This window comes from Pseudomonas sp. SED1, from assembly GCF_034044025.1.
Lineage (GTDB): Bacteria > Pseudomonadota > Gammaproteobacteria > Pseudomonadales > Pseudomonadaceae > Aquipseudomonas.
Genome location: NZ_JAXCIS010000192.1, coordinates 1 through 48,381 on the forward strand (window position 1 = coordinate 1; position 48,381 = coordinate 48,381).

Annotated in this window: 49 protein-coding genes, 1 tRNA gene and 1 pseudogene; 31 read left to right on the forward strand and 20 right to left on the reverse strand. The window is 59.9% G+C overall.

The window, feature by feature from the left end:
* Positions 1 to 422 (forward strand): transposase (locus tag SNL23_RS24885; RefSeq protein WP_318303916.1); only part of this gene is annotated, 422 nt, incomplete at its 5' end.
* Positions 423 to 466: 44 nt separating this feature from the next.
* Here SNL23_RS24885 and gabP read toward each other — a convergent pair.
* Positions 467 to 1,858 (reverse strand): GABA permease, encoded by a 1,392-nt coding sequence (gene gabP / locus SNL23_RS24890; protein ID WP_076018144.1) that lies wholly within the window; start codon positions 1,856 to 1,858, stop codon positions 467 to 469.
* Between the two features lie 554 nt (positions 1,859 to 2,412).
* On the opposite strand from gabP, the gene SNL23_RS24895 reads away from it, so the two are divergent.
* The 6 genes from SNL23_RS24895 to SNL23_RS24920 all read left to right on the forward strand — a co-directional run bounded on the left by SNL23_RS24895 (position 2,413) and on the right by SNL23_RS24920 (position 6,876).
* Positions 2,413 to 3,186, forward strand: a complete 774-nt coding sequence (locus SNL23_RS24895) for an ABC transporter ATP-binding protein (RefSeq protein ID WP_017478155.1) — start codon at positions 2,413 to 2,415, stop codon at positions 3,184 to 3,186.
* A 13-nt stretch (positions 3,187 to 3,199) separates the two neighbouring features.
* On the forward strand, positions 3,200 to 3,952 hold the full coding sequence (locus SNL23_RS24900) for an ABC transporter substrate-binding protein (RefSeq protein WP_063033521.1): 753 nt from the start codon (positions 3,200 to 3,202) through the stop codon (positions 3,950 to 3,952).
* Between the two features lie 73 nt (positions 3,953 to 4,025).
* The gene (locus SNL23_RS24905) at positions 4,026 to 4,721 is read left to right on the forward strand and encodes an ABC transporter permease (RefSeq protein WP_034117272.1); all 696 of its coding nucleotides are present in this window, start codon (positions 4,026 to 4,028) and stop codon (positions 4,719 to 4,721) included.
* On the forward strand, positions 4,718 to 5,449 hold the full coding sequence (locus SNL23_RS24910) for an ABC transporter permease (protein ID WP_017478153.1): 732 nt from the start codon (positions 4,718 to 4,720) through the stop codon (positions 5,447 to 5,449). Before SNL23_RS24905 ends, SNL23_RS24910 begins: the two co-directional genes overlap by 4 nt.
* Positions 5,430 to 6,644: a methyltransferase gene (locus SNL23_RS24915; protein ID WP_318303918.1), complete on the forward strand. Its 1,215-nt coding sequence runs from the start codon at positions 5,430 to 5,432 to the stop codon at positions 6,642 to 6,644. Before SNL23_RS24910 ends, SNL23_RS24915 begins: the two co-directional genes overlap by 20 nt.
* Positions 6,645 to 6,669: 25 nt before the next feature.
* Complete coding sequence (locus SNL23_RS24920) at positions 6,670 to 6,876, forward strand: hypothetical protein (RefSeq protein WP_143503759.1); 207 nt, start codon at positions 6,670 to 6,672, stop codon at positions 6,874 to 6,876.
* Between the two features lie 10 nt (positions 6,877 to 6,886).
* Here the strand turns inward: SNL23_RS24920 and bcsQ are convergent, their stop codons facing one another.
* A complete protein-coding gene (gene bcsQ, locus SNL23_RS24925) occupies positions 6,887 to 7,828 on the reverse strand; it encodes a cellulose biosynthesis protein BcsQ (protein WP_318303919.1) in 942 nt (313 codons plus the stop codon).
* A gap of 372 nt (positions 7,829 to 8,200) precedes the next feature.
* Here bcsQ and SNL23_RS24930 point away from each other — a divergent pair, with 372 nt between their 5' ends.
* The 3 genes from SNL23_RS24930 (at position 8,201) to SNL23_RS24940 (ending at position 9,583) form a co-directional block, all read left to right on the forward strand.
* On the forward strand, positions 8,201 to 8,437 hold the full coding sequence (locus SNL23_RS24930; RefSeq protein WP_318303920.1) for a DUF2790 domain-containing protein: 237 nt from the start codon (positions 8,201 to 8,203) through the stop codon (positions 8,435 to 8,437).
* A 168-nt stretch (positions 8,438 to 8,605) separates the two neighbouring features.
* A tRNA-Thr gene (locus SNL23_RS24935) sits at positions 8,606 to 8,681 on the forward strand.
* A 557-nt stretch (positions 8,682 to 9,238) separates the two neighbouring features.
* Positions 9,239 to 9,583, forward strand: coding sequence for a DUF6124 family protein (locus SNL23_RS24940; RefSeq protein ID WP_318303922.1), 345 nt, complete (start codon positions 9,239 to 9,241; stop codon positions 9,581 to 9,583).
* A gap of 73 nt (positions 9,584 to 9,656) precedes the next feature.
* Here the strand turns inward: SNL23_RS24940 and SNL23_RS24945 are convergent, their stop codons facing one another.
* The 5 genes from SNL23_RS24945 to SNL23_RS24965 form a co-directional block, all read right to left on the reverse strand.
* Positions 9,657 to 10,367: an SDR family NAD(P)-dependent oxidoreductase gene (locus SNL23_RS24945; RefSeq protein ID WP_318303923.1), complete on the reverse strand. Its 711-nt coding sequence runs from the start codon at positions 10,365 to 10,367 to the stop codon at positions 9,657 to 9,659.
* A gap of 31 nt (positions 10,368 to 10,398) precedes the next feature.
* Entirely contained in the window at positions 10,399 to 11,049 is a 651-nt protein-coding gene (locus tag SNL23_RS24950) for a DsbA family oxidoreductase (protein WP_318303924.1), read from the reverse strand.
* Positions 11,046 to 11,261, reverse strand: a complete 216-nt coding sequence (locus tag SNL23_RS24955; protein WP_003218111.1) for a tautomerase family protein — start codon at positions 11,259 to 11,261, stop codon at positions 11,046 to 11,048. Before SNL23_RS24955 ends, SNL23_RS24950 begins: the two co-directional genes overlap by 4 nt.
* A gap of 200 nt (positions 11,262 to 11,461) precedes the next feature.
* On the reverse strand, positions 11,462 to 12,748 hold the full coding sequence (locus SNL23_RS24960) for an OprD family porin (RefSeq protein WP_167663011.1): 1,287 nt from the start codon (positions 12,746 to 12,748) through the stop codon (positions 11,462 to 11,464).
* 268 nt (positions 12,749 to 13,016) lie between these two features.
* The gene (locus tag SNL23_RS24965; protein WP_318303925.1) at positions 13,017 to 13,727 is read right to left on the reverse strand and encodes a DsbA family protein; all 711 of its coding nucleotides are present in this window, start codon (positions 13,725 to 13,727) and stop codon (positions 13,017 to 13,019) included.
* A 227-nt stretch (positions 13,728 to 13,954) separates the two neighbouring features.
* On the opposite strand from SNL23_RS24965, the gene SNL23_RS24970 reads away from it, so the two are divergent.
* Positions 13,955 to 16,027 carry a TonB-dependent receptor gene (locus tag SNL23_RS24970; RefSeq protein WP_318303926.1) on the forward strand — a complete coding sequence of 691 codons (2,073 nt, stop codon included), beginning with the start codon at positions 13,955 to 13,957 and terminating at the stop codon, positions 16,025 to 16,027.
* Positions 16,028 to 16,129: 102 nt separating this feature from the next.
* Here the strand turns inward: SNL23_RS24970 and SNL23_RS24975 are convergent, their stop codons facing one another.
* From SNL23_RS24975 to SNL23_RS24985, 3 genes are all read right to left on the reverse strand, one after another.
* Complete coding sequence (locus SNL23_RS24975; protein WP_167663014.1) at positions 16,130 to 16,345, reverse strand: hypothetical protein; 216 nt, start codon at positions 16,343 to 16,345, stop codon at positions 16,130 to 16,132.
* A 243-nt stretch (positions 16,346 to 16,588) separates the two neighbouring features.
* Positions 16,589 to 17,695, reverse strand: coding sequence for an agmatine deiminase (gene aguA / locus SNL23_RS24980; RefSeq protein WP_167663015.1), 1,107 nt, complete (start codon positions 17,693 to 17,695; stop codon positions 16,589 to 16,591).
* Positions 17,696 to 17,833: 138 nt separating this feature from the next.
* A complete protein-coding gene (locus tag SNL23_RS24985) occupies positions 17,834 to 20,743 on the reverse strand; it encodes an aminotransferase (protein WP_318303927.1) in 2,910 nt (969 codons plus the stop codon).
* A gap of 180 nt (positions 20,744 to 20,923) precedes the next feature.
* Between SNL23_RS24985 and rfbB the strand changes: the two genes are divergently transcribed.
* The 7 genes from rfbB to SNL23_RS25020 are packed head-to-tail and all read left to right on the forward strand — an operon-like array spanning position 20,924 to position 28,008.
* The gene (gene rfbB, locus SNL23_RS24990; protein WP_318303928.1) at positions 20,924 to 22,006 is read left to right on the forward strand and encodes a dTDP-glucose 4,6-dehydratase; all 1,083 of its coding nucleotides are present in this window, start codon (positions 20,924 to 20,926) and stop codon (positions 22,004 to 22,006) included.
* Complete coding sequence (gene rfbA, locus SNL23_RS24995) at positions 22,003 to 22,878, forward strand: glucose-1-phosphate thymidylyltransferase RfbA (RefSeq protein WP_076018162.1); 876 nt, start codon at positions 22,003 to 22,005, stop codon at positions 22,876 to 22,878. The genes rfbB and rfbA overlap by 4 nt, the downstream gene beginning before the upstream one ends.
* The gene (gene rfbC, locus SNL23_RS25000; RefSeq protein ID WP_076018163.1) at positions 22,875 to 23,420 is read left to right on the forward strand and encodes a dTDP-4-dehydrorhamnose 3,5-epimerase; all 546 of its coding nucleotides are present in this window, start codon (positions 22,875 to 22,877) and stop codon (positions 23,418 to 23,420) included. Before rfbA ends, rfbC begins: the two co-directional genes overlap by 4 nt.
* Positions 23,417 to 24,298 (forward strand): dTDP-4-dehydrorhamnose reductase, encoded by an 882-nt coding sequence (gene rfbD, locus SNL23_RS25005; protein WP_318303930.1) that lies wholly within the window; start codon positions 23,417 to 23,419, stop codon positions 24,296 to 24,298. The genes rfbC and rfbD overlap by 4 nt, the downstream gene beginning before the upstream one ends.
* A 36-nt stretch (positions 24,299 to 24,334) precedes the next feature.
* Complete coding sequence (locus SNL23_RS25010) at positions 24,335 to 26,143, forward strand: sensor histidine kinase (RefSeq protein ID WP_076018165.1); 1,809 nt, start codon at positions 24,335 to 24,337, stop codon at positions 26,141 to 26,143.
* A complete protein-coding gene (locus SNL23_RS25015; RefSeq protein ID WP_076018166.1) occupies positions 26,140 to 27,525 on the forward strand; it encodes a sigma-54-dependent transcriptional regulator in 1,386 nt (461 codons plus the stop codon). Before SNL23_RS25010 ends, SNL23_RS25015 begins: the two co-directional genes overlap by 4 nt.
* A 27-nt stretch (positions 27,526 to 27,552) precedes the next feature.
* The gene (locus tag SNL23_RS25020; protein WP_318303931.1) at positions 27,553 to 28,008 is read left to right on the forward strand and encodes a YiiD C-terminal domain-containing protein; all 456 of its coding nucleotides are present in this window, start codon (positions 27,553 to 27,555) and stop codon (positions 28,006 to 28,008) included.
* Positions 28,009 to 28,120: 112 nt separating this feature from the next.
* Here SNL23_RS25020 and cysQ read toward each other — a convergent pair whose 3' ends face one another.
* Together cysQ and nudE are read right to left on the reverse strand one after the other, a co-directional pair.
* Positions 28,121 to 28,957 carry a 3'(2'),5'-bisphosphate nucleotidase CysQ gene (gene cysQ / locus SNL23_RS25025; protein ID WP_076018168.1) on the reverse strand — a complete coding sequence of 279 codons (837 nt, stop codon included), beginning with the start codon at positions 28,955 to 28,957 and terminating at the stop codon, positions 28,121 to 28,123.
* Positions 28,954 to 29,520: an ADP compounds hydrolase NudE gene (gene nudE / locus SNL23_RS25030; protein ID WP_076018169.1), complete on the reverse strand. Its 567-nt coding sequence runs from the start codon at positions 29,518 to 29,520 to the stop codon at positions 28,954 to 28,956. The genes cysQ and nudE overlap by 4 nt, the downstream gene beginning before the upstream one ends.
* Positions 29,521 to 29,607: 87 nt before the next feature.
* Here nudE and yrfG point away from each other — a divergent pair, with 87 nt between their 5' ends.
* Positions 29,608 to 30,270, forward strand: coding sequence for a GMP/IMP nucleotidase (gene yrfG, locus SNL23_RS25035; RefSeq protein WP_010168969.1), 663 nt, complete (start codon positions 29,608 to 29,610; stop codon positions 30,268 to 30,270).
* Here yrfG and SNL23_RS25040 read toward each other — a convergent pair.
* Positions 30,269 to 30,358: pseudogene (locus tag SNL23_RS25040) on the reverse strand (outer membrane lipoprotein carrier protein LolA); the annotation flags it as partial. The gene yrfG and the pseudogene SNL23_RS25040 overlap by 2 nt on opposite strands.
* A gap of 23 nt (positions 30,359 to 30,381) precedes the next feature.
* Complete coding sequence (gene lysM / locus SNL23_RS25045) at positions 30,382 to 30,822, reverse strand: peptidoglycan-binding protein LysM (protein WP_167663023.1); 441 nt, start codon at positions 30,820 to 30,822, stop codon at positions 30,382 to 30,384.
* Between the two features lie 130 nt (positions 30,823 to 30,952).
* Here lysM and SNL23_RS25050 point away from each other — a divergent pair, with 130 nt between their 5' ends.
* The 4 genes from SNL23_RS25050 (at position 30,953) to SNL23_RS25065 (ending at position 35,926) form a co-directional block, all read left to right on the forward strand.
* Complete coding sequence (locus tag SNL23_RS25050) at positions 30,953 to 31,840, forward strand: LysR family transcriptional regulator (protein ID WP_017478126.1); 888 nt, start codon at positions 30,953 to 30,955, stop codon at positions 31,838 to 31,840.
* 95 nt (positions 31,841 to 31,935) lie between these two features.
* Positions 31,936 to 32,775, forward strand: coding sequence for a formate dehydrogenase accessory sulfurtransferase FdhD (gene fdhD, locus SNL23_RS25055; RefSeq protein ID WP_076018171.1), 840 nt, complete (start codon positions 31,936 to 31,938; stop codon positions 32,773 to 32,775).
* Positions 32,772 to 35,120 (forward strand): FdhF/YdeP family oxidoreductase, encoded by a 2,349-nt coding sequence (locus SNL23_RS25060; protein ID WP_318303932.1) that lies wholly within the window; start codon positions 32,772 to 32,774, stop codon positions 35,118 to 35,120. The genes fdhD and SNL23_RS25060 overlap by 4 nt, the downstream gene beginning before the upstream one ends.
* A gap of 323 nt (positions 35,121 to 35,443) precedes the next feature.
* Positions 35,444 to 35,926, forward strand: a complete 483-nt coding sequence (locus SNL23_RS25065; RefSeq protein ID WP_008435777.1) for a glycine zipper domain-containing protein — start codon at positions 35,444 to 35,446, stop codon at positions 35,924 to 35,926.
* A 150-nt stretch (positions 35,927 to 36,076) separates the two neighbouring features.
* Here the strand turns inward: SNL23_RS25065 and SNL23_RS25070 are convergent, their stop codons facing one another.
* The 3 genes from SNL23_RS25070 to SNL23_RS25080 form a co-directional block, all read right to left on the reverse strand.
* On the reverse strand, positions 36,077 to 36,508 hold the full coding sequence (locus SNL23_RS25070) for an acyl-CoA thioesterase (protein ID WP_318303933.1): 432 nt from the start codon (positions 36,506 to 36,508) through the stop codon (positions 36,077 to 36,079).
* Positions 36,509 to 36,568: 60 nt separating this feature from the next.
* On the reverse strand, positions 36,569 to 37,426 hold the full coding sequence (locus tag SNL23_RS25075; RefSeq protein ID WP_167663026.1) for a M15 family metallopeptidase: 858 nt from the start codon (positions 37,424 to 37,426) through the stop codon (positions 36,569 to 36,571).
* A gap of 113 nt (positions 37,427 to 37,539) precedes the next feature.
* On the reverse strand, positions 37,540 to 39,477 hold the full coding sequence (locus SNL23_RS25080) for a RecQ family ATP-dependent DNA helicase (RefSeq protein ID WP_318303934.1): 1,938 nt from the start codon (positions 39,475 to 39,477) through the stop codon (positions 37,540 to 37,542).
* A 209-nt stretch (positions 39,478 to 39,686) separates the two neighbouring features.
* Here SNL23_RS25080 and SNL23_RS25085 point away from each other — a divergent pair, with 209 nt between their 5' ends.
* From SNL23_RS25085 to SNL23_RS25100, 4 genes are all read left to right on the forward strand, one after another.
* Positions 39,687 to 39,857 (forward strand): YhfG family protein, encoded by a 171-nt coding sequence (locus tag SNL23_RS25085; protein WP_076018177.1) that lies wholly within the window; start codon positions 39,687 to 39,689, stop codon positions 39,855 to 39,857.
* Complete coding sequence (locus SNL23_RS25090; RefSeq protein ID WP_076018178.1) at positions 39,857 to 40,450, forward strand: putative adenosine monophosphate-protein transferase Fic; 594 nt, start codon at positions 39,857 to 39,859, stop codon at positions 40,448 to 40,450. Before SNL23_RS25085 ends, SNL23_RS25090 begins: the two co-directional genes overlap by 1 nt.
* 205 nt (positions 40,451 to 40,655) lie before the next feature.
* Positions 40,656 to 41,009 carry a DUF1493 family protein gene (locus SNL23_RS25095; protein ID WP_318303936.1) on the forward strand — a complete coding sequence of 118 codons (354 nt, stop codon included), beginning with the start codon at positions 40,656 to 40,658 and terminating at the stop codon, positions 41,007 to 41,009.
* A 121-nt stretch (positions 41,010 to 41,130) separates the two neighbouring features.
* Positions 41,131 to 41,982, forward strand: a complete 852-nt coding sequence (locus SNL23_RS25100) for a DMT family transporter (protein ID WP_076018180.1) — start codon at positions 41,131 to 41,133, stop codon at positions 41,980 to 41,982.
* 57 nt (positions 41,983 to 42,039) lie between these two features.
* Here the strand turns inward: SNL23_RS25100 and SNL23_RS25105 are convergent, their stop codons facing one another.
* Both SNL23_RS25105 and hslO read right to left on the reverse strand, forming a co-directional pair.
* A complete protein-coding gene (locus SNL23_RS25105) occupies positions 42,040 to 43,581 on the reverse strand; it encodes a phosphoenolpyruvate carboxykinase (protein ID WP_076018181.1) in 1,542 nt (513 codons plus the stop codon).
* 179 nt (positions 43,582 to 43,760) lie between these two features.
* Positions 43,761 to 44,663: an Hsp33 family molecular chaperone HslO gene (gene hslO, locus SNL23_RS25110; protein ID WP_076018182.1), complete on the reverse strand. Its 903-nt coding sequence runs from the start codon at positions 44,661 to 44,663 to the stop codon at positions 43,761 to 43,763.
* 125 nt (positions 44,664 to 44,788) lie between these two features.
* Here hslO and SNL23_RS25115 point away from each other — a divergent pair, with 125 nt between their 5' ends.
* Positions 44,789 to 45,589 (forward strand): phosphatase PAP2 family protein, encoded by an 801-nt coding sequence (locus SNL23_RS25115; protein WP_318303938.1) that lies wholly within the window; start codon positions 44,789 to 44,791, stop codon positions 45,587 to 45,589.
* 41 nt (positions 45,590 to 45,630) lie between these two features.
* Here the strand turns inward: SNL23_RS25115 and SNL23_RS25120 are convergent, their stop codons facing one another.
* Positions 45,631 to 46,038 (reverse strand): RNA-binding S4 domain-containing protein, encoded by a 408-nt coding sequence (locus SNL23_RS25120; protein WP_017478112.1) that lies wholly within the window; start codon positions 46,036 to 46,038, stop codon positions 45,631 to 45,633.
* 116 nt (positions 46,039 to 46,154) lie between these two features.
* Between SNL23_RS25120 and rimA the strand changes: the two genes are divergently transcribed.
* From rimA to rimK, 3 genes are read left to right on the forward strand one after another with little or no spacing between them, the layout of a single operon-like run.
* Entirely contained in the window at positions 46,155 to 46,934 is a 780-nt protein-coding gene (rimA, locus tag SNL23_RS25125; protein ID WP_318303939.1) for a S6 modification regulatory phosphodiesterase RimA, read from the forward strand.
* A gap of 16 nt (positions 46,935 to 46,950) precedes the next feature.
* The gene (rimB, locus tag SNL23_RS25130; RefSeq protein WP_026078048.1) at positions 46,951 to 47,433 is read left to right on the forward strand and encodes a retropepsin-like aspartic endopeptidase RimB; all 483 of its coding nucleotides are present in this window, start codon (positions 46,951 to 46,953) and stop codon (positions 47,431 to 47,433) included.
* A complete protein-coding gene (gene rimK, locus SNL23_RS25135; protein WP_010214091.1) occupies positions 47,430 to 48,335 on the forward strand; it encodes a 30S ribosomal protein S6--L-glutamate ligase in 906 nt (301 codons plus the stop codon). The genes rimB and rimK overlap by 4 nt, the downstream gene beginning before the upstream one ends.
* The last annotated feature ends 46 nt before the right edge of the window (positions 48,336 to 48,381 follow it).

Consider the following 48,381-nt stretch of genomic DNA (forward strand, 5'->3'; position numbering starts at 1 on the left):
TCACTGAGGCAGGTCTGTTGCATCAGATCAAACGCTGCCAGGCCGTTGAGGGGATTGGTTTTCTCACTGCGGTAGCACTGACGATGGCGTTTCAACGAGGCGAGTTTGAAAGTGCCGATGCCTATATCGCGTTCCTAGGAATGGACTTGAGGGTGTCTGACTCGGGGCAAATGAGCGGACGTCGATCACTGAGTAAAAAGGGGGACTCGGAGATCCGTCGGTTGCTGCATAACGCGGCGTCAGCAGGTATCAAGTCAAACGCTTGGAAACCGCTCTATCAAGGCTATCTGGGCAGAGGCCTGAAAACGACTCAGGCCTTGGTTATCATCGCTCGCAAGCTAGCGCGTATCGCGTTCTCCCTCATGAAAAACCAAAGTGAATACCAGTCGAAAGCGGTTTTGGGGGCTTCCCCTAAACCATAGAATCTCCCACATTTGATCAACGGTATTCCGACGAAAGCATTCCGTCAGTTAAGCACCGCAGCACCAACCTTCCGGCCCTTGCGCCGACGCGACACAATCAGCCCCGCCGCAATCACCAGCAAGCTCAGAACCCCGGTGGCCATGATCTCCACCCGATGCGCTTCCTGAAACAGCATGATCGTCAGCACGCCCACGATGAACACGATCACCGCATACGTCAGGCCCGGGAACAGCCACATCTTGAAGGCAATCTTCTCGCCCGCTTCCGTGCGCTTCTGACGCATGCGCAGTTGCGACACGGCGATCACCAGGTACACCAGCAGCGCGATGGCGCCGGAGCTGGCCAGCAGGAATTCAAACACCGCTGCCGGAGCCACGTAGTTGGCGAATACCGCCAGGAACGCCGCGCCGGTAGACAGCAACACCGCCCAGTAAGGCGTGCCGCTCTTGTTGGTGATCTTGGACACCGCCGGTGCATCACCGCGACGGCCCAGGGAGAACATCATGCGTGAAGCGGTGTAAAGCGCCGAGTTCAGGCAACTGGTCACGGCCACCAACACCACCAGGTCAACGATCAGCTTGGCATTCGGGATGCCCATGCGTTCCAGCACCGTCTGGTAGGAACCGACCGCTGCCAGCGCAGGATCATTCCATGGCACCAGGGCCACGACGATGAAGATCGACACCAGGTAGAACAAGCCGATCCGCCAGATCACCGAGTTGGTGGCCTTGGAGATCTGCTGGCCAGGGTTCTTCGATTCAGCGGCCGCGATGGTCACGATCTCGGTGCCCATGAACGAGAACATGGTGGTCAGGATCGCCGCCAACACCGCCCCCATGCCGTTGGGCAGGAAGCCTTGGGTGTCGAACAGGTGCGAAACGCCGCTGACCTGGCTGCCCGGCAAGAAGCCGAAAATCGCCAGGACACCGAGGATCACAAAGCCGATGATCGCCACCACTTTGATCAGCGCAAACCAGAACTCGAACTCGCCGTAGTTCTTCACGCTGAACAGGTTGGTCGCGGTCAGCAGCAAAGTGATGATCAGGGTGAAGGCCCAGATCGCCACGTTGGGGAACCAGGCGTGGAGGATGGTCGCGGCGGCGTTGGCTTCCAGCGGAATCACCAGCACCCAGAACCACCAGTACAGCCAGCCGATGGTGAAACCGGCCCAGTGACCGATCGCACGGTCGGCATAAGTAGAGAACGAACCCGTGTCCGGGGATGCCACGGCCATCTCGGCCAGCATGCGCATCACCAACACCACCAGCGTACCGGCGGCCGCATACGCCAGCAGCACGGCAGGGCCTGCGGCAGCAATCGCGTGGCCGGAGCCGACAAACAAACCGGCACCAATAACGCCGGCAATCGACAGCATGGTGACGTGACGCGGTTTGAGCCCCTGTTCGAGGTCATTGGAGCTTTGCGTACTACTCATTGACACACCTTTGCGAGGAATTGCGAATACGGTCCACCCGGCCTGAGGTCTTTCTCGTGAAAAGAAACCAACGGGGCGTTCTTTATTTTTTACGCAAGATTTGCGCCAAAATGTTACAGGGCCGCGATTGACGCGGCTTGTAGGGAAACTCAACAGCTCTCGTAAGTCACTGACACTAATGGCATTCCGCTATAGCGTTACTGTGCGACTCACTTGAAGCACGAACAGGCGCACCAAAAACACACACAAATTGTGCGTGACGCTCCATTACAGGGCTGATAAGGACCGTTCGCCGGTTTAACCCTTCCAACACCCGGCCAAAGCTGGCACCATCGCGCCCTTTTTTACGCGAAGCCTGTAGGCATCAGGGTTCAAACGGCTGTTCGGTTGTTGGTGGCGCGACACACTGCTGTGCCGATGCGACACCCTGCCGCACACCGTCTGTTTACCGCCTGCTGGGCTGTTGGCTGTCATCCAAACGCTATGCTAGCTTGGCGCCTCGCCAGGAAGGCGGGCCAACAGCAGGAGCGCAATGAACACAATGAGGACCGCACATGGCTGAGGCCACGCCCGCGCTTGAAATCCGCAACTTGCATAAACGCTACGGTGAGCTGGAGGTGCTTAAAGGTATCTCGCTGACCGCCCGCGACGGCGATGTGATCTCGATCCTGGGTTCCTCCGGTTCCGGCAAGTCCACGTTCCTGCGCTGCATCAACCTGCTGGAAAACCCGCACCAGGGGCAAATCCTGGTGGCCGGTGAAGAACTCAAACTGAAGGCCGCAAAAAACGGCGAGCTGGTAGCCGCCGACGGCAAACAGATCAACCGCCTGCGCAGCGAAATCGGTTTTGTGTTTCAAAACTTTAACCTGTGGCCGCACATGAGCGTCCTCGACAACATCATCGAGGCGCCGCGCCGGGTGCTCGGCCAGAGCAAGGCCGAAGCCATTGAAATCGCCGAAGCCTTGCTGGCCAAGGTCGGCATCAGCGACAAGCGCCACGCCTACCCCGCGCAATTGTCCGGCGGCCAGCAGCAACGCGCCGCGATCGCCCGCACCCTGGCGATGCAGCCCAAAGTCATCCTGTTCGACGAGCCGACATCGGCCCTTGACCCGGAAATGGTTCAGGAAGTACTTAATGTGATCCGCGCACTGGCCGAAGAAGGCCGCACCATGCTGCTGGTCACCCATGAAATGGGCTTCGCCCGTCAGGTGTCCAGTGAAGTGGTGTTCCTGCACCAGGGCCTGGTCGAAGAGCAAGGATCGCCACAGCAGGTGTTTGAAAACCCGCTTTCGGCGCGCTGCAAACAATTCATGTCCAGCAACCGCTAACGGAGCAACATGCATGCAGAACTATAAAAAATTCCTCCTGGCTGCCGCCGTTTCGATGGCGTTCAGCGCCACGGCGATGGCCGAGACCTTGAAAATGGGGATCGAAGCGGCTTACCCGCCGTTCAACAATAAAGATGCCAGCGGCAACGTCGTCGGCTTCGACAAGGACATCGGCGACGCCCTGTGCGCCAAGATGAAAGTCGAGAAGTGCGAAGTGTATGTCTCGGACTGGGACGGCATCATCCCGGCCCTGAACGCCAAGAAGTTCGACTTCCTGGTCTCCTCGCTGTCCATTACCGATGAACGCAAGCAGGCCGTCGACTTCACCGACCCGTACTACTCCAACAAGCTGCAGTTCATCGCGCCTAAAGCCACCAAAGACTTCAAGACCGACGCGGACTACCTGAAGGGCAAGATCATCGGTGCTCAACGCGCGACGCTGGCCGGTACCTACCTGGAAGACAAGCTGCCGGACACCACCGCCAAGCTCTACGACACCCAGGAAAACGCCTACCTCGACCTGACTTCCGGCCGCCTGGACGGGATGCTCGCCGACAAGTACGTACAGTACGAGTGGCTGAAAAGCAAAGACGGCTCCGCCTACGAATTCAAGGGCGACCCGGTGGTAGAGAGCGACAAGATCGGTATCGCCGTACGCAAAGGCGACCCACTGCGCGAGCGCTTGAACAAAGCCCTGGCAGAAATCAAAGCCGACGGCACCTACAAGAAGATCAACGACAAGTACTTCCCTTTCAGTATCGAGTGATCCTGAATTGCCTGCCCGGCGCGCTCGCTTGAGTGCGCCGGTCCTTAGCAATGCCTTGCGAAACGACTAAACCATGAATTTCGACCTCTACGGATTCGGCCCGGCGCTTGCCGCTGGCGCGCTGATGACCGTCAAGCTGGCGCTCACCGCCCTGTGCCTCGGGCTGGTGCTCGGCCTGGCCGGTGCCCTGGCCAAGACTTCCCCGTACAAGCCGCTGCAATGGCTTGGCGGCGCTTACTCCACCCTGGTTCGCGGCATTCCGGAACTGCTGTGGGTACTGCTGATTTACTTCGGCACGGTCAATTTGATGCGTGCCCTCGGGGAGTTTTTCGGCAACCCCGACCTGTCCCTCAGCGCCTTCGCCGCCGGCGTCATTGCCCTCGGCCTGTGCTTTGGCGCCTACGCCACGGAAGTGTTCCGCGGCGCGATCCTGGCCATTCCCAAGGGCCACCGTGAAGCCGGTGTCGCACTGGGCTTGTCGAAGTTCCGGATCTTCACCCGGTTGATCATGCCGCAGATGTGGCGCATCGCCCTACCGGGCCTGGGCAACCTGTTCATGATTCTGATGAAGGACACCGCACTGGTCTCGGTGATCGGCCTGGAAGAAATCATGCGCCACGCGCAGATCGGCGTGACCGTCACCAAGCAGCCCTTCACCTTCTTTATGGTCGCGGCCTTCATGTATCTGGGCCTCACCGTCCTGGCGATGACCGGCATGCACTTCCTGGAAAAACGTGCCGCGCGCGGCTTTGCGAGGAGCACGCAATGAGTGGCGACTACAGCTGGCTGTCGCATTTCGACCTCGGCCTTAACTGGGCCGTAATCATCAAGTGGCTGCCCCGGTTGGCCCAGGGCGCAACCCTGACCCTGGAACTGGTGGCCATCGCCGTGATCGCCGGCCTGCTGCTGGCAATCCCGTTGGGCATCGCGCGTTCTTCGCGCCTGTGGTACGTGCGCACCCTGCCCTACTGCTACATCTTTTTCTTCCGTGGCACGCCGCTGCTGGTGCAATTGTTCCTGGTGTATTACGGCCTGGCGCAGTTCGACGCCGTGCGTGAAAGCTTCATGTGGCCGTACCTGCGGGACCCGTTCTGGTGCGCCACCGCCACCATGACCCTGCACACCGCCGCCTATATCGCCGAGATCCTGCGCGGCGCGATCCAGGCCATCCCGCCGGGTGAAATCGAAGCAGCGCGGGCGCTGGGCATGTCCAAGCCCAAGGCGCTGTTCTACATCATCCTGCCGCGTGCGGCGCGCATCGGCCTGCCGGCCTACAGCAACGAAGTGATTCTGATGCTCAAGGCCAGCGCCCTGGCCAGTACCGTGACCTTGCTGGAACTGACCGGCATGGCCCGCACGATCATTGCCCGCACCTACTTGCCGGTGGAAATCTTCTTCGCTGCCGGGTTGTTCTACCTGCTGATGTCCTACGTCCTGGTGCGCTTCTTCAAGCTGCTGGAACGCTGGTTGCGGGTTGATGCCTGCCAAGGTCGCTGACGCCATGTTGACGGGTGAGCAGTTGCTCGCCCGCTTTCAGGCACTGGATGCGTTCCTCACCGAGCATCAAGGGCTGTGGCGACCACGGCCCTTTACCCATCTGCAATTGCCGTGGGAAGCCCAGCATCCCGAGCTGGCCAACTGGCTACGCGGACGCTCACTGGCTGAGGCGGACAGCAGCCATAACCAACCTCATAACCTGCCGGCGCCCGCGCCGTTTCCCGAGCTGGCGGCCCAGTCGCTGAATCTCGGTGCTGTGGATAACTTACCGTCCACTGCGCTACCGGCCGCCCACCACCGCTTAAACGTCGATGTACCCGGCCGCAAATGGCAGCAGATAGAAGCCTTCGGCGCCGCCCTGCAATTCTCTAAAACACCCCAACACTGGCTCGACTGGTGCGCCGGCAAGGGCCACCTCGGCCGCCGCCTGCTGCAACCCGGGCAGCAATTGACCTGCCTGGAATATGACCCGGCACTGATTGCTTCAGGGCAAACACTCAGCGAACACCATCGATTGCCCGTCACTCATCGTCTGCAAGACGTGATGGCCGACGTGCAGATCAGCCGCGACCAAACTCCGGTCGCGCTGCATGCGTGCGGCGACTTGCATGTGCGCCTGCTCCAGCTGGCCAGCGCCGCCGGCTGCCAGCAACTGGCTGTGGCGCCCTGCTGCTACAACCGCATCCGCGCCGAGGAATATCAGCCGCTGTCGATTGCGGCCCAGGCTTCATCACTACGTTTATCAGTGGAGGACCTCGGCCTGCCGCTGAGCGAAACCGTCACCGCGGGCGCGCGCGTACGCCAGCAGCGAGATACGTCGATGGCCAGGCGTTTGGGCTTTGATGTGCTGCAGCGGCAACTGCGCGATAGCGACGAGTACCTGCCGACCCCGTCATTGCCTGCAAGCTGGCTGACCAAGCCGTTCGCCGACTACTGCCGGGAACTGGCGGTGCTCAAGGGATTATCCACAGGTGAACAGGATTGGTCGGTTCTGGAGGCCCAAGGGTGGCAGCGCTTGGCCCACGTGCGAAACCTGGAATTGCTGCGTGGTTTGTTTCGGCGCCCGCTGGAACTATGGCTGGTGCTGGACCGAGCATTGTTGCTCGAAGAAAACGGCTACAGGGTTCAAGTCGGCAGCTTCTGCGAAACACCACTGACCCCGCGTAACCTGATGCTGCTCGCCGAGCGCGATTAAAGGGCATTTTGTCGCAGCGCGCCCTGTGGATAAGTCTGTTGATGGAATTCTGGCGCAAGCCCTGGCGGCAAGCTTTACAGGGCAAAATGCTGACTGGTCATTTTTTGTTCACAAAATAAAACGCACGCAAAACAGGCAGTTGCAGCGTGATGAGAACGGCTCCGCAAAATTGCTGTTTCGTGACAGGTTGAACCAACCGATTGTGCATAAGCATCGGGCGTTAGCGGCATAACCCGGTCTTTTCAATGGGCAATCAACAGGCGGCAAAGCTCGTTGATATCGTCACAGGCCATGCTGGCGGCTTCGTTATCCAGCGGGTCGCTGCCGAAGGCCAGGGCTTCGCTGATCGCCGAATCCCGGTGCACCACTTCCAACAGGTTTTCACCCAGGCGCTTCTTGAACACCTCGACCATGTCGAGGCTGAAGCCGGAGGTCTCATCAAGCTGGTTGATCACGAAGTGGCAGCGCAGCGCCGGCTGACGACCCCTATGTGGCGCCAGCAACTGCTCCATCTGCCCCAGAGTGCCAAGGGACGCCGCATCCGCCTGGGCGATAACCAGCACCACATCGGCCACGTTCAGTGCCTGATGCAGGTAAACGTTGTTGCCCGCCGGGGTGTCGATGATCACCGTGTCCTGCTCGCTCAGACCGAGGGCCGAGAGGTGCTGCGCCAACCACTGCGGTTCCTGCTTGAGCCAACGCTGCAAGTCCTCCTGCTGACGGATATCGGTTTCGCCAAAAGTGATCACCTGGCAACCGGCGAAGCCCGAATGAAGGATCTGGCTCCAGCGCTCGTTCTGCAGGCTGGTGCGCCCGATGCCGGGCAAGGTGTGGCTCAGGCCGAAGTGGTGATAGAGAGCGTTTTGCGGGTCCAGGTCCAGCGCTACCACCGGCCGCCCCAGGCGCTGCAAACCGCTGCTCAGCGCCGTGGCCAGGGTGCTGCGGCCGACGCCGCCATTGACGGACACCAGCGCCACCACATTCGCACGGACGGTCGCGGCTTCGCGGGACTGCTCGTTGGCACAGGGGGAATGCCGGAGGAACGACGCGCCGCTGCCCATGTTGAGACTGGCGCTGTCGTCGATGGGCATGTCTTCGAAAAATTGCAGCATCGAATCCATTCCCTGGACATCATTGGCAGTTGTCGTATTAAACAACTCAAAAAGTTCATCAGTACGGCTCATCGCCAACACTCCATCACGACGCATCTTAAAGACGTGAAAGGTCAGCTGTACTGATGCTTACCGCAGGTCTTTTTGTGGGCGCCTTTGTGTACGCATTCTGTGACAAAGGAATGAAAGTGTCATTATTTTGGTGTTTCTGAAGAAATCTTTACGACGAGCGGTAAATGGTCAATTTAATGACTAATCTTCGCCGGATAGGAGCACTTCTGCAAATACCTCTAATGGCAGTGCTCGTGTATCAAGTTGTATGAAATCCACCGCCTATACATGCCGAAGCAAAACCCCGAGGTGCATGACACAGGCCGGATACCTCCCAGGCGCTCAATAGGCTCCAACGCAACACACTCCTATTGAACCTCAGAGGACACCACCATGAACCGGAACACCCTCATCGCCAGCGGCTTGTTTGCCTTGCTCAACATCGCCGCCTTCTCGGCCCAGGCCGAGACCAGCCCCAAGCTGGATATTCAGCAAGTGCTGTCGACCGTCGACGATGGCGGCGCGGCGTGCGGCGTGGTGAATGCGCGGATGACGTACCTGGATTCCCATGGGCAGAAGCAGGTGTTTGAGTACATGAAGTTTGCGGACTCGTGTAACGCAGGCAGCTGATTGGTACACATTTTTTTACTGGCTGACCCTGGATGGCCTTCGGGCTGAGGAAGCCATCCCCAGTGGTCAAAATGAGCTGGATGCGAGAAAACCTCTGTGCCTGCAAAAATAGTCAGAATTCAGGGGTTTACAGAAGCTAACCAATCGCTATAATCGTCGCCCTAACACGCCGGTATAGCTCAGTTGGTAGAGCAACTGACTTGTAATCAGTAGGTCCCGGGTTCGACTCCTGGTGCCGGCACCATACAAAACGAAGCCCTCGCAGAAATGTGAGGGCTTTGTTGTTTCTGGGGTGTCCCTACCGCAGATCCTGATCTGGCAGCCTCACTACTTTCCTGCTGATCACCTACCTGCTCCCACGTCCCTCTGCAAACCTTTCGAAAGCCGCGACTCCTGTAACCACGCTCGCATCGATCTTTGTATGCGAAATTTGGGGTTGAGGCGGAACAGTGCAGAGCGATAAATAAATCCGTCCCCTTTACGCAATTTATTTTCCTCCCCACTGAATTTTCATACACCCATATCAGGTTGCCTCCCCATGCTCCACCCCGCTAACCTCCGCCAGCCGCTGCAAAATCAGCGGCCGGATGTGGAAGTCCGTACTATGGCTAAAGGCGCTCAAACGCCCATGAACACCTACCGGCGTTTTTTTACGCCCGTATTCTTGTGTTATGGCGGCTGTGTGCGGGGCACTTCGGTGCGCCGGGTTCCTTTAGCCCCGGTCTTCCACACCTGCGCACAGCTGCCACCCTCATGTGGAAGTGAGATTGGCAGTTCCTGAATCGCTAAAGGAGCTTCGCCATGTTCAAGGTCACACCTAACCCGCCTCAAGCCCCAACCGACGCCAAGCTTCATGCAGCAGCACAACGGGCGATTGATCATTACTTGCACCCATCAGACGACGCAGAACCTGCGGCGCGTCCATGCGGCAATCTGTTCTCTGTTTCTCCCGATGTGGATACCGAAACGCTACTGGCCAATGCAGCAGAAACCCTCTCGTCGGCTAACGAAATGGTTTCGAACCTGGCATTTGAGCTGGAAGGATCAAAAAGGGCAGTGGCATTGGGAATTCAGCAATTGATCGAGTTGAGTTCACTGCTGGCAGATCGGGCATTGGAGCAGGTCGCCCCTACAACAGCCGGTTGACTGCTTTATACGCCACCCACAAAAACGCCCCGAACCATCACAGTCCGGGGCGTTTTTCGTTCAACCGCGTCGCTTAGTGCCCAGCACTCTGCCCACCGTCCACATGCAGAATTTCCCCCGTCACAAACCCAGCCGATTCCAAATACACAATCGCCTGCGCAATATCCCGCGCCTCTCCCATATGCCCAACCGGATGCAGGCTACCCAGCGCCGCATGCGTCTCTTCGCCATGCATCGGCGTCTTGATAATCCCAGGGCTCACCGCATTCACTCGAATCCCGCGCTTGGCGTATTCAATCGCCAGCGATTTGGTCGCCGAGTTCAGCCCGCCTTTGGTCAGCGAAGCCAGCACCGATGGCACGCCATCAATCGCGTGGTCCACCAGGCTGGTGGTGATGTTGACGATGTGCCCGGTGCCCTGTTTCAGCATCTCGGTAATCGCCAGTTGGGTGATGTAGAAGAACCCGTTGAGGTTCACGGCCAGCACGTTCACGTAGTCTTCGTGGGTGTAGCTGGTGAAGGGTTTGGCGACGAAGATCCCGGCGTTGTTGATCAGGCTGTCGATGCGGCCAAAACGCGCCACGCCTTCGCGGATCACGCGCTCGGCGGTGGCCGGGTCGGCGATGTCGCCCGCCACGGTGAGGATGTCCGGATCCGTCGACGGTTTGATCGACCGGGAGGTGGCAACTACGCGGTAATCCAGCTCGCGGTAAGCCTTGACCGCAGCCGCGCCAAGGCCTTGGGATGCGCCAGTAATCACAACGACTTTTTTCGAATTGCTCATGATGAAACCTCTATATAGAAAAGGGGATGGTTCAAGCAGCCGTGGCGGACATTTCCCGCAGCATCTGTTCGTAGTAACTGACGGATTGCGATCCGGAGACCAACTGGCGGCCGTTGAGGACCATGGCCGGTACGGAGTTGATGCCGTGCTCGCGGTAGAACGCTTCAAGCTGGCGCACTTCATTGCCGTAGGCGGCAGAGCCCAGCACCCGTCGTGCGCCTTCGATTTCCAGCCCGGCTTCGGCGGCTAAACGGGCCAGGGTTTCGTGGTCGCTGACGTTTTGGCCATCGGTGAAATACCCATGCAGCAGCGCCTTTTTCAGCTCGATCTGCCGCCCTTGCTGCAACGCCCAAAACAGCAACCGATGAGCGTCGAAGGTGTTGTAGAAGTGGCTGCGTTTTTCCAGGTCGAAGGTGAAGCCGATGGCATCGCCGCGCTCCATCAGCATTCTTTTCCCGCTGGCGACTTCTTCAGCGCTGCGCCCGTATTTGCGCATCATGTGGGCGACGGCGTTTTCACCTTCGGCCGGCATGTCGGGGTTGAGTTCGAAGGGTTTGAAGGTCAGTTCAACCTTCACTTCGCCTGCCAGGTTGTCGATGGCTTGTTCCAGGGCAGTGGCGCCCAGGGCGCACCATGGGCAGACCACGTCGGAGATGAAGTCGATGGTGACGGGCGTGCTCATGACGGATTTTCCGCGAGCTGTTTGCGGTACTGGGTGGTGGTGATGCCGGCGTAGCCCCAGTTATCGGTGTCGACTTCTTCGATGACGATGTGGGTCAGGTCGGGGCGTTTGTTAAGGACGCGCTCGAGGGTTTCGGTGATTTCGGCAATGACCTGGGCTTTCTGCTCCGAGGTGACGCCGTCGCGGGTGATACGTACGCTGACAAATGGCATGACAAGGCTCCAGTGACTTGCCCATCGGTATGGTGGGCAGGCAGTGAGACCAATTTATGAGGTTGCTTGAAGTGGATAAAGGTGGGGCGGAGTACTTCATTAGTGATGCGGTGTAATCAATAGCCTGGATTGCAGGCATAAAAAAACCCCGACCAGTCGGGGTTTTTCATCGCCTTGAATCAGGCGCGACGCCGAATCAATTAGAAAACGTTGATTGGGTAGTCGGCAAACAGGCGGATCTCGTTACCACCCACGTTGTAGTTGCTGGCGTTGTTGGAAACGCGCAACCACGACGCACGGGCACGCAGGCTCAGGTCTTTAGCCGGGCCGTTCTGTACCACGTATTTGAACTGGTTGAAGATCTCACGCTCGGTGCCACTGCCGCGGTTGGAACCGTCGTCAATGTTGGTGCCGCGCACGTAAGCGATGTTGTAGGTCAGGCCAGGCACGCCGAAGGCGCTGAAGTCCAGGCCGTAGCCTGCTTGCCAGGAGCGCTCGTCCTTGCCGTTGAAGTCAGACCAGTAGGAGTTGGCCAGCAGGATGGTGTTGCCACCGTCGCCGATGCCGCCTGCGTTGCGATAGCCGCCGTACAGGTAACCGGTGTCACCGGTGCTGCGCTGGTGAGCCACGGTGAAGCTGTGCGGGCCAACGGCCCATGTGGCGCCCAGGCTCCAGATTTTGTTGTCGCGAGCGTCGGCATCACCTTGGTTTTCCAGGGCGAAGCTGCGGTCCAGCTTGGTTTTGTAGCCGTTGAAGTCAAAGGTCAACGATTGTTTCTCTGGCAGGGCCAGCACGTAGTTGACGTTGACGTATTGCTTCTTCAGCACGTCCTGCATGTTGGAAGCGTAGAGCGCTGCCGACAGGCTTTCGGTGAATTTGTAGCTACCGCCGATGTAGTCGATGCTTTTCAGCGCGCCACTGTCGGAACCTTCGGCGCTCTTGCGAGCTTCCTTGGTGAAGTGACCCGCGTCCAGTTGCAGGCCGGCGATTTCTTTGGAAACGATCGAAGTACCTTCGTAGGTTTCCGACAACAGACGGGAGTTGTCGTACTGCAGGACCGGCACGGCTGGCATCTGCTGACCGTATTTGATTACGGTGTTGGAGATGCGTGCCTTGACGGCTGCGCCGCCCTTGGCAAGGTCGTCGGCAGCTGCGCCGCTGTCGCCTTGTTTGAAGAAGTCGATACCACCCGCGCCGCTGCGACCCTTACCACCATCCAGGCGAATGGCGTATTGGCCGATCACGTCCACACCCACACCGACGGTGCCTTGGGTGAAGCCGGATTCGAACTTGCCGATGAAGCCCTGGCCCCATTCAGCTTTGTCTTGCTTGCCGTTTTTGTAGTCGCGGCTGATGTAAGCGTTGCGTGCCGCGATGTTCAGGTGGCTGTCTTCAACAAAACCCTTCGATTGGGATTGGTCATCAGCCATTGCTTGCGTAGCGCTCAAAATCCCCAGAGCGATCAGCCCCATCCGTTGCTTCAACATTTTCTTATATTCCTTATTACTGGTTGAGTACGCTCTGTGACACCAGGCTCCGTGTTGCTTTTCTGGTGTCGACTCTCCAGATAAAAAAAGGCCCGCGGACGACTGAATATGCCGCGGGCCTTTTTTTATTGGAGAAGTCATGGCGGTTAGCCACAGGCGTTGGGGCGAATCCTATCCGCGCCCTTTACTGTGTGTCAATTTCGTGAATCTTCTGTATTTAGGCTAAAAAAGTCTAAGAGACGTTAAATGGCCATCACCCTCCAAGGCTCTATCTAGCCTCTCTCGGATCTTCGCACCCCTGCAGGCCACACATTGGTGCACTCGATTGGGTGGGTTTAATCGAAATTGCGACTCTTTGTCTCAGCCACTCAGCAAAGGCTTCGGACTTGCCCAGCCAGGGGCTGATGTCGATCAATTGCAACTGCTCATCCTGTTCCAGGGCCAACGTGGGAAAGCCCTGACCGCCAATTTTTGCCAGCCATTGGCGGCTGTTGTTGATGTGCGCTTGAGTGTCTGCGCCCAGGATTTCACTGAAGGTGGCGTTGAAGACTTGAGGATCCAAACCGATGGATTCGGCGAGATCCAGCAGCACGTCGCGATCAGCGATTCGGCGGCCTTCGACGTAGTGCGCCGTTTGCAAACGCGCCAGCAGTTCCAGGCCGCGTCCGGCGATTTTTTCGGCGGCCAGTACTGCGGTGATCGGCGGGGCTGAGTCGAACACCGCGTCGTGATCGCGCAGCAGGCCTTCAAAATACGCTTCGCCAAACGGTTGCCCGGTGTACTCGGCGATACGCCGGTCGTGGGGCATGACGTAGTCACGTAACTGCGGCGATACGGATTGGCGATTGGCGCCGGTCATCATCCCGCCGCCGTGCAACTGGATCGGCAACACGCTATGGGCGGCGTGCAGCAGCGGCTCGGCGCCGTAACACCAGCCGCACAGCGGGTCGTAAATGTAGTGAAGCGTGGCTGCCGTCATGGCGGACTCCGATGGACGTTGATGCACGGCAGATTAGTCTTACGCACAGTTGGGAAAAACCCTGGATTGGCTTTCAGACTGTTTCGAGAATCGGTCGAATAACCCTGAAAAACATACGCCGTAACAGTTTTCAGAAAGGTACGTTTAGGAATAGATAACCCGCGCAAATAGTAAGCATTACCATTAGCGCACTTTTATCCTCCCAACCTTTTTGGATGCACACCCCGATGCCTGCCTTCCGCCTGACGCCCATTACCCTTGGGCTTTCTGTCCTGCTGTCTGCCGGATTTGCCTGCGCTGCAACCGTCCTGCCGGAAACCTCCGTAAGTGCCGAAGCCGACGAGGACGACCCGCGCGTCAAGGAAACCAGCACCGCCACCCGCACCTCTACGCCCGTGCGTTATGTGCCCCAGGCTATCGACTCGGTAAAAACCGACAACCTGCGCTCCTACGGGACCAATGACCTGGGCCAGGCGTTGAGCGGCGTACCCAACGTCAGCAGCGGCGCCGACACGCGTTTCGACAGCCTGCGCATCCGTGGCTTCGACGCCAGCAACGACTTCTACCTGGACGGTATTCGCGACGACAGCCAATACGTGCGCGACCTGCACAACATCGAGCGCATCGAAGTGCTCAAGGGCCCGGCAGCAGTGTTGTACGGCCGAGGCGGCCAGGGCGGCATCGTCAATCGCGTGAGCAAGCTGCCCCAGGCCGGTCACGCCTCCAGCATCGAGGCCCAGGGCGGTAGCAATGATTTGCGCAGCCTGTATGCCGACCTCAGCACCGACGCCACCGATAACATCAGCCTGCGCCTGAACATGGGCAACGAGGACAACAACAGTTTCCGCGATGGCGTCAGCGGCAATCGCCAGCTGTTTGCGCCGTCCATGAGCTGGCAGCTGACCCCGGACCTGAACTGGCTGGTGCAGTACGAATACAGCCGCTACAACCGCACGCCGGACCGTGGCATTCCCGGGGTCAACGGGCGCCCGGCGGATGTCAGTCGCGGCACTACTTATGGTGACAAGCGCGATTACATCGACGACAAGTCCCAATCCCTGCGCTCCCGGCTTGCCTATGAACTGAACGACAGTTGGCAACTGCGCCATACGTTGGGCGTGTTCACCCTCGACAGCGACTTCGATAACACCTATGCCGTCAGCTACGACCCAAAAACCAACAAGGTCGGGCGCCAGCGCTGGCAGCAGGACTTGACCACACGCAACCTCTTCAACAACGTCGAGCTGGAAGGCGGTTTCACCACCTTTGGCCTGGAGCATCGCTTGCTGACCGGCGTGGAGTTGGGTAACCAGCGCCGTGACCCGAAACTCTATCGAGCGCCCCTCGCCGCTGTGCCGAGCGTGGATGTGTACAACCCCAACACGGACCTGCGCCACTACGGTCGCCTACCGGCCTTCAGCAGCAGTCACACCGAAGCGCAAAGCCAGGGCTTGTATGTGCAGGACCAACTGCGCCTGAACGACCAGTGGCAACTGCTCGCCGGTTTGCGCTATGACCGCTTTGATGTGGAGTCCACCAACAAACTGACCAACGCCTCGGAACAGGTCGTGAGCCACAGCACCAGCCCGCGCGTAGGCCTGGTCTGGACGCCGCTGGAACACCATTCGTTCTATGCCTCGTGGAGCAAGACCTTCTCGCCTACCGGCGGTGGCCTGATCGGCATCACGCCCAACGCGACGGGCAACGCCAACGACCTGAGCCCGGAGCTGACCAAACAGAAGGAAATCGGGGTCAAGAGCGACTGGCTCGACGACCGCCTGAGCACCACCCTGGCGGTGTACGAACTGGAACTCTACAACCGCCGCACCCGCGACCCGCTGGACCCTACCATTACCTTGCTCAGCGGTGAGCAGCGCTCCCGTGGCCTGGAGTTGACCGCGACCGGGAAGATCGTCGGCAACTGGTACGTGCGTGGTGGGGTTGGCGTGCAGGACGCCAAGGTGGTGAAGGACAACAATGGCTTTGAAGGCAAGCGCATCAGCGATGTAGCCAAGCGTAATGCCAGCCTGTTCGTCACCTGGAAACCGGAGATGGGCTGGTATGCGGAAACCGGGCTGACATTGGTGGGTGATCGTTACGCGGATAACGCCAACACAGTGGTGTTACCGGGTTATGGGCGCTGGGATGCACTGGCCGGGTTCCGGCAGAAGGAATGGGATGTGCGGGCGGCGCTGAACAATATCAGCGACAAGACGTACTACGCGTCAGCGACCAGTGCGGCGCAGATTCAGTTCGGCGACCCGCGGAGCCTGGTGGTGACCGGAACCTACAGCTTCTAACAGTTCCTGTAGGAGCGAGCTTGCTCGCGAAAAACCTGAGTACGCCGCGTTGAATCAGGATGCCAACGTCATCGTTAGCGCCCTTCGCGAGCAAGCTCGCTCCTACAAGGTGCCCATCAACTCACACAACGCCTGCACCTCGTCCTCGCTGAACAGCCCCACCGGGTACCGTTCGCTCATCACCCGGCGCGGGTCGGGCGTCCTGATCTGCCTTGAACCGTTTTCCTTCAACCAGAGCGCCAGCGCATGGATCGCGTCACCGTTCACCCGCAAAGGGTGGAACGTGCGCGTGTACATCAGGTTGATATCGGCATTCATTTCAGCGCTCTCTCCGACTGCATGAGCGGCTAACTTACTCAAGGTTTATGACAGAACTGCTTAGTCATACACCCTGCTCTGTGTCGCAAGATCGATACAAGAGCTATGCCAATGTGCCCGGTTTATCGGCACATGGACGCAAAAAAGCCCACGAACCTGACGGGCCGTGGGCTTGCTGTGAGCGTTCGAACTGCGACGCGCTCAATTGCCGTTCAACCCGGCATCAAGCTGTTACAAGTGCACTCAGTTTTTGTGCGGAGCCGGCTGCTGCTGGGTCAGGCAGTGAATGTTGCCACCCCCCAGTAACAGTTCGCGGCCAGGCACCATCACCACTTCGTGCTGCGGGAACAGGCTCTGCAGAATCTCCTTGGCGCGACTGTCCAGCGGGTCGTCGAAGCTCGGCGCGATGATGCCGCCGTTGACGATCAGGAAATTGACGTAGGAACCGGCCAACCGCACGCTAGGATTGCGCTCCTGGCTGCCGTCTACCGGATCAACGCCTGCACATTCTTCCTCGGTGGCATACAGCGGCCCCGGGATCGGCATTTTATGCACTGTGAACGAGCGCCCCTGGGCGTCGGTGCTGCTTTGCAGCACGTCCATGGCGGCATGGCAGCGTGCGTAGTTCGGATCTTGCGGGTCGTCTGTCCAGGCCAGCAACACTTCACCTGGGCGCACGTAGCAGCAGAAGTTATCCACATGCCCGTCGGTTTCGTCGTTGAACAGGCCATCCGGCAGCCAGATGATCTTATCCACAGCCAGGTTGGCGCTGAGCACCGCTTCGATTTCCTCACGCTGAAGGTGCGGATTGCGATTGCGGTTGAGCAGGCATTCTTCGGTGGTGATCAGGGTGCCTTCGCCGTCGACGTGGATCGAACCGCCTTCCAGCACAAAACCCTCGGTGCGATAACGCGGGCTGCGCTCGATTTCGAGGATCTTGCCGCCCACCTGAGCGTCGCGGTTCCACGGCGAATACAGGCCGCCGTCGAAGCCGCCCCAGGCGTTGAAATCCCAGTTCACCCCACGGACTTCGCCGGTGTTGTTGATCACGAAGGTCGGCCCGGTATCACGTACCCAAGCGTCGTCGCTGGACATTTCCACCAGGCGAATATTCGGCACGTCCAGGCGCGCCCGGGCGTTTTCGTACTGGCCGGCCGAGACGGCCACGGTCACCGGTTCAAAGCGTGCAATGGCCTTGGCCACCGCCACGTGGGCGGCTTGCGCCGGCTTGCCGCCCAGACGCCAGTTGTCCGGGCGCTCGGGCCAGATCATCCAGGTTTGGGTCTGTGGCGCCCATTCGGCAGGCATGTAGAAGCCGTCGGCGCGGGGGGTGCTGTGCAAAGTGGTCATGAAAAATCTCCTGGGACGGCTGCGTGAGCATGGCGCCTTTATATCGGATAAAAATCGACCTTAAAAGACGATTTACATCTACTACTCATAAATTACCGAAAAGTTACCGATAACAATCGAATTACCCCAACAAAATGCTTAAAGCGACTCGTCCAACACCTTCGCCAGCATGTCGACGAAGAAATCCACACTGTGCCGGGAGGTGACCATTGGCGGCTTGATCTTGAGGATGTTCAGATAGTCGCCAGTGGGCTGCATGAAGATCCCGAGTTCCCGCAGCCGATCGCACAGCAGTGCGGTCTCTTCGGTGGCCGGTTCCAGGGTTTGTCGGTCGCGGACCAGTTCCAGCCCGAGGTAAAACCCGGAACCATGCACGGCGCCCACCAATGGATACTGTTGGACCAACGCCTCCAGACGCGCCTTGAAATGTCCGCCTACCACCTGGGCGTTTTCCCAGAGCTTTTCTTCCTCCATCACGTCCAGCACCGCCATGCCGATCCGGCAACTCACCGGGCTTCCTCCCGAGGATGAGAAGAAGTAACCCTCGACCTCCAGCGCCTCGGCGATTTCCCGGCGGGTGATTACCGCGCCCAATGGCTGGCCGTTGCCCATGCCCTTGGCCATGGTGATGATGTCCGGCACCACGCCCTGCTCTTCAAAACCCCAGAAGAACTGGCCCATGCGGCCGTAACCCACCTGCACTTCATCGGCGATGCACACGCCGCCCTGTTCCCGGACAAGGGCGTACACCTGTTGCAAATAGCCGGGCGGCAGTGAAATCCCGCCGGCATTGCCATACACCGGTTCACAAATGAAGCCCGCCAACTGGCGGTTCTGCGCAGCGATTTTCGCCAGGTTGTGTTCCACGCTACGCACATAGTCCGGGGCACTGTCCTGCCCGCGAAATTCGCCGCGATAGGTATTCGGCGCGGTCACCGGGTGCACCCAATCAGGGCGGCTGCTCAAGGCCTGGGGGTTGTCGGCAATCGAGGTCGACACCGCATCGGCCGCCACCGACCAGCCGTGGTAAGCCTCCAGCACACTGATCATGTCGCGCCCGCCGCTGTAGGCCCAGGCCAGGCGAATCGCCAGGTCGTTGGCTTCGGTGCCGCTGTTGACCAGGAACACCCGGTCCATGGAATCCGGCGCCAGCGCCAGCAAACGCTCGGAGAATTCGGCAATCGCTGCATAGTGGAAGCGCGAGTTGGTGTTGAGCAGCGACCATTGCCGTGCCGCCACTTGGGCCATGCGCGGATGGCCGTGGCCGAGCACCGCGACGTTGTTGAGCATGTCGAGGTAGGAGCGGCCCTGCATGTCGATCAGGTGATTGCGCCAGCCGCGCTCGATGCGCGGCGGGTCGACGTAGTAGTGCTTTTGCGAGCGGGCGAAGCTGGCGTCGCGCCGGGCCAGCAGGGCTTCGGGGTCCAACTCCGGCTCGGCATCGCACGCCAGCCCCAGCAAAGTGGCCGGGGACGGGCACAACACCTGCCAGGCCGCGGCCCGGGAAGGCGTGCAGAACAGCGGCGGCTCAAGCTCGGCGCGGCACAGTTGCACCGTCAGCGGCGCAACCACTTCGCCGAGTACCTGGCCTTTTACCACTGCGGCGCCGTGCTGCAACAGGGCGCTCACGCCCCACAAGCGAATGCTCACCTGCGCGCTGTGCAGGCACAGCAGGCCGTCGGCGGCGTAGCGCAAGGTGCCGGCGAACGGCGCTTCCACCGTAGCGCCCAATGGCATATGCAGTTCTACGTGAAGCGGGAAAGTCTCCGGTTCCACGGCGCTGTCGAGCTGGGTTCGGGACAGCCGGTATTGACCATAACGGCTGGCTGCCAGCCCATGCACCAAGGCCGCCTCCTCTAAAAGCCGCCGATCAATGCCTTCCTGCTCCCAGTTCCCCGCCTCGAAATGCGGGCTGAGTACGCCCAGGTCGATCAACGCAAATTCACGCCCGACCAACCCCGGTAACAATGGCGCAAAGCCCTCGCCGGCAATGGGTGACAACTCGACACCGACACAGCCAAGAATCGCCGCCTCCATCAGCTCAAAAGGCACCGAGGTGGCCACGCGGAAAATTTCCCACTCATGCTCGGCGTTCTTCAACAGGTACGCGTTATCCGGGTCCAGGCTTTGCTGCTGTTCACTGCTCAGCACCAACACTGCCGCCCGCGCGACAATCAGCGGCCATAGCACCTGCAACTCTTCGTGCTGCAACGGGGTGATCGCGTGGCATGCCTGAATTGCCGGCAGAATGGCGAACGGATCGCCCTCGGCATGGTGCAGCAGCGCCGCGCAGGTCACAGACAGGTCGGCAATACGCCAGGTGCGTACCAGATCTCCGAAGTCGATCACACCCTGGACCTGCCAATGCCGCTGGGCATCGCGCTGCCAGACCACGTTGTCATCGGTGATATCCATGTGCACGGCTTGCCACGGCAAGTGATCGGCCAAAGGCCGCACGCGGCGCTCGACCTGCTCCACCACGTGCTCAAGCTCGGCACGATGCGGTAGGTTTTCGAGGGTCGACAGCAAATGGGTGATCAGATCAAGGGCATGGCGCGGGTCCCATTGCAGGGTGCGTTCCAGGCCTGGATGCTCGAAGCCGGCCAGCGCCAGGCTCATCCGCCCGCAGAGTTCGCCGAAGCCTGCAATCACTTCGCGGCCTAAATGAGGCAAGTGAGTCAGCGGTTGGCCATCGATGTAATCCAGCAGCCGCAGGCGCACGGTTTGACCGGCGACCGTCTCGGTCAGCAGTTCTTCACCATTAAGAGCCGAAATCACCCTCGGCACCCGTACGTCCGAATGTTCCTGCAGATGCTTGAGGGCGGCGTGCTGGGCCTGCAACTCGACGGCGGCGTAGTCGCCCCGGCAGATTTTCAGCACAAAACGGCCACGGTCGCTGTCGATGCGGTAGTTGAGGTCTTGCTGGCTGCCGAGGGACTGCATCGCCCCACCGAGGCCGTAATGCTGCTCCAGTAGCTGCGCCGCAGGCTCCGGCCCGACTTGCGGGCATGGCAGGCTGGCGCGATGAATCAACGTGGCGAGCAACATGTGACGACCCCTGGTGTCTTTATCAGGCGCTTATATCGCCATTGTTGACGGGGGTTATGCAACCCCTGCAAATGCGGTGTTTCGGCACGCAAATTGCCATCGCCCCTTGCACCGTCTCGCGCCACAACTCAAGCTATGCTCCATTCGCTTAATGTCCGTCTAAGGAAAAGGGCTTCCGACATGCGCATTCTCATCACCGGCGGCGCCGGATTCATCGGTTCCGCTCTGATCCGGCACCTGATTCAACACACCGAGCACGAAGTGCTCAACCTGGACAAACTGACCTATGCAGGCAACCTCGAGTCGCTGACCAGCGTCGCGAACAACAGCCGCTATGAGTTCGTCCAGGCCGACATCATCGACCAGGCCACCGTCAGCGCCGTGCTCGCGCGCTTTGAGCCAGACGCGATCATGCACCTGGCGGCCGAGTCCCATGTGGACCGTTCCATCGACGGCCCGTCGGATTTTATCCAGACAAATATCGTCGGCACCTACAGCCTGCTGGAGGCCGCCCGCGCCTATTGGCAGAAGCTGGAAGAGCCGGCCAAAAGCGCCTTCCGCTTCCACCACATTTCCACCGATGAAGTGTATGGCGACCTGCATGGCGTCGATGACCTGTTCACCGAAACCACGCCTTACGCGCCCAGCTCGCCGTACTCCGCGAGCAAGGCCGCGTCCGATCATCTGGTCCGCGCCTGGCAGCGCACGTATGGCCTGCCGGTATTGCTGACCAACTGCTCGAACAACTACGGGCCGTTCCACTTCCCCGAGAAGCTGATCCCGCTGGTGATCCTCAATGCTCTGGCCGGTAAACCGTTGCCGGTATATGGCGATGGCCTGCAAGTGCGCGACTGGTTGTTCGTCGAAGACCACGCCCGTGCGCTGTTCAAAGTGGTAACTGAAGGTGTGGTGGGCGAGACCTACAACATCGGCGGCCATAACGAGCAGAAGAATATCGACGTGGTGCGCAGCATCTGCGGCCTGTTGGAAGAGCTGGCCCCTCAGCGTCCGGCCGGCGTTGAAAAATTTACCGACCTGATCACCTTCGTCAAGGATCGTCCAGGCCACGACCAGCGCTACGCGATCGATGCCAGCAAGATCGAACGCGAACTGGGCTGGGTGCCTGAAGAAACCTTTGAAACCGGCCTGCGCAAAACCGTGCAGTGGTACCTCGATAACCTGGAATGGTGCCGCAGGGTCCAGGACGGCAGTTATCAGGGCGAACGATTGGGCAACACTGACGTTAAGGATTTGATCGCATGATGAAGGGAATCGTATTGGCCGGTGGCTCCGGCACTCGTTTGCACCCCATTACCCTGGGCGTCTCGAAACAGCTGTTGCCGGTGTATGACAAGCCGATGATCTACTACCCGATCTCGGTGCTGATGCTGGCCGGGATCAAGGACATCCTGCTGATTTCCACCCCGGTGGACTTGCCGCAATACCGCAATCTGTTGGGCGACGGCAGCCAGTTTGGCGTGCGCTTCACCTATGCAGAGCAGCCGTCCCCGGACGGTCTGGCACAGGCGTTTTTGATTGGCGAAGAGTTTATCGGTGATGATCCGGTGTGCTTGATCCTGGGCGATAACATTTTCCACGGCCAGCACTTCGGCGACCAACTGCGCACGGCTGCTGAGCGCCCATCTGGCGCCACGGTATTCGGTTATTGGGTCAAGGACCCAGAGCGTTTCGGCGTGATCGATTTCGACAGTGAGGGCCGCGCGCTTTCCATCGAGGAAAAACCCGCCAAGCCAAAGTCGAGCTACGCGGTGACCGGCCTGTACTTCTACGACAACGACGTGATCAAGATCGCCAAGGCGGTCAAGCCATCGCCGCGCGGCGAACTGGAGATCACCGACGTCAACAACGCCTACCTCCAGCGCGGCGATCTGCACGTGGAACGCTTCGGCCGTGGCTTTGCCTGGCTCGACACCGGCACCCACGACAGCCTGCTGGAAGCCTCGACGTATGTGCAAACCATCGAGCACCGCCAGGGTTTGAAAGTGGCGTGCCTCGAAGAAATCGCTTACGAGAACGGTTGGATCAACCGTGATCACTTGCTGGAGCGGGCCAAATATTTTGGCAAAACCGGCTATGGTCAATACTTGTTCACTCTCGCTGGGGAAACTAAATGAATGTGACCGCCACTGAACTGCCCGGTGTCTTGATCATCGAGCCGAAGGTTTTTGGCGATGAGCGCGGCTTTTTTTATGAGAGTTTCAACGCCCGGGCTTTCGCCCAGGCGACTGGTTTGCAACAAGAGTTCGTGCAGGACAACCACTCGCGCTCGCAAAAAGGTGTGCTGCGTGGCCTGCACTATCAGGTCGAGCACCCTCAGGGCAAACTGGTGCGTGTAACCGCTGGTGAAGTGCTGGACGTGGCGGTGGATATCCGCCGCAGCTCACCGAACTTCGGCAAATGGGCAAGCGCACGCTTGTCTGCCGAGAATAATCGCCAACTGTGGATTCCACCGGGATTTGCCCATGGTTTTGTGGTGCTCAGCGACTACGCCGAGTTCCTCTACAAAACCACGGATTACTACACGCCCTCGGCAGAACGGTGCATTCGCTGGGACGACCAGGACCTCAACATCGACTGGCAACTGACCGGCGCGCCCACCTTGTCCACCAAGGACCAGAACGGCATGAGCCTCAAAGAAGCCGACCTGTTCCCATGAGCAGCCCGTTGAAAATCCTCATCAGCGGCCAGCACGGCCAGGTCTCCCGGGAGCTGCAACAGCGCCTCCAGGGCTTGGGCGAGTTGATCGTGCTGGGTCGCGACCAGCTGGACCTGAACCACCCCGAGCAGATCCGCCAGCAAGTACGCGCCCATCGCCCCGGCCTGATCATCAATGCCGCCGCCCATACGGCGGTGGATCAAGCCGAGAGCGAGCCGGACGTGGCCTTCGCCATCAACGCCACCGCGCCCGGCGTTTTCGCTGAGGAAGCCAAGGCACTCGGCATCCCGCTGATCCACTACTCCACCGACTATGTATTCGACGGCAGCAAGGCTGCGCCCTACAACGAGGGCGACGTTACCCACCCGCTGGGCGTCTACGGCGCAAGCAAGCTGGCCGGTGAACAGGCGATCGCCGCAGTCGGCGGTGAACACCTGATTCTGCGCACCAGTTGGGTCTACTCGACCCATGGCAAAAACTTCCTCCTGACCATGCAACGCTTGCTGCAGGAAAAACCGCAGATGCGCATCGTTGCCGACCAGATCGGTGCGCCGACCTGGGCCGGGACCATCGCCAACAGCACCCGTGCCTTGATCGAACGCTGGCAAGCAGGCCAGGCCGGAGACTGGGGTGTCTATCACCTGACCGCCCAAGGCGAGACCTCGTGGTTCGGTTTTGCCCAGGCCATCGGCGAGCAACTACGGGCCAGCGGCCGTGCCTGCGCCGAGCTGGAACCGATTCCCTCCAGCGCCTATCCGACTCCGGCAAAGCGCCCGCTGAACTCGCGCCTGGATTGCAGCCGCCTGCAACAGCAGTGGCACGTCTCGCAACCGCAGTGGCACGACGCATTGCGCGAGTGTCTTGCCGAGCAGCACTAGGCATAATGCGCCTGTACCCACAGGCGCATGACTCCCATGACTCCACCCCTTCCGCGAAGACCCCGCTGGCGCAGCCTGGCGTTGCTGGCGCTGTGCCTGGCACCATTGTTGTGGCCGCTGGAGCACTTGGCCGAGCGCTATTACCGCAGCGAACTGGCCGGTCAGAACCGTCAGACGCTGGACCTGTACGTCGCCAACCTGCTGGGCACCCTGCACCGCTACGAAGTGTTGCCACAAATTCTCGGCGACCTGCCGGCCCTGCGTACCGCCATCGACGCACCCCAGGTCAGCACCAACCTGGTCAACGCCAACCACCTGCTCAAGGACGTCGCCGCTCAGGCCGGGGTGGAAGTGATGTACCTGATGGACACCACCGGCAAAACCCTCGCCGCGTCCAACTGGGACAAGCAGGACAGCTTCGTCGGGCGTAATTTTTCCTTCCGCCCGTATTTCAGCGAAGCCATGGCCGGGCGCCTGGGGCGCTTTTTCGGCCTGGGCACCACCTCGGCCAAGCGCGGCTACTTTTTCGCCGCTGCCGTGCGCGATGGCGACAGGATCATCGGCGTGCTGGTGGTAAAGGTCGACCTGGACCACACCGAAAGCTTGTGGGGCAACACGCCGGAACAACTGCTGGTGACCGACCACAACGGCGTGGTGATCCTCACCTCGCGCCCGCAATGGCGATTCCGTGCCACCCGGCCGCTGACTGACGAAGAACGCCAGGCCATCATTGCCATCCAGCCCTACCCGACCCGGGACCCGCAGCCGCTAAGCCTAAGCCCTACGGCGTGGGTGCGCCAATCCACGGACATCGCCGAAACTGGCTGGAAAGTCGAGATTCTCGCGCCCCGTACCTTGATCAGCCGCCCGGTGCGTACCGTAGTCGCTGTGGGTGGCGCAACGTTGCTGGTGCTGATGCTGCTGCTCGGCCTGATGATGCAGCGCCGTCGTCACTACCTGGAACGCATCGCCTTCGAAGCCAAGGCTCGCCGCGAGCTGGAGATGCGCGTGATCGAGCGAACCAGCGACCTGGAAGGCCTCAACCGACGCCTGAAGCAGGAAGTGCTGGAGCGCGAGCACGCACAGCAGGAATTGGTGCGGGCTCAGGATGACCTGGTGCAGGCGGGCAAGCTTTCCGCGCTGGGCACCATGTCGGCAAGCATCAGCCACGAGCTCAACCAACCGCTGGCGGCGATTCGCAGCTACGCGGAAAACGCCGAGATCCTGCTGGACCACCAACGCACCGACGACGCCCGCGGCAACCTCAAGCTGATCAGCGAGTTGACCGGGCGCATGGCCTCGATCATCGCCCACTTGCGCGCCTTCGCCCGGCGCGACCGACATGCGCCGGAAAGCGTGGCCCTGCAACCGGCCCTGGATGATGCGCTGGCGCTGCTGGCCAAGCGCAGGCGGTCCATGGAAGTCGAGTTGATCCGCGATTTGCCCGAAGCCACCTTGTGGGTCGCCGCCGGCGAAACCCGCCTGCGCCAGGTATTGGGCAACCTGCTGGCCAACGCCTTGGACGCCCTGACCGAAAAAGGCCCGCCGCGCAAACTCTGGTTGAGTGCCCAAACCACCGAACAGGGCGTCAACCTGTACATTCGCGACAACGGTCCGGGCTTCTGCATGGAAGCCCTGGGCCGCGCCAGCGAGCCCTTCTACACCACCAAGACCCGCACCCAGGGCCTGGGGTTGGGCCTGGCGATCTGCGACACCCTGATGCGCGCCTTTGGCGGTGAACTGTTGTTCGCCAACCACAAGGAAGGTGGCGCGCTGTTAACCTTGAAACTGCGCGCCGGAGCACCGGGTGTCAGTCTGCAACCGTCCGAGGACCGCAGTGTATGAGTATCGATAACCAGATTCAGGTGGTGTTGATCGACGATGATCCACACCTGCGTCAGGCCCTGTGCCAGACCCTGGACCTGGCCGGGCTGAAAGTCCTGACCCTCGGCGAAGCCCAGGGCCTGACCGCGCGCCTTTCCCGGGACTGGCCGGGGGTTGTGGTGAGCGACATCCGCATGCCCGGCATGGACGGCCTGGAACTGTTGAGGGAGCTCCACGCCCAGGACCCGGAACTGCCGGTGCTGCTGATCACCGGCCACGGCGACGTGCCACTGGCGGTGCAAGCCATGCGCACCGGCGCCTACGATTTCCTGGAAAAACCCTTCGCCAGCGACGCCCTGCTCGACAGCGTGCGCCGTGCCCTGGCCTTGCGCCGCCTGGTACTGGACAACCGCAGCCTGCGCCTGGCCCTGAGTGACCGTCAGCAATTGAGCACACGCCTGGTGGGGCACTCCCCGCAAATGCTGCGCCTGCGCGAGCAGATTGGCGCACTGGCGGCGACCAAGGCTGACGTGCTGATCCTCGGCGAGACCGGCGCCGGCAAGGAAGTGGTGGCGCGTGCGCTGCACGACCTGTCGAACCGCCGCACCGGCCCGTTTGTGGCAATCAACGCCGGCGCCTTGGCCGAGTCAGTGGTGGAAAGCGAGCTGTTCGGACATGAGCCAGGCGCCTTCACCGGCGCCCAGAAACGGCGCATCGGCAAGTTCGAATTTGCCAACGGCGGCACGCTATTTCTCGACGAAATCGAAAGCATGAGCCTGGATGTGCAGGTCAAGCTGCTACGGCTGTTGCAGGAGCGTGTGGTGGAGCGGCTGGGGGGTAATCAGCTGATCCCGCTGGATATCCGCATCATCGCCGCCACCAAGGAAGACCTGCGCCAGTCCGCCGACCAGGGCCGCTTCCGCGCCGACTTGTATTACCGCCTGAACGTCGCACCCCTGCGCATTCCGCCGCTGCGCGAACGGGGTGAGGATGCGTTGATGCTGTTCCAGCACTTTGCCGACGAAGCCAGCACCCGCCACGGGCTACCGATGAAGGAGCTGCAACCGGGGCAACGCGCATTGCTGTTGCGTCACAGCTGGCCGGGCAATGTGCGCGAGCTGCAAAACGCCGCCGAGCGTTTTGCCCTGGGCCTTGAACTGGCGCTGGACAACACCCCGGACAGCCCTTCTGCCGGCGTACTGACCAGCACACCCGGCGGCTTGAGTGAACAGGTCGAGCAGTTTGAAAAAAGCCTGATCGCCGCCGAACTGGCACGCACCCACAACTCCATGCGCAGCCTCGCCGAGGCCCTGGGCGTGCCGCGTAAAACCCTGCACGACAAACTGCGCAAGCACGGGCTGAATTTCGCCGACAGTGGCAACAGCCACGCTGACGACGAATGACCCTTTTCCACCTGCCACGAGGCCACCATGAGTCGCGATAGCCGTTACCTGGAATCGATCCTTCACCACGACATTCCCCTGACCCGGGAAATGGGCCTCAAGGTTATCGACTGGCAGGACCGGCAACTGCAACTGCGCTTGCCGCTGGACGCCAACATCAACCACAAGAGCACCATGTTTGGTGGCAGCCTTTATTGCGGCGCCGTGCTTGCGGGTTGGGGTTGGCTGCATTTGCAATTGCGTGAGGAAGGGATCGAAGACGGGCATATCGTGATTCAGGAAGGACAGATCAGTTATCCGCTGCCGGTGACCACGGATGCCACGGCGATTTGCCAGGCACCTGATGAGAAGGTGTGGAAACGATTTTTAGCGACCTACAAGCGTTATGGCCGGGCGCGCTTGGCGCTGGAGACGTGGATCGTCAATGAGGGCAGTGAAGAGCGGGCCGTAGCCTTTACCGGCCAGTACGTCCTGCACACATAACAACTGTGGGAGCGGGCTTGCTCGCGAATGCAATCTGTCAGTTGATGCATCTGGCACTGAAAGACCGCTTTCGCGAGCAAGCCCGCTCCCACATTTTTGATCGATGTTGTGTTTAAGACCGGGCCAGGGTCAGCAACCGCTCACGCCACTCCGCTTTAGCCGGCAATGCCAAAAAGAACGGGTTCAATAGCGACTCCCGCGCAGGATAGCTGAACGGCTGCCCATTCAATTCCAGCACCTCACCACCCGCCCCTTCCAGTACGCCCTGTGCCGCAGCGGTGTCCCACTGCGAGGTCGGCGCCAGACGCGGGTAGCAATCTGCGCTGCCTTCGGCCAACAGGCAAAACTTCAGCGAACTGCCGATATTCGCCAGCTTCAACTCACCCAATCCGGCGCTCAAGCCTGCGAGCAAGCGGTCCTGTTCAGGGCTCGTATGGCGACGACTGGCAACCACGGTAAACGCTTCACCCGTCGCCGGTGTCTGGCGCACCTGGATTTGCTTGGGCGCAGCACTCACATCGGAACGCCAGGCACCCAGCCCGGCACCACCGAAGTAGCACCGACCGCTGGTAGGCATCGACACCACACCAAACACCACGCGACCCTTTTCGATCAGCGCGATGTTGACGGTGAACTCCTCGCTGCCAGAGATGAATTCCTTGGTGCCATCCAGCGGGTCTACCAGCCACCAGCGCTGCCAACCGGCGCGTACGCTCTGGTCGATATCCGCGTCTTCCTCCGAGAGCACCGGAATGCTCGGGTCCAGCGCAGTCAGCCCGGCGAGGATCAGATGATGAGCCGCCAGGTCGGCGGCCGTCACCGGCGAATCATCGGTCTTGGTAGTGACGGCCACATCGGCGCGCCAATACGGCATGATCACCTCGCCGGCCTGGCGGGCCAATTCAATCACGGGGGCAATAAACGGGTGACCCAGGAAAAGTTCGCTCATGGCTGGAACGCTCCACGTTGAGTCAACAGGTCGCGCACCAGATACAGCGCCGCCAAGGCGCGGCCCTCGCTGAACTGCTCGTTCTGCGCTAACTGCGAGAGCTCCCGCAGGTTGACCCGGTCGACGCGCATCGGCTCCGGCTCGTCGCCTTCCAGGCGTTCTTCATACAGCTCGGTGGCCAGCACCACCTGGATTTTCTGGCTCATGTAGCCGGGAGACAGCGAAAGCTCGGTGATGTGCTCCAACTGGTGGGCACCAAAACCGGCTTCTTCCTTGAGCTCGCGGTCTGCTGCTGCCAACACATCCTCGCCCGGCTCAATCAAGCCCTTGGGCAACGACAGTTCATACTCATCGGTGCCGCCGCAATATTCCTCGATCAACAGCGCGTGGTCCGAGTCGATCATCGCCACGATCATGACCGCGCCATAACCGGCCCCTCTGCCCACCAAGCGCTCGTAGGTCCGCTCCACGCCATTGGAAAAGCGCAATTGCACTTCCTCCACGCGGAACAAACGGCTACTGGCGACTATTTCGCGGGCGAGGACGGTGGGTTTCTGGCGCATGAGCGGCTCCTTGGCGTGATCGGGTTACTATACCGTGGCTTTTCCGATTGTCTGTGTCGGATATCTTTTCTTACATGAGTGTTCTTTATGCCTCCACTGCCCTGGCACGCCATCGACACCGTCCTGCTGGACATGGACGGCACCTTGCTCGACCTGCACTTCGACAACCATTTCTGGATGGAGCACCTGCCCCAGCGCTATGCCGAGTTGCATGGTGTGAGCCGGGCGATGGCCGAGATGGAGTTGCAACCATTGTTCGAGCGTAACGCCGGACAGTTGCAATGGTATTGCCTGGATTTCTGGAGCGCAGAACTCAAGATCCCGGTGCGCGAACTCAAGCTGGAAACCGCGCACCTGATCGCCTTGCGCCCGGATGCCGATACTTTCCTGGCCGCGATCAAACAGGCCGGCAAGCGGGTGATCCTGATCACCAACGCCCATCGGGATTCGCTGTCGTTGAAGCTGGAACGCATCGAGTTGGCGCCTTATTTCGAGCGACTGATCAGTTCACACGACTATGGTTTCGCCAAGGAAAACCCACAGTTCTGGGACGCCCTGCACGCCGACATCGCCTTCGACCCGGCCCGCAGCCTGTTTATCGACGACACCTTGCCGATCCTGCGCAGTGCCCGGGATTTTGGCGTGGGGCACTTGCTGGCCGTGAAGGAACCGGACAGCCGGAAGGGGCCTAAGGACACGGCGGAGTTTGCGGCGGTTGGGGATTACCGGGAATTGATTGTTGGGCTGTAACTGTAGGAGCGAGCTTGCTCGCGAAGAACCCGAGAACGACGCGGGGTGTCAGGCTTCCCGCGTTATCGTTGACGACCTTCGCGAGCAAGCTCGCTCCTACATGGGTACCGCTTACACAGGAATACGCAGCGTCTGCCCTGGGTAGATTTTGTCCGGATGGGACAGCAGCGGCTTGTTGGCCTCGAAGATTTTGTTGTACTGGTTGGCGTTGCCATAGACCGCCAGCGAAATAGCGCTCAGGGTGTCGCCCTTTTTCACCACGACAAAGCGGGCCGCCGCGACAGCAGGACCGGAAACGGTGATCTGGTCATCAACACTGGCAACGCCGGCAATATTGCCCAGCGCCAGCAGTATTTTCTCTTTCTCTTCCTGGCTGGCGACTTCACCTGTCACGGTCACCTTGTCACCGTCGACGGTGGTTTGCACATTGGGGTTACCCAACCCGACCTTGGCCACGTGATCTTTTAACTGCTCGCTCGCGTTGGCATTACCCGGCGTCAACAGATCAATCAACTTCTCGCCTGCTTCCTTAACAAAGCTAAAAATACTCATGGTGCGCTCTCCTTGGGATTTAATTTCCAGATGCCAAAGACTAGACCAGTCCTACAGAATTGGGTTCCAGCCTGACCAACGACTCAAACACGCTAGAATCCCACCGCATTGGAATAAGCCCGGAGCGAAGATGGACATCAAACAGCTGAAATTCCTCATCGCCCTCGACGAAACCCGTCACTTTGGCCAGGCGGCGGCGCGCTGCCACATCACCCAGCCGACCCTGTCGATGCGCCTGCGCAGCCTGGAAGAAGAGCTACAGCTGCCGCTGGTCAATCGCGGCCAGCGTTTCGAAGGCTTTACCGCCCCCGGCGAACGCGTGCTGGCCTGGGCACGCACGGTGCTGGCCGCGTATGACGGTTTGCAGGCCGAGGCGGCGGCGTGTCGCGGCAATCTGGTGGGCACGTTGCGCCTGGGCGTGGTGCCGTTGTCGAGTTTCGATCCGCTGGCGTTGATGCAGAAGCTGCATAAGGAACACCCGAGCCTGCGCTTTGAGTTGTCAGCGCTGAGCTCCGAACAAATTCTTGAACAGCTGGCGAGCAACCGTCTGGACCTCGGCGTGTCGTACCTGGAGCGCCTGGACGCCGAGCGCTTCGACTCCCTGGCCTTGGGTGAAACCCGCATGGGCCTGCTGTACGACCAACGGTTTTTCAGCTTCGGCGACAAGCCCCTGAGCTGGGAAGCGCTGATCGAACTGCCCTTGGGCATGCTCACCAGCGGCATGCACTTTCGCCAGTCCATCGACCACAACTTCCACAGCCGCGGCCTCAACCCACAGCCGCTGTTGCAGACAGATGCCGTCCATCAATTGTTACAAGCCGTGCACGGCGGCCTGTGCTGCGCGGTAATGCCACTGGACGGCGGCCTCGACGCCCTCACCGAGCACTTGCGCCTGCAACCCATTGAAGACGCTCACACACTGGCCCGCCTGGGGCTGATCATGCGCCGCAGTGCGCCGCGTTCGGCGCTGGCAGAAGCCTGTTTTGCGCTGTACCAGAAATCGCTGCTGGAACCTTGATCGACGTCATCTATCGGTAGATCAGTACTGACGATTAGACGCGACCCTTTGTCGCGCCTAGTCTTACAGCTGAATACTTCCGGTGGTAATGCCCAATGAACGCCCAGCGCCCAGTCTGCGCGGCGCCCGCCCTCGAAACGCCCGCGCCCGCCGCCAGCCAGAGTTATCAGTTTTGTAATCTCGAACACACCGAATCGGCCAGCACCGCGCTCGCCGAGGAAGTTGCGTTGGCGATTGCCTATAACGACATCAGCCAGGCAGTGATGCTGGTGACGCCAACCGACCTTGAAGACTTTATCGTCGGCTTCAGTATCGGTAGCGGCATTATCGAAGACGTTAGCGACATTTATGACCTGAAAATCAGCGGCTCGGGTTCGACCCAATACGCTCAGGTGCAGATTTCCAGCCGCGCTTTCTGGAATATGAAGCAGCAGCGCCGGCAACTGGCGGGTACCAGCGGCTGTGGACTGTGCGGCGTGGAAGCGGTGGAACAGGCGCTGCCCAACCTCAAAGTGCTGCCCGGCGCGCCTTTGCCACCTGCCGACTGGCTGGACGGTCTGCGCCAGCGCATCAGCGCGTTCCAACCGCTGGGCCAGTACAGCGGCGCGGTGCATGCGGCAGTGTTCATGAACAATCAGGGCGAATTGCTGCTGGGCCGTGAAGACATCGGCCGGCATAACGCTCTCGACAAGCTGATCGGCGCGCTGATCCGCCAAAAGATTCCGACCGACGGCGGCCTGGCGATTGTCACCAGTCGCTGCAGCCTCGAACTGATCCAGAAAGTATTGCGCGCAGGCATCCAGACCCTGGTCAGCCTTTCGTCGCCCACCGGCCTGGCCCTGCAATGGGCCCGTCGGCACAACCTCAATCTCATCCACCTGCCGCAGAAAAGTGCGCCGCGGGTCTATAGCCCTGCGATGGAGAATCAAGCGTGAGCACTCATCATCAAGCCGACGACAAACCTACCCCGCGCTACAAGCCCTACAAAGGCCCGGCCGGTGGCTGGGGCGCACTGATCAGCGTGGCGCAAGCCTGGCTGACCAGCGACAACGCGCTGAAAAACATCCGCATGATGCTCAAGACCAACCAGAACGGCGGTTTCGACTGCCCGGGCTGCGCCTGGGGTGATTCGCCGGAAAGCGGCATGGTCAAGTTCTGCGAGAACGGCGCCAAGGCGGTCAACTGGGAAGCCACCAAGCGCCGGGTCGATGCCGCATTCTTCGCCAAGCACAGCGTCAGCGCGCTGCTGGAGCAGAGCGACTACTGGCTGGAGTATCAGGGCCGTCTGACCGAGCCAATGAGCTACGACGCCGAAACCGATCGCTACAAGCCCATCAGCTGGGAATCGGCTTTCGACTTGATCGGCAAGCACCTCAATGCGCTGCCAAACCCGGACATGGCCGAGTTCTATACCTCGGGCCGGGCCAGCAACGAAGCGGCTTACCTGTATCAACTGTTCGTGCGCGCCTACGGCACCAACAATTTCCCGGACTGCTCGAACATGTGTCACGAAGCCAGCGGCGTCGCCCTGGCGCAAAGTGTGGGCGTGGGCAAAGGCACCGTGACCTTCGATGACTTCGAACATGCGGACGCAATTTTCGTCTGGGGCCAGAACCCCGGCACCAACCACCCTCGGATGCTGGAGCCACTGCGCGAAGCGGTCAAACGCGGCGCTCAGGTGGTGTGCATCAACCCGCTGAAGGAGCGTGGCCTGGAACGCTTCCAGCACCCGCAACACCCGCTGGAAATGCTCACAAACGGTGACAAGCCGACCAACACCGCCTACTTCCGCCCGGCGCTGGGTGGCGACATGGCCATCCTGCGCGGCATGGCCAAATTCTTGCTGCTGTGGGAACGCCAGGCTCAGGCCGAAGGCAAAGAGGCCGTGTTCGACCACGACTTCCTCAACGAACACACCGCGAACGTGCTGGATTACCTGGGCAAGATCGACGACACCTCATGGGATGAAATCGTCGAGCAGTCTGGCCTGACCCTGGTGGAGATCGAGCAAGCCGCGCGCATGTATGCCAAAGGCAAGAACGTGATCATGTGCTGGGCGATGGGCATCACCCAACATCGCCACTCGGTGCCGACCATCCAGGAAATCGCCAACCTGATGCTGCTGCGCGGCAACATTGGCCGCCCAGGCGCCGGCCTGTGCCCGGTGCGCGGCCACAGCAACGTGCAGGGCGACCGCACCATGGGCATCAACGAACGGCCACCGGTGGCGTTCCTTGACTCCCTGGAGCGTCGTTTCCAGTTCCAGGTGCCGCGCGACAACGGCCACAACGTGGTGGAAGCAATTCACGCCATGCTCGAAGGCCGCTCCAAGATATTTATCGGTCTGGGTGGCAACTTCGCCCAAGCCACGCCGGACAGCCCGCGCACCTTTGAAGCCCTGCGCAATTGCGACCTGACCGTGCAGATCAGCACCAAGCTCAACCGCAGCCACCTGATGCACGGCAAGGACGCACTGATCCTGCCATGCCTGGGCCGCACCGACATCGACATCCAGGCCGAAGGCCCGCAAGCCGTGACCGTGGAAGACTCGTTCAGCATGGTCCACGCCTCCAATGGCCAGCTGCAGCCATTGTCGAAACAGATGAAATCCGAGCCTGCGATTCTGGCGGGCATTGCTGCCGCTACATTGGGCAGCAAGCCGGTGGACTGGAACTGGCTGGTGGCCGATTACGACCGCATTCGCGACCTGATTGCCGACACCATTCCCGGCTTCAAGGACTTCAACGAACGCCTGAAAAACCCGGGTGGTTTCTACCTGGGCAACTCGGCCGGCGCCCGTCGCTGGAACACCCCTTCGGGCCGCGCCAACTTCCGCCCGAACATCCTGCCCAAGGACCTGGTGCACGAACGCACTCGCAACACCGGGCAATTGCCGGACCTGATCATGCAGTCGATGCGCTCTCACGATCAGTACAACACCACGATTTATGGCCTGGACGACCGCTATCGTGGGGTCAAGGGTCAGCGGGATGTGTTGTTCGTCAACGAAGCCGACATCATCCGCCTGGGCTTCAAGCCAGGGCAGAAGGCCGACATCGTGTCGATCTGGGATGACGGGCGTGAGCGCCGCGTGAAGAGCTTTACCCTGCTGGCGTTTGATATTCCGGCGGGGCAGGCGGCGGCTTATTACCCGGAGGTGAACCCACTGGTACCGCTGGAGAGCACGGGGGATGGCAGCCATACGCCAACGTCGAAGTTTGTAGCGATTCGGCTGGAAGCGGCGAGCGCGACCGGACTGATCATGGCGAAGTCGGCCTAAGCGACACCATATTGTGGCGAGGGAGCTTGCTCCCGTTCGGGTGCGTAGCGCCCGTAGAAATTTTGGGGCCGCTGCGCAGCCCAACGGGAGCAAGCTCCCTCGCCACAGACAGCACCTGAGCTTTTTTACGGGCACAAAAAAGGCCGCTTTTGCATAAAAGCGGCCGTTCCGAAGTAAGTAAAGACTCACAAAAACAACTTAAGTTCCGTATAAAAAACAGCAACTTAGAGAATTGTATACAACCCATACCACTGGTCGGGTTTCGATTGTCACCGTCTCGATACAACCTCAGGATCGCGCCGTCATCCTCTTGAGGTTCCTCTATGAAGTTCTCCTCGATTCTCTTGTTGTCCCTTGGCCTGGTCAGTGGCGCAGCCATGGCCGGTGGCACCACCGAAGCCGGTGTGGGCGGCGCATTGGGCGGGGTTCTAGGTTCAGTCGTAGGTCAGCAGTTGGGCGGTAACACCGGTTCAGCCATCGGTGCGGCCCTCGGCGGCGCAGGCGGCAGTGCGGTCGGCGCAGACAAGCGTAGCCGCGGCGAAGCTGCCATTGGCGGCGCATTGGGCGCAGCCGGCGGCAACGTGGTGGGTCGCAGTGTCGGCGGCAGCACCGGCAGCCTGATCGGCGCAGCAGCCGGCGGTGGCGCTGGTGGCGCGCTGGGCAACTACATGGGCAACAAGAGCGATGACGATGATCGTCGTTACCGTGGGCGTGATAACCGCCGTTATGACCGCGATGATCATCGCGGGCGCGGTCATGCGTATGGGCATCGCAAGAACAAGCATCACTATCGCCACCACCGGTAATACGCATATCGAAAGAACACAGCGGATTTAATGTGGGAGCGGGCTTGCTCGCGAAGGCGGTGGATCAGTCGCTGGATGTATTGGCTGATTCACCGCCTTCGCGAGCAAGCCCGCTCCCACATTTGATCTTCATTGTTTCGCAGATAGCATTTAGGCCACCAAGCGCTGCAAGGCCTCTCGCAGCGCTGGCGGAATCGTCACCGGCTGGTTCGACGCCCGATCTACAAACACATGCACAAACCTCCCCGCCGCACAGGCCTCATCCTCCCCGGCCTTGAACACCGCCAGCTCATACTGCACTGAACTGTTGCCCAACTTGCCCACCCGCAGGCCAATCTCGATGCGGTCCGGAAAGGCAATCGAGGCGAAGTAGTCGCACGCCGAACTCACCACAAATCCCACCACCTCACCGTCATGAATATCCAACCCGCCCTGCTCGATCAGGTAGGTATTCACCGCCGTGTCGAAAAAGCTGTAGTAGGTGACGTTATTCACATGGCCATAAACGTCGTTGTCGTGCCAGCGCGTGATGATTGGCTGGAAGTGGCGGTAATCGGCGCGCAGTGGGATGGCATTGGTCATCGATAATGCCCGGGTAAGAAGAGGCTATCTTGATACTGGGTTCAAGCCCTACCCGCAAGCCTAGGTTGGGCTTTGCTCAACCGTTTCGTGGACACACCCCATACGCTTGAGAGCTTGATCCGTCTCAACCGAATGCTGCAGGCACTGGCGGTAAGCAGCGATATACGCCTCGATTGCAGCACTGGCCTGCTGCGGCGTGACCCGTGCCAGGTACTCCACGAACGAACGCCGGCCAATCTGGAAGTGCTGGTAGTCCAGTGGAAAATCCCAATAGCCGCCCCATGTCAAAAAGCCGTGCTCGGCAAACAGGTCAATCACCTCCTCTGCCCGGCCAGGACGCGCAGGCTTGCCAGGGCGAGCATCCAGGCGGTTAACGGCAGTCACAGTACTCGCCTTGGGCTCAACGGTGGCCTGCCCGGTGAATTCACCTCCCGGGCTACGCCGGAATAGCACAAACGGGTTTTGCAGCGGGTTTAGATCAATTGCAGCACCGTAGGCATGCAGCGACCACCCCAAAGCCCCACTGATCTGCCGCCCGTTAAAACCACTGGTATTGTTGCGGGCCATCGACACCTTGTCATTGCCTCGATAGGTTTCCAGTGTGACCGCCTGGTTCACCGGAAACCGGCGCTGCAGCAACTGATTGAAGATCTCCTCCACATGGGGGGCGATGACATCCAGCACCACAAGTTGCCCGTTGTTATGCAGCACTCCGTCAAAGTCCACATAGCTGAACGTGACTCGTGCGAGGCGTGCACAGGGCAGCGGGTTGGAGGTGGTGATGGTGTTGCGAAGCTGCATTCGCCGACAGTCATTGACGCTCAACGGTGTGACGGACGCCATCGTACTTTGGGCGACCAGCATCCCGACGAACAGTACGGCTCCGTGGACAACACCACGAGAAAAACCAATAGTCATGGGCAGTTCCTTTGCAGAAGAAGTGGAGCATCAAACCTTCTCACCTGCGGGCAAAGCCTAGCTGTCGGCGGCGTCTGCCAATGGGTGGGAAATCACGACCCCAGGCCCGGAAATCAGAGCGCTTCCAAACCCGCCTCTGCCCACTCACGCACCTCAGCGTAGGGATACTCCTCCAGCACAGCAAAACCTGGAATCCCTTTCGCCTTCAATTTGGTAAACAAAGGCACGCTGATCCCGCCCAGAAACCGCGTCAAACGCTCAGCACCCGGCAGGTGTCCGTTGTATTCATGATGCCTGTGGATAAATTCACCGCACAGTGCCAGGAAGTTTTTATCCACAAGCGGCGGCAAGCTCGGCGGCGCCGGCAAGTGGGCGACGTTGCCGTGGCACACCGAGCAGTGCCCGCACTGCCGGGGCGCGTTTTCATCCCCGAAGTAATGCGCCAGGCGGTAACCCAGGCACTCCTCCGTCGCGAACAGATCCAGCATGGCGTGAATCCGCGCCACTTCCGTCACCTCATGCTGCTTGAAGCCTGTGTATAACTCCGTGCTCAGTACCTGTGGATCAAAGTCGGTATTCAGCAGGGCGTAGACCTCGGTCATCTGCTTGCTTTCCATCTCGATCAGGCCCTGCTCCTGGAAATAATCCAGGGCCTTCACCACACGATTGCGCTCGGCCTGATGCTGTTGATACAGCGCGTCGAAATCCACCGTCGCCCAGGTTTTTGCCCTTTTACAGACCTGGATGATCGCCGCGACAAACTGCTGCCGCTCACCGGAAAAGCGCGCCAGTAGTGCTTCAGGTTCAATCAGATACTTGAAGCGGTATTCGGCATAAAACGCATAGCGCGGCGCGATCACACCTTTGAGTTCAAGCTGCACCAGCAACGTCTTGAGCGGTAGCTCGCGGATGTTGCTGAGGTCCGAAAGTGAGCGGAGTAGAAACTCCCATTGCCCATCACCACGAGCGGCCTGTATTTCTTCCAGGACGCGGCGAATACCTTCCTGTTCCGGCGTGTCGCCGTACACAAAGTTTTCCAGGATATTCAGGCTGTCGCGGTTGGCCAAAACCAGACAGTCAGATGGCTGCCCGTCACGCCCGGCACGGCCGATCTCCTGGCTGTAGTTCTCGATGGATTTGGGCAGGTCGAAATGCACGACGTTAGGGATATCGCTCTTGTCGATGCCCATGCCGAAGGCGATGGTAGCGACGATGCAATTGGATTGGCCGCCCATGAACCGCTTCTGAATGCCCTCGCGTTTATCGTGGGCCAAGCCCGCGTGATAAGCCTCGGCCTGGATACCGTTGCGATTCAAATGCTCGGCAATGTGTTCAGCGGTTTTCTGCAGGGTGACGTAGACGATGCTCGGCTGATTGGCCCGCTCCTTCATCCATTCCACCAGGCGTCGGCGCTTGTCCTGGCCGCTGACCGGCTCCACCAGCAGGTTGAGGTTGGAGCGGTAGAAGCCGGTGGTGATCACATCGTCCGGTGCAATGGCGAACTTGGCCTGCATGTCAGCGATCACCTTGGGCGTCGCCGTGGCTGTCAACAGCAGCGCCTGGGGGATCCGGAACTCGCGCTGGTAGTCCGGCAGCTTCAAGTAGTCCGGCCGGAAGTTATGGCCCCACTCGGAAATACAGTGGGCTTCGTCCACCACCAGCAGCGAGATCGGCACGCTTTGCAGGAAGTTGCGGAACCGCTCGTTCTTCAGACGCTCTACGGAAACCATCAGGATTTTCAGCTCGCCCGAACGCGCACGGGCCATGACGTCATTGGCGTCATCGCGGCTCTGGGACGAATCGATACTGCCTGCGCAAATGCCGTGGCGCTGCAAGAAACCCAACTGGTCCTGCATCAACGCCAACAGCGGCGACACCACCAGCGTCAGGTGCGGGAGCAAGACGGCGGAAAGTTGATAGCACAAGGACTTGCCGGAACCGGTGGGGAAAATCGCCGCCGCCGAACGGCCGGCCAGCACGGCACTGATCGCCGCCTCCTGGCCCAAACGAAACTGTGGATAACCAAAGACCTGTTGGAGGGTGTTGTGCATAAGCTGTCACTCCATTGACCGCTGAACGAGCCCAAAACATAGACCAGCGCACTCAGCGAATCGAGAAAGGTCGCAAGGAAAAAAGAGACAGGATGATACACAGCCTGGGCAATGGAGTAGGTACCAGTAGGAAACGTTCCAACCTTAAGCAGGACGCATCTCGAAACTCATTGCGCTACAATCAACGCTTGCCATAAGAGGACGCTGTAATGAGCGAACTGACGTTTGAGCAAAAGCAGGATCACTACGACAAGATCCGCCGTTCCAACTACCTGGCCAGCCTGCGCCTGGAAGGGTTCGACACCCAGCCCGCCGATGTCGACAAACCCCTGCCGACCCGCGAAGCCGTCCTCGCCAAGTACCGCAACACCCCACGCTGATGCTCGACAAATATGGCGTGGGCCAGGACCCGTACTGCTACCCCGGTAGCAGCGTCCTGCGCAACCGCCTCGATTTGTTCGACGAAGAACGCCTGCACCAGGCCGAGCGGGAACTGTCTGAAATTGCCGTAGGCAGCCTTCCGCTGTATCCCCCGCCCTACGACCTTGAACGCCTGCAACACATCCACCGCACCCTGTTCGGGGACATCTACGAATGGGCCGGGGAACTGCGTACAGTCAACATCCAGAAAGGCGACACGCTGTTCTGCACGCCGGAGCGTATTCCCCCCGAGGCGGCCAAGATCATCCACCACATGGCGCAGGCTAACTGGTTTGTCGGGGTGACGCAGGCCGAGTTGGTGACGCAAATCGCCGAAGCTTATGGCGACCTCAACGTGATCCACCCGTTTCGCGAAGGGAACGGCCGGGCGCAGCGGATTCTGTTCGAACAAATCATCGTCAATGCCGGGTTTTCAGTGAATTGGTGGCTGGTGAAGAACGCGGCGTGGATACCGGCGAATATCGATGCGGTGGCGTGTGATTATCGGGGATTGGAGGCGATTTTTGAGCGGTGTATCAGTACACCGCGCTAGTCCCTGATCGCTCCCTACGCGCGGGAACGATCTGAACGAATGTGGAGCTGGCTTGCCTGCGATAACGGTGTGTCAGACAGCACTGCTGCCGCTGACACACCGCCATCGCGGGCAAGCCCGGCTCCCAAATTTGCCCAGTTTCGTTTGAAGGATCGCGGCACCATCGATAAAGTCAGTCGCCTCCACCAACTCTCGCGTAACCACCATGAACCTGGCCCCCAACTTTCCCGAAGACCTTGCCATGCAGCAGCTCCTGCAACTGCTGCATGAAGAAATTGGCTTGCCTGAACATAAGACGCTACACCTTAAAACCGCCATCAACCTCGACCTGGGCTGCGACGGCGCCGCGGCCAATCAATTGATGGAAGCGCTGGAACAAGAATTCGCCGTCGACTTGAACGACTACGACGCTTATCGTTACTTCCAACCTCCCGTATTCGACGTCTTCCTGAAGCACAGAGCCAAAGGCCGCGGCGACAAACTTCCGCTGACCATCGGCATGCTTTACCTGGCTATCAAGGCCCAACGCTGGGACACGCAAACCCTGGAAAACCTGTAGGAGCGAGCTTGCTCGCGAAAAATCTGAGAGCGCCGCATCAAACCTGGAAGCCCGCGTTATCGTTAACGACCTTCGCGAGCAAGCTCGCCCCTACAACTAAGGACCTTACATGGACGTACTAATGGGCCTGCTGGCCGCCCTGCTTTGGGGTGGCACGGACTTCCTCGTGGGCCTCAACGCCCGAGCCGTCGGCGTCAAACGCGCGGTGTACTTCGGCCAGGCCCTGGGCTTCCTGATCATGACCCTGCTGCTGGTCATATTCCCGGCCTTCCTCGTCAAATCCCTAGCAGCACCCTTGAGTGTCTGGCTCCTGGGCGCCGCAGCAGCCCTGCTGACCGTCTCCGGCGCCCTCGCACTGTCCAAGGCCTTCGCCCTTGGGAAAGCGGCCATCGTCGCGCCTCTGGTGACGTCCTACGGCGTGGTGACTACTTTGCTGTCATGGGCCAGCGGCGAACACATCAGCCTGATCCAACTCGGCTGCATCGCCTTGTGCGTGGTCGGGGTGATCCTCTCCAGCATCCACAAGGACAACGGGGTCCCTCACAACAGCTCCACTCGCTCGATCGCCTACGCGATGCTCGCGGCACTTCTTTACGGCACCAGCTTCTGGATGCAAGGCCGCTACACGCTGCCGACACTCGGCCCGGTCACGATGCTTTGGCTTGGTTATCTAGTCGGTTTGTGTGTACTGGTGCTGATGGTGCTTAAAGTCAAAGACGGCCTGAAAATCCCACCGCTGAAAAACTGCGCAACGCTGACCGGCGCGAGCCTGATGAACCTCGGCGGGTTTTCGGCGTTCTCGTGGGGCGCAATGGCTGGGTCGGTTTCGGTAGTGACCGTGATCAGTACCTTGTCCGGCGGGATCGCCGCGATTCTGGGGTTTGTATTTTTCAAGGAACGACTGTCGGCAGTGCAAGTTACCGGTGTTGTGCTGGTGTTGGTCGGAGCCGTGGTTTTGCACCTCGTCGACTAATCCCTCGCCCACAAAAAAGCCGCCCACAAAGGGCGGCCTTTTCACAACGGCCGAATCTTACAACTTCGGACCCGCAGCCTTGATCGCATCGCTCACTTCAAACTTCTTGAAGTTCTCAATGAACAGACCCGCCAGCGCCTTCGCCGCTTCATCATAAGCAGCTTTGTCAGCCCAGGTGTTACGTGGGTTCAACAGGCCGGTATCAACACCCGGCACAGCCAACGGCACGTCCAGATTGATGGTGTCGAGGTGTTCGGTCTCGGCACCGATCAACGCACCGCTCTGGATTGCTGCAATCACGCCACGGGTAGTCGGGATGTTGAAGCGCTTGCCAACGCCGTAGCCACCGCCGGTCCAGCCGGTGTTGACCAGGTAGACCTTGGAGCCGAAGCCGCGGATGCGCTTGATCAGCAGCTCTGCGTATTCGCCGGCCGGGCGCGGGAAGAACGGTGCGCCGAAGCAGGTGGAGAAGGTCGACTTGATGCCGGAGCCCGAGCCCATTTCGGTCGAGCCCACCAGTGCGGTGTAGCCGGACAGGAAGTGGTAGGCCGCTTGTTCTTCGCTGAGGATCGAGACTGGCGGCAGTACGCCGGTCAGGTCGCAGGTCAGGAAGATCACAGCGTTTGGCTCGCCACCGAGGTTTTGCTCGGAGCGCTTGGCAACGTGTTCCAGCGGGTAGGCGGCGCGGCTGTTCTGGGTCAGGCTGACGTCAGCGTAGTCAGCGTGCTTGGCGTCGTCGATCACGACGTTTTCCAGCACGGCGCCGTGCTTGATGGCTTTCCAGATAACCGGCTCGTTCTTCTCGGACAGGTCGATGCACTTGGCATAGCAACCGCCTTCGATGTTGAACACAACACCTTCGCCCCAGCCGTGTTCGTCGTCACCAATCAGGTAACGGCTTTCGTCGGCGGACAGGGTGGTTTTACCCGTGCCGGACAGGCCGAAGAACAAGGTCACGTCGCCTGCTTCGCCGATGTTGGCTGCGCAGTGCATCGGCAGTACATCGGAGGCTGGCAGCAGGAAGTTCTGCACCGAGAACATGGCTTTTTTCATCTCACCGGCGTAACGCATGCCGGCGATCAACACTTTTTTCTGGGCGAAGTTGAGGATCACGCAACCGTCGGAGTTGGTGCCGTCACGCTCTGGCACGCATTCGAAGTTGGCCACGTTGAGCACTTGCCACTCTTCACGACCGGCCGGGTTGTACTGGGCCGGGTTGATGAACAGGCAACGACCGAACAGGTTCTGCCAGGCAGTCTGGGTGGTCATTTTCACGGCCAGGTAGTGGTCTTCTGCAGCCCCTACGTGAACGTGGGAAACGAAATGCTCTTGCGCGTTGTTGAATGCCTCGACGCGAGCCCACAGGGCATCGAACTTGTCGGCCGGGAACTTGCGGTTGATCGGGCCCCAGGCAATGGCAGCCTGGGTGGAAGGCTCTTCAACGATGAAGCGGTCGACCGGAGAACGGCCGGTACGATGACCGGTTTCTACGACCAGCGCGCCAGTATCGGCAAGCACGCCTTCACCGCGCTGCAGGGCTTCTTTGACCAGATCGTCAACACTCAGGTCAGTGTATACGGCGTTATTGGCTTGCGTCATGAGGTTCCCCGTCGGCCTATGGCCGAGTGCTCCAAACGTTTTGTAGTAGAAAGTTGCGCACTACTACCGCGAAAAAAGTGGGCCGGATTATGCCAGAAAAGCCCAAAAAGAGTAGGGCCCTCCGGTCAGAACGGCGGAAATCCGGCGTTTGTCAGGTGATTTACCTGCGCTTAAACGTTTTAGTGGCGGGTGCCTGAAGGGGTGTCTACGCCGGCGCCGGCGAATAATTGAGCGATATCGGCGGCGTCGAACAGGTAGCGCTGGTTGCAGAACTGGCAGTCGATCTCGATGTTGCCACCGTGTTCCACCACCAGATCCTGCGCATCTTCCAGGCCCAGGCTGACCAGGGCAGTGGCCGAGCGCTCGCGGGAGCAGCTGCAGTGGAAACGCAACGATTGCACGTCGAACAGGCGTACGGCTTCTTCGTGGTAGAGGCGGTGCAGGATGGTTTCGTTGTCCAGGCCCAGCAGTTCTTCGGTTTTCAACGTGCCGGCCAGGGCGGTGATGTGTGCCCAGCTTTCGGCGCGATCTTCTTCATCCTTGATGCGGTCGGCCGGCAGTTGTTGCAGCAACAGGCCACGGGCGCGCTTGCCATCGGCGTTGAGCCAGAAGCGGGTGCCCACTTGCTGGGACATCACGAAATAGTTGGTGAAGCAGTCAGACAGGGTTTCGCCGTCGAGGTCGACAATGCCCTGATAACGCTGGCCGACAGTCGGGTCGACGGTCAGCGCCAGTACGCCGTCAGGCATCAGGTCGGCCAGTGTTGCATCGGCGGCGATCCGATCGGCGTCGTAGCGGGCCAGGCCACGGATTTCGCGGGCGCTGGAGCATTCGATCATCAACAGCGGGATCGGGCCTTCGGAACGGGCCTGCAGGATCAGCAAACCATCGAATTTAAGGGTGCCTACCAGCAGCGAGGCAGCCGCCATCAATTCGCCGAGCAATTGCGCAACCGGCTCCGGATAGGGGTGCTTGGCAAGGACTTCGGCGTAGCTGCGCTCCAGGGCGACCAGTTCGCCGCGGGCGTCGCTGTCGTCGAAGATGAAGCGTTGGGTGAAGTCGGTATCCGGTAGATCAGTCATAGGTCTGGGTATCTGAATTGATGACAAAAAGATGACAACGTTTATAGAATTACACGCTTTAGCACCGTTTTGGTGCGGCCTTCTACGGAAAAACGAAGCGCTTTAAAGCAAAGAGGAAACAGTTTATGAACAATCCGGGTTTGTTCCAAGCCAAGTGGAACCTCGGGCGATTGGCCCTGTGCAATTTATTCGCTGTGGGGCTGCTGTGTTTTTGGCTCTGGCCAGCGGGCCAGGCGCTCTGTGTGGTTTTCGACGAGTGGCTGTTTCATCTGCTTAACGACCCCTTGGCAAGCAGCTCGGCGTGGCTGCATGTGTGGGCGGTAGCCAGTTTGCGACCGTTTGACGCGGTGGTCGGGGTGATTCTGCTCGCACTGTTGATCCGCGGCGACTGGGTGTTCAAGGCGATTCAGGTGCGCCAGGCGTTTTTCGGATTCCTGGGCATTCTGCTGCTGTTGCTGTTTATCCGCATGCTGTTTTCCAAGCTCGCGGCCCAGATGGGCTGGCAACACCATAGCCCGTCGATGGTGATCAGCGGGGCGATTCAGATGAGCGACTATTTCCCGGGCCTTGAGAAGACGTGGGAATTGAAGGACCGCTCCAGCCAGAGTTTCCCGGGGGATCACGCGTCGGTGTTGTTGATCTGGGGGATGTTTATGACGGTGTTTGCCAAACGGATCAGCCAGATTGTGGTGATTTGGGAGCTGGCGCTGCTGTTCATGATGCCTCGGCTGGTGGCCGGCGCGCATTGGGGGCAGGACGATTACATCGGCGGGGTGTTGCTGGCGCTGTTGGCGTTGGGTTGGGGTTACTACACGCCGTTTGCGGCGAGGTTTTCCGGTGGATTGGTGCGGGTGACGACGCCGCTGCTGGATTGGTTTCAGCGGGTACCGTTGGTCAATCGCTTGAGCGTTATCCGCAGCGTTTGAGTTGAAGTTGCAGGAGCCGCCTGGCTCCTGCGGTTTTCCGGTTAATCATCATTGCCACTGCCGCGAAACTTGAACAGGTCGCGCCGCTGTTTCTTGCTCGGCTTGCCGTCGGTGGTCATGCCCAAGGAGCCAGCCTTGCGCATGGCCGCCGCGTTTTCGCGCTTGGCGATGCTGGCTTCGGTTTCGGTATACAACGCCTGCGCCTCGGGAGCGCCTTTTCGCACAATTGAAAGCGCCTGGACCACGACGGTTCGCTCATCAAAACCGGCACGAATCTGGAACTCATCGCCAATGCGCGGCTCCTTGCCGGGCTTGCAACGCTCACCGCGCCAATGCACCTTGCCACTCTCGATCGCCGCCTTGGCCAAGGCGCGAGTCTTGAAGAACCGTGCCGCCCACAACCACTTGTCCAAACGGACTTTTTCTTCCTCTTCCTGCTTCTGAGCCACTTGAATTCCTCGCTCTGAAAAATGTCGCAACTTTACCGTTGAAGCCCTTCAACGCATAAACCCTTGAGCTCACCTAAGATACGCCAGGTAGCATCCTGTTTTCGCGAGGTTAACGTGTGACCGACTTTCCTGTTTCACTCACCTCACCCAAACATGGCTGCGCGGGTTGCCAGCAAAGTGAACCGCTGGGCTTTGAGTTTGCCTTTGCGTATCAGCCTATCGTGGACCTGCGGGACCAGTCGATCTTTGCCCATGAAGCCTTGGTGCGGGGCGTCAATGGCGAGGGGGCGCTGTCGGTGCTGGATCAGGTCAGCGACAGCAATCGCTACCGTTTCGACCAGCAATGCCGCACCAAGGCGATCGCCACTGCCTCGACACTGGGCATGCAGACCTACCTTTCAATCAACTTCATGCCCAACGCGGTCTACCGGCCAGAACTGTGCATTCGCAGCACGCTGGAAGCGGCCCGTGAGCATAATTTTCCGCTGGATCGGCTGATTTTTGAAACACTGGAAAGCGAGCACGTAGATAACTATCGCCATTTGACGAATATTCTGCGTGAATACCGCGAATTCGGCTTCAAGACCGCCATCGACGATTTCGGTGCGGGGTATTCGGGGCTGAATCTGCTGGCTGATTTCCAACCCGACTTGATCAAACTCGACATGGCACTGATCCGCGATGTCGACAGTGATCGTGTCCGTCAGGTGATCGTCCGGGGGATTGTCACAATCTGTGAGCAGTTGGGCGTTACTGTCATCGCCGAGGGCATCGAAAGTGCCGGTGAGCGGGACTTTCTCGCCGACTGCGGAATATTCCTGATGCAAGGCTACTGGTTCGCCAAGCCTTCATTCAAAGCCCTGGCCGAGGTATCACCCGACGCCTGGGCGAATTAATTGCTGGTTATTCATATTGAAGACATTTGACCATTTGACCGTTGTGGGTCTGCGTGAGTGGGTGGCACTTCCCGACCTGGGAGTGGCTGGCCTGCGCGCCAAGATCGACACCGGCGCCAGTACCTCAAGCCTGCATGCCACCGAAATCGAGCCGTTTGAGCGCGACGGTGCAAAGTGGGTACGCTTTACCGCGCACCTGGGCAGCGTGGTGCAGTTGCGTCACCGGCGCTGTGAAGCGCCGCTGGTGGCGATGAAAACCATTAAAAGCTCCAACGGCCAAGCCCAGGTGCGATACGTGATCAGCACCACCCTGGCCCTGGGCGATCGGGTATGGCGGGTAGAATTCACCCTCGCCTGCCGCAAAGCGATGCGGTATCGCCTGTTGCTGGGTTCCAAGGCGCTGATTGACGGCCAACTGGTGGTCAACCCCGGCCTCAAATACGTTCAAGACAAGCCGGTGTTCCCGGTCTCTACTACCTCTGCCACAGGTGTTGCATGAAGATCGCTGTGCTGTCGCGTAACCCGCGTCTGTATTCCACCCGTCGTCTGGTCGAGGCCGGCACCGAACGTGGCCATGAGATGGTTGTGATCGATACGTTGCGCGCCTATATGAACATTGCCAGTCATAAGCCGCAGATCCACTACCGGGGCAAACCGCTGGAAGGCTTCGATGCGGTGATCCCGCGTATCGGTGCTTCGGTGACGTTCTATGGCTGCGCAGTACTGCGCCAGTTTGAAATGATGGGGGTGTTCCCCCTGAATGAATCCGTGGCCATCGCCCGTTCGCGGGACAAGCTGCGCTCGCTGCAGCTGCTGTCGCGCCGTGGCATTGGTTTGCCGGTGACCGGGTTTGCGCACTCCCCGGATGACATTCCCGACCTGATCGACATGGTCAATGGCGCGCCGCTGGTGATCAAGGTGCTGGAAGGCACCCAGGGCATCGGCGTGGTGCTGTGTGAAACCGCGACAGCGGCCGAGTCAGTGATCGAGGCGTTCATGGGCCTCAAGCAGAACATCATGGTGCAGGAGTACATCAAGGAAGCCGGCGGTGCAGATATCCGCTGCTTCGTGGTGGGCGACAAGGTGATTGCAGCGATGAAGCGCCAGGCCAAGCCGGGTGAGTTTCGCTCCAACCTGCACCGTGGCGGCAGCGCCAGCCTGATCAAGATCACCCCGGAAGAACGCATGACGGCCCTGCGGGCGGCCAAGGTCATGGGGTTGAGTGTGGCGGGCGTGGATATCTTGCGTTCCAACCACGGGCCGCTGGTGATGGAGGTGAACTCCTCACCAGGTCTGGAAGGAATTGAAACCACCACCGGCAAGGACGTGGCGGGGATCATCATTCAGCATCTGGAGAAGAATGGTGGGCCGAATATGACGCGCACCAAGGGCAAGGGTTGAATACACCCGACCTATAAAGCGCCGCAAAACCAGTGTGGGAGCGGGC

What these genes read in the sequence shown, in the direction of transcription:
- rfbC (WP_076018163.1), top strand. Translation starts at nt 22,875, where the DNA reads ATGAATGTGACCGCCACTGAACTGCCCGGTGTCTTGATCATCGAGCCG.
- rfbD (WP_318303930.1), top strand. Translation starts at nt 23,417, where the DNA reads ATGAGCAGCCCGTTGAAAATCCTCATCAGCGGCCAGCACGGCCAGGTC.
- SNL23_RS25095 (WP_318303936.1), top strand. Translation starts at nt 40,656, where the DNA reads ATGAACCTGGCCCCCAACTTTCCCGAAGACCTTGCCATGCAGCAGCTC.
- SNL23_RS24955 (WP_003218111.1), bottom strand. Translation starts at nt 11,261, where the DNA reads ATGCCATTTGTCAGCGTACGTATCACCCGCGACGGCGTCACCTCGGAG.
- bcsQ (WP_318303919.1), bottom strand. Translation starts at nt 7,828, where the DNA reads ATGAGCCGTACTGATGAACTTTTTGAGTTGTTTAATACGACAACTGCC.
- rimK (WP_010214091.1), top strand. Translation starts at nt 47,430, where the DNA reads ATGAAGATCGCTGTGCTGTCGCGTAACCCGCGTCTGTATTCCACCCGT.
- SNL23_RS24960 (WP_167663011.1), bottom strand. Translation starts at nt 12,748, where the DNA reads ATGTTGAAGCAACGGATGGGGCTGATCGCTCTGGGGATTTTGAGCGCT.
- SNL23_RS24965 (WP_318303925.1), bottom strand. Translation starts at nt 13,727, where the DNA reads ATGACGGCAGCCACGCTTCACTACATTTACGACCCGCTGTGCGGCTGG.
- SNL23_RS24945 (WP_318303923.1), bottom strand. Translation starts at nt 10,367, where the DNA reads ATGAGCAATTCGAAAAAAGTCGTTGTGATTACTGGCGCATCCCAAGGC.
- SNL23_RS24905 (WP_034117272.1), top strand. Translation starts at nt 4,026, where the DNA reads ATGAATTTCGACCTCTACGGATTCGGCCCGGCGCTTGCCGCTGGCGCG.
- SNL23_RS25065 (WP_008435777.1), top strand. Translation starts at nt 35,444, where the DNA reads ATGAAGTTCTCCTCGATTCTCTTGTTGTCCCTTGGCCTGGTCAGTGGC.
- SNL23_RS24915 (WP_318303918.1), top strand. Translation starts at nt 5,430, where the DNA reads ATGCCTGCCAAGGTCGCTGACGCCATGTTGACGGGTGAGCAGTTGCTC.
- SNL23_RS24900 (WP_063033521.1), top strand. Translation starts at nt 3,200, where the DNA reads ATGCAGAACTATAAAAAATTCCTCCTGGCTGCCGCCGTTTCGATGGCG.
- cysQ (WP_076018168.1), bottom strand. Translation starts at nt 28,957, where the DNA reads ATGAGCGAACTTTTCCTGGGTCACCCGTTTATTGCCCCCGTGATTGAA.
- SNL23_RS24930 (WP_318303920.1), top strand. Translation starts at nt 8,201, where the DNA reads ATGAACCGGAACACCCTCATCGCCAGCGGCTTGTTTGCCTTGCTCAAC.
- SNL23_RS24910 (WP_017478153.1), top strand. Translation starts at nt 4,718, where the DNA reads ATGAGTGGCGACTACAGCTGGCTGTCGCATTTCGACCTCGGCCTTAAC.
- yrfG (WP_010168969.1), top strand. Translation starts at nt 29,608, where the DNA reads ATGCCTCCACTGCCCTGGCACGCCATCGACACCGTCCTGCTGGACATG.
- SNL23_RS25105 (WP_076018181.1), bottom strand. Translation starts at nt 43,581, where the DNA reads ATGACGCAAGCCAATAACGCCGTATACACTGACCTGAGTGTTGACGAT.
- SNL23_RS25085 (WP_076018177.1), top strand. Translation starts at nt 39,687, where the DNA reads ATGAGCGAACTGACGTTTGAGCAAAAGCAGGATCACTACGACAAGATC.
- SNL23_RS25075 (WP_167663026.1), bottom strand. Translation starts at nt 37,426, where the DNA reads ATGACTATTGGTTTTTCTCGTGGTGTTGTCCACGGAGCCGTACTGTTC.
- SNL23_RS25070 (WP_318303933.1), bottom strand. Translation starts at nt 36,508, where the DNA reads ATGACCAATGCCATCCCACTGCGCGCCGATTACCGCCACTTCCAGCCA.
- hslO (WP_076018182.1), bottom strand. Translation starts at nt 44,663, where the DNA reads ATGACTGATCTACCGGATACCGACTTCACCCAACGCTTCATCTTCGAC.
- aguA (WP_167663015.1), bottom strand. Translation starts at nt 17,695, where the DNA reads ATGACCACTTTGCACAGCACCCCCCGCGCCGACGGCTTCTACATGCCT.
- nudE (WP_076018169.1), bottom strand. Translation starts at nt 29,520, where the DNA reads ATGCGCCAGAAACCCACCGTCCTCGCCCGCGAAATAGTCGCCAGTAGC.
- SNL23_RS24950 (WP_318303924.1), bottom strand. Translation starts at nt 11,049, where the DNA reads ATGAGCACGCCCGTCACCATCGACTTCATCTCCGACGTGGTCTGCCCA.
- SNL23_RS25020 (WP_318303931.1), top strand. Translation starts at nt 27,553, where the DNA reads ATGAGTCGCGATAGCCGTTACCTGGAATCGATCCTTCACCACGACATT.
- SNL23_RS24940 (WP_318303922.1), top strand. Translation starts at nt 9,239, where the DNA reads ATGTTCAAGGTCACACCTAACCCGCCTCAAGCCCCAACCGACGCCAAG.
- SNL23_RS25080 (WP_318303934.1), bottom strand. Translation starts at nt 39,477, where the DNA reads ATGCACAACACCCTCCAACAGGTCTTTGGTTATCCACAGTTTCGTTTG.
- SNL23_RS24970 (WP_318303926.1), top strand. Translation starts at nt 13,955, where the DNA reads ATGCCTGCCTTCCGCCTGACGCCCATTACCCTTGGGCTTTCTGTCCTG.
- rfbA (WP_076018162.1), top strand. Translation starts at nt 22,003, where the DNA reads ATGATGAAGGGAATCGTATTGGCCGGTGGCTCCGGCACTCGTTTGCAC.
- gabP (WP_076018144.1), bottom strand. Translation starts at nt 1,858, where the DNA reads ATGAGTAGTACGCAAAGCTCCAATGACCTCGAACAGGGGCTCAAACCG.
- SNL23_RS25010 (WP_076018165.1), top strand. Translation starts at nt 24,335, where the DNA reads ATGACTCCACCCCTTCCGCGAAGACCCCGCTGGCGCAGCCTGGCGTTG.
- rfbB (WP_318303928.1), top strand. Translation starts at nt 20,924, where the DNA reads ATGCGCATTCTCATCACCGGCGGCGCCGGATTCATCGGTTCCGCTCTG.
- fdhD (WP_076018171.1), top strand. Translation starts at nt 31,936, where the DNA reads ATGAACGCCCAGCGCCCAGTCTGCGCGGCGCCCGCCCTCGAAACGCCC.
- SNL23_RS24895 (WP_017478155.1), top strand. Translation starts at nt 2,413, where the DNA reads ATGGCTGAGGCCACGCCCGCGCTTGAAATCCGCAACTTGCATAAACGC.
- SNL23_RS25115 (WP_318303938.1), top strand. Translation starts at nt 44,789, where the DNA reads ATGAACAATCCGGGTTTGTTCCAAGCCAAGTGGAACCTCGGGCGATTG.
- SNL23_RS25050 (WP_017478126.1), top strand. Translation starts at nt 30,953, where the DNA reads ATGGACATCAAACAGCTGAAATTCCTCATCGCCCTCGACGAAACCCGT.
- SNL23_RS25015 (WP_076018166.1), top strand. Translation starts at nt 26,140, where the DNA reads ATGAGTATCGATAACCAGATTCAGGTGGTGTTGATCGACGATGATCCA.
- lysM (WP_167663023.1), bottom strand. Translation starts at nt 30,822, where the DNA reads ATGAGTATTTTTAGCTTTGTTAAGGAAGCAGGCGAGAAGTTGATTGAT.
- SNL23_RS24975 (WP_167663014.1), bottom strand. Translation starts at nt 16,345, where the DNA reads ATGAATGCCGATATCAACCTGATGTACACGCGCACGTTCCACCCTTTG.
- SNL23_RS24985 (WP_318303927.1), bottom strand. Translation starts at nt 20,743, where the DNA reads ATGTTGCTCGCCACGTTGATTCATCGCGCCAGCCTGCCATGCCCGCAA.
- SNL23_RS25090 (WP_076018178.1), top strand. Translation starts at nt 39,857, where the DNA reads ATGCTCGACAAATATGGCGTGGGCCAGGACCCGTACTGCTACCCCGGT.
- SNL23_RS25100 (WP_076018180.1), top strand. Translation starts at nt 41,131, where the DNA reads ATGGGCCTGCTGGCCGCCCTGCTTTGGGGTGGCACGGACTTCCTCGTG.